This is a genomic window from Kitasatospora sp. NPDC094015 (genome assembly GCF_040304075.1).
Taxonomy (GTDB): Bacteria; Actinomycetota; Actinomycetes; order Streptomycetales; family Streptomycetaceae; genus Kitasatospora.
Window position 1 is genome coordinate 1 of the sequence record NZ_JBEOUL010000017.1, and the last position, 57,500, is coordinate 57,500.

Consider the following 57,500-nt stretch of genomic DNA (forward strand, 5'->3'; position numbering starts at 1 on the left):
GTTTGGGGGTTGAGGTTGGTGAGGGTGTTGGTGAGGTGGGTGTGGAGGGTGTCGATGTGGGGGGTGTGGGAGGCGTAGTCGACGTTGATGGGGCGGTGGCGGATGTGGTGGGTGGTGCAGTGGGTGTGGAGTTGTTGGAGTGTGTGGGTGGGGCCGGCGACGACGGTGGTGGTGGGGGAGTTGTGGGCGGCGATGGTGAGGTCGGGCCAGGGTTGGATGAGGTGGGTGACGTGGTCGGGGGGGAGGTTGATGGTGGTCATGCCGCCGGTGCCGCGGAGTTGGGTGAGGGCTTGGGCGCGGAGGGCGGCGATTTTGGCGCCGTCTTGGAGGGTGAGGGCGCCGGCGACGACGGCTGCGGCGATTTCTCCTTGGGAGTGGCCGAGGACGGCGTCGGGGTGGATGCCGTGGTGTTGCCAGGTGGCGGCGAGGGAGATCATGACGGCGAAGAGGGCGGGTTGGACGATCTCGACGCGGTCCAGGGGTTGTGCGGTGCGGAGGAGGTGGGTGAGTGACCAGTCGACGTGGGGGTTGAGGGCGTCCTCGCACTCGGCGATGCGTCGCGCGAAGGCGGGTTCGGTGTCGAGGAGTTCGGCGGCCATACCAGGCCACTGCGAGCCTTGACCGGGGAACACGAAGACGGTGCGGCCGCCTGTGGTGGCCGTGTTGGTGGTGAGTGCGGGGTGGGGGGTGTTGGTGGTGAGGGCGGTGAGGGCCGCGCGGAGCTGGGTGCGGTTGCCGGTGGCGACGGCTCGGTGGTCGAAGCGGGTACGGCCGGTGGCGAGGGTGTGGGCGATGTCCCGGGTGTCCTGCTCGACCGTCAACAACCGCTCGGCCTGCTCCCGTAGCGCCTTGGGACTGCGCGCGGACAGCAGCCACACCACGCCGTCCGGCTCCGCCTCGTCGCGGTCGGATGCTTCCGGGGCCGGAGCCTGTTCCAGGATCACGTGCGCGTTGGTGCCGCTGATCCCGAACGAGGAGACGCCGGCCCGGCGCGGGCGTTCGTCCCCGGGCCACACGCGGGCCTCGGTGAGCAGCTCCACGGCGCCCGCCGACCAGTCCACCTCCGGGTTCGGACCCGTCACGTGCAGCGTCTTCGGCAGCAGGCCGTGCCGCATCGCCAGCACCATCTTCATCACCCCGGCGACCCCCGCCGCCGCCTGCGCATGCCCGAGGTTGGACTTCAGCGAGCCCAGCCAGAGCGGCTGCCCGTCGGGGCGCCCCCGGCCGTAGGTCGCGAGGATGGCCTGCGCCTCGATCGGGTCGCCCAGCCGGGTGCCGGTCCCGTGCGCCTCCACCGCGTCCACCTCGGCGCCCGTCAGGCCCGCGTCGGCCAGCGCCGTGCGGATCACCCGCTGCTGGGACGGGCCGTTGGGAGCGGTCAGACCGTTGCTGGCCCCGTCCTGGTTGACGGCGGAGCCGCGGACGAAGGCCAGTACCGGATGCCCGTTGCGCCGCGCGTCCGACAACCGCTCCAGCACCACGATCCCCGCGCCCTCGGCCAACCCGAAGCCGTCGGCGGCGGCCGAGAACGCCTTGCACCGCCCGTCCGGCGCCAGCCCGCCCTGCCGGCTGAACTCCATGAACATCCCGAGCGTGGACATCACCGTCACCCCGCCGGCCAGCGCGAGGTCGCACTCCCCGTCGCGCAGCGACCGGACCGCCAGGTGCAGCGCCACCAGCGAGGAGGAGCAGGCGGTGTCCACGGTGACCGCCGCGCCCTCCAGGCCGAGGCTGTACGCCAGCCGGCCGGACACCACGCTGCCGGTGTTGCCGGTCAGCAGGTGGCCCTGGAGGTCCGAACCCGCCACCAGGCCCGGGCCGTAGTCCATCGTCATGGCCCCCACGAAGACCCCGGACCGGCTGCCGCGCAGCGTGGTCGGGTCGATCCCGGCCCGCTCCAGCGCCTCCCAGGAGGTCTCCAGCAGCAGCCGCTGCTGCGGGTCCATCGCCAGCGCCTCGCGCGGACTGATCCCGAAGAACTCCGCGTCGAACTCGTCGGCCTCGTGCAGGAATCCGGCCTCGCGCTGGTAGTACCGGCCGGGCTCGCCGCCGTCCGCGCGGTAGCCCTCGGCCAGGTCCCAGCCGCGCCGGTCGGGGAACGGGGAGACCGCGTCCACCCCCTGGGCCACCAGCTCCCACAGTCGGTCCGGGGTGTCGGCGCCGCCCGGCAGCCGGCAGCCCATCGAGACGATCACCACCTGGTCGTCCCGGTCGGCCCGGAGGGTACGCCGCTGCGGCTCCGGCTCCACCGCGCCGCCGGTGAGTTCGAGCCGGACGAACTCCGCGAGCGCCGCGGGCGTCGGGTGGTCGAAGACGGCGGTGGCGGGCAGCCGCAGGCCGGTCGCCGCACCGAGCCGGGTACGCACCTCCAGCGCCGAGACCGAGTCGAACCCCAGGTCCAGGAAGGCGCGTTGCGGGTCGACCCGGTCGGTGCGGCCGAGCGTCTCGCGGACCGCCCGGTGCACCAGATCCAGCAGCAGGGCGTGCTGCTCCGGTCCGGCGAGACCGGCCAGCCGGGTGGCCAGGTCCGGTCCGGGCGCGGCCCCGGCCGGCTCCGCGGGCGCGGGCTCCGCACCGGCGGGCAGCTCCAGCAGGCGGCCGTCGAACTCCCCGGCGAGCGGCGCGAGATCGGCCCGGTGCCCGTCCACGAACAGCTCGCCGAGCGCGGTGAGGACCCGGGTGCGGTCGCCCTGGTCGCGCCGCAGCGAGCCGCGCACCCGCGCGTCGGCGCCGCACTCCTGGGCGGTCTCCTGGAGCGCGGAGGTGAGCACCGGGTGCGGGCTGACCTCCAGCAGCAGCCGGTGGCCGTCCAGCAGCATCGCCCGGGCGGCCGGGCCGAACAGCACGGTGTCGCGCAGGTTGCGGCACCAGTGGTCGGCGTCCAGCACGGGGTCGGCGAGCAGCCCGCCGGTGGCGCCGGAGTAGAACGGGAGCCGGGCCGGCCGGGGCCGCAGCGGGGCGAGCACCTCGCGCAGCTCGGGCAGGATCGCCTCGATGTGCGGGGAGTGCGCGGCCAGGCCGACCATCACCCGGCGCGCGTGGATGCCCGAGCCGCCGAGCGCCTCGACCAGTTCGGCGGCCGCGTCCGCGTCGCCCGAGACCACCACCGAGCCGGGGCCGTTCACGGCGGCCACCGCCAGCCGTCCGTCCCAGCGTTCCAGCAGCGGCCGGACCCGCTCGGCGGAGGCCATCACCGACACCATGTCGCCGCGGCCGGCCAGCGTCGCCTGCAGCCGGCTCCAGTGCGCGACCACCCGGGCGGCGTCCTCCAGCGACAGCGCGTCGGCGACCACGGCGGCGCCGATCTCGCCCATGCTGTGGCCGAGCACCGCGCCCGGCTCGATCCCGTACGACTGCCAGAGCGCGGCCAGTGCCACCGTCACCGCCCACAGTGCGGGCTGCACCACGTCGGCCCCGGTCAGCGAGGGCGCTCCCGGCGCCTGCCGCAGCACGTCCGGCACCGACCACCCGGTGAACGGCTCCAGGGCCTGCGCGCACTCGTCCAGCCGGTCGCGGAACACCGGTGCGGTGTCGAGGAGTTCGGCCGCCATCCCGGTCCACTGCGAGCCCTGGCCGGGGAAGACGAAGGCGGTCCGGCCGTCCCCGGCGGTGCCGGTCAGCAGGCCGGGCGGGGTGCCGCCGTCGGCGAGCGCCGCCAGCCGGGCCAGCAGCTCCGTCCGGTCCGCCGCCACGATCGCCGCCCGGAACGGGCCCTCGCCGGGCGCCGCGCCGAGGGTGCGGGCCACGTCCTCGGGCCGCAGCTCGGGGTCGGCGGCCAGGTGCCGGTGCAGCCAGCCGGCCCGGCCGGCCAGGCCGGCCACGCTCGGTGCGGCGAGCGTCCACAGCAGCGGCGAGTCAGGACCGGGTCCATGAGCCATCGTGCGTCTCAGCTCCTTCGGGGCGGGTGGGGCCGGCGGGCGGGGCGGTTCCCGGAAGATCGTGCATGAGCCGGATATCGGCTCGATGACGCGGCCCGCGACCCGTGGTGCGCGCACGGCCGATCGGAAGTGCGGGGTCGGCGAATTACGGTGCCGCGTTCGTGGCGGCCCGTTTCTCCGGGCATTACCAACGCATTGCCGAAGTCTCCCGGCACGAGCACCGGGCATATGCTGGCAGCCGCCGATATCTTCTCGATAGCGCCCGCCGCGACACCGCCGGTCGGGGCGGAATGTTCGGTCGGACGGGCTCTCCCGGCCGGGTCCCCCTGCTACGGTTCCCCTCGGCACCGGCGGTACCGGGAATCCGAAACACTCCCGCGGGCCCGATGTGCCCATTCCATTTCGGAGACTTTCCGGCAGGGGGCGTACATGGCACTGGGATATCTTTTCGGCGGCGGCGTCGGGACCGAACCGCACGGCCTCGAGCTCTATCAGGCGTATCCGGTAATGCGCGACCTGTACGCCGAGGTGGCGGGCTGGACCGGACTGACCGAGGGCCGGCTGCTGGACGAGCCGCTGCCCGAGGCACCGGAGGAGCGCCAGGCGGTCGGCACCGTCCGGGAGACCGTGCTCGCGCTCGCGGTGCACGACGTGCTCGCCGAGCACGGGCTGCGGCCCTCGGTGCTCGGCGGCCTCAGCCTCGGCGCGATGACGGCGAGCTGCCTGGCGGGGTCGCTGGGCCGCCGGGAGCTGTTCGACATGCTGCTGCACGCCCGCCACGCACCCGAACTCCCCGCCGAGGAGCCCCGGCAGGGTCTCGCGCTGGCCTTCGTCCCGGCCGGCGCCGACGAGTCGGCGTACGGGGTGAAGGGGCGCCCCGGCGTGCACCTGGCCGGCGACTTCGGCTCCACCGTCGACGGCTCGGTCCACCTGCTGATGCTCTCCGGCGAGCTGGCCGCCCTGCAGGAGCTGGCCACCGAGGTCCCGCCGGGCACCGTCGTCCCGCTGCCCGACCGGCCGATCGCGGTGCACTCGCCGCTGCGCGAGCCGTTCCGCGCCTTCATGGCCCCGTACCTGGACGCGATGGACTTCGCCGATCCCGAACTGCCGCTGCTGTCCTGCCTGGAGCGCAGGCGGCTGACCACCGGCGCGGAGGTCCGCGACCTGTTCCACCGCAACGCCACCGAGCCGATCAGCCTGGTGGACGTCTGCGCCGGGATGGCCGAGCAGGGCGTGCGGCTCGGCGTGGTGCTCGGCGGTTCGATCCCGGACGGGATCCTGGACTTCCCGTTCCCGGTGGTGCACGTCGACCGCCCCGAGCACATCGAGCAGGCGCTCGCCGCCGTCTTCGAGCTCGGCATCGACGCCTCCGGCGGGCAGCCCGCCCGGTGAGCGCCGCGGCACCCGCGCACCCGGCGCAGCGGTGCGACGACCTGGTGGACGGCTGGCTGGCCACCGACCTGGACGCGTGGACCCGCCGGGTGGTGCGCCGTCACTTCACCCCCGGCACGGGCAGCCCGTACTGGCTCCGGCGGGCGGCCGGGTTCGACTTCGACCCGCTGGACGTGACCCGCTACGCGGAGCTGACCGCGTTCGGCCCGTTCCCGGTGGAGGAATTGCGCACCGGCGACCCGGTGGACCTGGTCCCGCTGGCGGTGCCGCGCCCGCTGGCCGGCCGGGTCTGGGACACCGGTGGCACCACCGGCACGCCCTGCCGGGTCTTCTACACCCCCGACATGCTGCTGCACCGCGGCGCCTGGCGCCGCTGGTCCTTCGTCACGGAGGGCTTCCGCCCGCACCGCACCTGGCTCCAGGCCACCCCGACCGGGCCGCACCTGATCGGGAACGGCGTCTGGGAGGCCGCCGAGCTGCACGCGGGCCAGGTGTACGCGGTCGACATGGACCCGCGCTGGGTCAAGCGGCTGATCCGGGCCGGCCGGCTGGCCGACGCCCGGGAGTACACCGACCACCTGCTGGAGCAGATCGCCGACGTGCTCGGCGCCGGCCGGGTACACTACCTCAACACCACCCCGGCGGTGTTCCAGGCACTGGTGCAGAGCCGCCCGGAGCTGGTGGCGGCACTCGACGGGGTGCGGCTGAGCGGCACCCAGATCGCCCCCGCCACCCACCGGGCCTTCCTGGCCGCGCTGGACGGTGGCATCTGCGGGCTCAGCTACGGCAACACCTTCGGCAACGCCGCCGGCCTGCCCGCCCACCAGGACGGCCGGCTGCTGCCGTACCTGCCGAACTACCCGCAGGTCACCATGGCGGTGGTCCGGCAGGACGACGGGACGAGCCCGGTGCCGTACGGCGCGACCGGCCAGGTGCGGCTGACCGTGCTGCACGAGGACCTGTTCCTGCCGAACGTCCTGGAGCGCGACCAGGCCGTCCGGTACGACACCGGCGGGCACTTCCCGTGCGACGGGGTGGCGAACGTCCGGCCGCTCCAGGTGACGTCCACCGCGCCGGAGGGGCTGTACTGACCGGTCCGGGGGGCGGCCGACCGTTCCGGCCCCCGGCGGGCGCCTGCTGCCGCCGGGGGCACCGGCCTCTCGCCCTTCCGGTGGGGGTGGACACCCGGGCGGCAGCGGCGGAGAGGGCAGGATTCGAACCTGCGCGGGCCGCGAGGACCCTGCTGGCCGTTGCCGGCCTGGCACCCGATGAGCCGCTCCGGGCACCTCTCCCGGTCGGGGCCCCGTGCTCTCCCCGACTGCGACCATCCTGCCGCGGGGCGCTGACCGGGCGCTGACCCGCGGCTGACCTGCTGCGGGACGGCTCGCGCCCGCCCCGTAGCCTTGCGTCCGTGACGATGCGTGAGCCCGCCGGCCCCAGGGTCGAAACGATGATCGAGGACCTGCGGACCCTGGTGGAGGTCGAGTCGCCCTCGCGCGACGTCGCGGCGCTGACGGCCTCAGCCGAGGCCGTCGCCGGCGTCATCGAGCGCCGGCTCGGCGGGCGGGCCGTCCTGGTCGCGAGCGAGGCCGGGCCGCACGTCCACTGGTCCGGCGGTGGCGAGCCGGCGGTGCTGATCCTGGGCCACCACGACACGGTGTTCCCGCTCGGCACGCTGAGCCGGCGCCCGTTCACCGTCCAGGACGGGCGCGCCACCGGCCCCGGCGTGTTCGACATGCTCGGCGGCCTGGTCCAGGCCGTCCACGGGGTGGCGATGCTGGCGGACCGCTCGGGCGTCGAGATCCTGGTGACCGCCGACGAGGAGGTCGGCTCCCGGGCGTCCCGCGCCCTGCTGGAGGAGCGGGCGCTCGCCTGCGGTGCCGTCCTGGTGGTCGAGGGCGCCGCGGACGGCGGCGCGCTGAAGACCGGGCGCAAGGGGTGCGGCACCTTCGAGATCGCCGTCACCGGCCGTGCGGCGCACGCCGGCCTGGAACCCGCCGCCGGGGTCAACGCCCTGGTCGAGGCTGCGCACCAGGTGCTCGCCGTCGCCGCGCTGAGCCGGCCCGCCGTCGGCACCACCGTCACCCCGACCGTGGCCGCGGCCGGCACCCTCGACAACGTCGTCCCCGCGGAGGCGACCGTGGTGGTCGACGTCCGGGTCGCCACGACGGCCGAGAAGGACCGGGTTGAGGCCGGGTTCGCCGCACTCGCCCCCCACCTGGACGGCGCACGGATCGAGGTCCGGGGCGGCATCGGCCGGCCCCCGATGCCGGAATCGGCCTCCGCGGCCCTCTTCGCCCTGGCTCAGGAGCTGCTCCCCGGCATCGGCTCCGCCACGGTGGGCGGCGGCAGCGACGGAAACTTCACCGCCGCCCTCGGCGTCCCCACCCTCGACGGCCTCGGCGCCGTCGGCGGCGGCGCCCACGCCGACCACGAACACCTCCTCACCGCCACCATGCCCGAACGCGCCACCTTGATCGCCAACCTGATCACCGCCCTCCGCACACACCCCCGGTAACCCCCTTCAGGGGCGCGAGGAACTGCGCGCCCAGCCCCCCACCTCCCCGCACCTGCCCCCAGGCCTCGCCCATCCCTCCCCGCTCCGGGTCACCCTTCAGGGGCGCGAGGAACTGCGCGCCCAACTCCCCACAGCGCCGCACTCGCCCTCGGCCCCGCCCCCAGCCGCCCCCCTCATCCCCCCGGCAACGGCAACTCCGCCCAGATCGTCTTCCCCCGCCGCTCCGGCCTGACCCCCCACCGCTCCGTGAGGTGCGCCGTGATGTACAGCCCCCGCCCGCCCTCGTCCGTGTCGTCCGCCCGCCGCAGCCGCGGCGCCGTAGTGCTGTCGTCGCCGACCTCGCAGATCAGCGCCCGGTCACGGAGCAGCCGGAGCTCGATCGGCCCGTCGGAGTACCGCACCGCGTTGGTCACCAACTCGCTCACGATCAGCTGCGCACCGTCGGTGAGCTCCGCCAGCCCCCACCGCTCCAGCTGCCCCCCGGCCAGCCGCCGCGCCCCGGCCGCGGCCTCGGGCGCGTTCGGGAGCGTCCACGCCGCCGCCTGCTCCGCCCCGAGCGCATGCGTACGCGCGAGCAGCAGCACCGCGTCCCGCAGCGGCTGTTCCGGCGCCAGCGCGTCCACGATCGCGTCGCAGGTGTCCTGGAGCGCGGTCCCGCGCACCCCGGCGGTGGCCCGCCGCAGCGCGTCCAGGCCGGCGCCGGGCCGGTCCAGGCGTCGCCCGTCCCCCAGCAGGGCGGTGTTGTAGAGCAGCAGGACGCTCCCTTCGGGCAGGGTGCGTTCGAGCACGGTGTGGTGGCTGGTGCCGTGCCCGAGCGGCGGCCCGGTCGGCACGTCGAGCGGCTCGACCTCCCCGCCGGGGTGCAGCAGGACCGGCGCGGGGTGGCCCGCGCTGGACATCGTGCACAGCCGGCTCACCGGGTCGTAGACCACGTACAGGCAGCTCGCCCGCCAGCTGGCGGCGCGGTCGGGGCCCTCGCCGCTCTCGTCGCCGGAGCCCGCCAGGTCGTCCAGCCGCTCCAGCAGTTCGTCCGGCGGCAGGTCGAGGTCGGAGAGCGCCGCGAGCACGGCCCGCAGCTCGCCCATCGCGGAGGGGGCGTTGAGGGTGCGCCCGGTGGTGTCGCCGGCGGCGAGCGCCACCCGCGCGCCGGAGAGCTGGATGACGTCGAACCAGCCGCCCCCGGCGCCCGCGGGCAGGTAGGCCTGGGCGGTGTCGACCGCCGAGCTGACCGGTGCGTCGGTGCGCCGCAGCTCCCGCTGCAGGATCCGGGCCACCGAGCGTTCCCGGCTGTACAGCCGTGCGTTGTCCAGGCTGAGCGCGACCCCGGCGGTGAGCTGCTCGGCGAGGTCCAGGTCGCCGCGATCGAACGGGACGGGGTTGCGCCAGCGGTAGAGGCACATCATCCCGAGCACCACCCCGCGGGCCCGGATCGGCAGCACCATCATCGAGTGCACACCGTTGGTGAGCAGCCGGCGGTCGCGTCTGCGGGTCGGGTCCAGCCACTCGGCGTCGGTGTCGAGGTGCGCGATGAGCAGCGGCGCCAGGTCGGTGAGCACCCGCCGGTAGGGGGTGCCGAAGGGGTAGGTGCCGATCTCGCCGATCGCGACCTCCCCGGGGTACGAGTCGCCGGCGGCGGAGCGGAAGCCGGCGCGGCGCAGCGGGGCGCTGTCGAGCGTCGCCGCGGCGGCGGGGGCCTCGCCGCGCAGCACGGGGTCGAACACGTCCACGGCCACCGAGTCGGCCAGGTCCGGCACGGTGACCTCGCAGATCTCCTCGGCGGTGCGGAAGATGTCGAGGGTGGTCCCGACGGCGGTGGCGGCGCGGTTGAGCAGCCGCAGCCGGGCCTCGGCCCGGGCCCGGGCGGTGATGTCGGTGATCGCGAAGGCCAGTCCGAGTACGGTGCCGTCCGGTTCCTGGAGGCGGAAGACGTCCGCCGACACCATGGCCTCGACCTCCGGGTCGGCCTGGCTGCGGGCGCGCATCCGTAGGTCGAGGACGGGGCCGCCGGTCTTGAGCACCTCGCGGACGACCCGCTCGACGTGCTCGGGGCCGGAGACGTCGAAGGCCTTCAACAGGTCGGTGAGCGGCCTGCCGATCAGGCGGTCGAGCGGGAAGTGCCGGATCAGCCGGGCCGCCACGTTGACCCGCACCAGCCGCAGGCGGGTGTCCAGCAGGTGCAGCCCGACCGGCGACTGCGAGAACAGTGCGGCCAGGATGGCCTGGTCGAGGCGGTCCCCGTCCGCGCGGGGGCCGGGTTTCGGGCTGTTCACCAGGGGACCCAACTCTCACGGGACCGGGATCAGCAAGACATTCCCGATCCAAGCCCGGATGGGGCGCGCCCGCCACCCCAGCGGCGCTCGGACGCGGGGCCGGGCCCCGGGGGGAGCGGGCCCGCATCCGGTCAGGAATCGAGAAGCGTCGCCCCCCGGCGCCCGCTAGCGTGGCCGCCATGCGCGGCCCCGCCCGTGCGACGCGGCCCGCCCGAGAGATGGAGATCCGATGAGCAAGGCCAGCAGGACGGACCGGCGGTCGCCCGCCCCGCACGTCGCCGACAGCCACGAGCTGATCCGCGTGCACGGCGCACGCGTGAACAACCTCCGGGACGTCAGCGTGGAGATCCCCAAGCGCCGGCTCACGGTGTTCACCGGCGTCTCCGGCTCGGGCAAGAGCTCGCTGGTCTTCGGCACCATCGCCGCAGAGTCCCAGCGGTTGATCAACGAGACCTACAGTGCCTTCGTGCAGGGGTTCATGCCGTCGCTCGCCCGCCCCGAGGTGGACGTCCTCGAAGGGCTCACCACCGCGATCGTGGTGGATCAGCAGCGCCTGGGCGCCGACCCGCGTTCGACGGTCGGCACCGCGACGGACGCCAACGCGATGCTGCGGATCCTCTTCAGCCGCCTCGGGCAGCCGCAGATCGGCTCGCCCAACGCGTACTCCTTCAACGTGCCCTCGGTCCGTGCGAGCGGGGCGATCACGGTCGAGCGCGGGGCCCGGAAGACCGTCCGGGCGTCGTTCAGCCGCACCGGCGGGATGTGCCCGCGCTGCGAGGGCCGGGGCTCGGTCTCCGACATCGACCTCACCCAGCTCTTCGACGCCTCGAAGTCGCTCGCCGAGGGCGCGATCACCGTGCCCGGCTACACCTCGGACGCGCACTGGACGACCCGGGTCTTCACCGAGTCCGGGTTCCTCGACCCGCAGAAGCCGATCCGCCGGTACACCAAGAAGGAGATGCACGACTTCCTGTACCGGGAACCGACCAAGGTGAAGATCAACGGGATCAACCTCACCTACGAGGGCCTGGTCCCCAAGATCCAGAAGTCGATGCTGTCCAAGGACCGGGACGCGCTCCAGCCGCACCTCCGGGCCTTCGTGGACCGCGCGGTCACCTTCACCGACTGCCCCGAGTGCGGCGGCACCCGGCTGAGCGAGGCCGCGCGCTCCTCGCGGATCGGCGCCCTCAGCATCGCCGACGCCTGCGCGCTCCAGATCACCGACCTCGCCGACTGGGTCCGCGGCCTGGCCGAGCCGTCGGTGGCACCGCTGCTCACCGCACTGGGCCGGACGCTGGACTCGTTCGTGGAGATCGGCCTCGGCTACCTCTCGCTCGACCGTCCGTCGGGCACCCTGTCGGGCGGTGAGGCCCAGCGCGTCAAGATGATCCGCCACCTCGGCTCCGCGCTCACCGACACCACGTACGTCTTCGACGAGCCCACCACCGGCCTGCACCCGCACGACATCCAGCGGATGAACGAGCTGCTGCTGCGCCTGCGCGACAAGGGCAACACGGTGCTGGTGGTGGAGCACAAGCCGGAGACCATCGCGATCGCCGACCACGTGGTGGACCTCGGCCCCGGCGCCGGCTCGGGCGGCGGCACGGTGTGCTTCGAGGGCACCGTCGAGGGGCTGCGCGCCGGCGGCACCGTCACCGGCCGCCACCTGGACGACCGCGCCGCCGTCAAGGAGAAGGTGCGCACGCCCACCGGCGCGCTGGAGATCCGTGGCGCGAGCACGCACAACCTGCGGGAGGTGGACGTCGACGTCCCGCTCGGGGTGCTGGTCGTGGTCACCGGTGTCGCCGGCTCCGGCAAGAGCTCGCTGGTGCACGGGTCGCTGGTGAAGGGGCCGGCGGGGGCCGGGGCGGGTGTGGTCTCGGTCGACCAGGGCGCGATCCGCGGCTCGCGGCGCAGCAACCCGGCCACCTACACCGGGCTGCTCGACCCGATCCGCAAGGCGTTCGCCAAGGCGAACGGGGTGAAGCCGGCGCTGTTCAGCGCCAACTCCGAGGGTGCCTGCCCGAACTGCAACGGCGCCGGTGTGGTCTTCACCGACCTGGCGATGATGGCCGGGGTCGCCACCACCTGCGAGGAGTGCGAGGGCAAGCGGTTCGAGGCCTCGGTGCTGGACCACCACCTCGGCGGGCGGGACATCAGCGAGGTGCTGGCGATGTCGGTGGACGAGGCGGCGGCGTTCTTCGCCGACGGCGAGGCGCGCACCCCGGCCGCGCACGCGGTCCTGGCCCGGCTGGCCGATGTCGGGCTCGGCTACCTCACCCTCGGGCAGCCGCTCACCACGCTGTCCGGCGGCGAGCGGCAGCGGTTGAAGCTGGCGACCCACATGGGCGAGAAGGGCGGGATCTACGTCCTGGACGAGCCGACCGCCGGGCTGCACCTGGCCGATGTCGAGCAGCTGCTCGGGCTGCTGGACCGGCTGGTGGACGCCGGCAAGTCGGTGATCGTGGTCGAGCACCACCAGGCGGTGATGGCGCACGCCGACTGGATCATCGACCTGGGCCCCGGCGCCGGCCACCACGGCGGCCGGGTGGTCTTCGAGGGCACCCCTGCCGACCTGGTCGCCGCCCGCTCGACGCTCACCGGCGAGCATCTCGCGGCGTACGTCGGCGGCTGACCGGCGGGGTCAGTCCGCCAGGCCCAGCGGGTCCGGGACCTGCGCCAGCAGGTCCGGCCCGTCGGACCGGACGCTGTTGACGGCGGTGGAGACCGCCCGCACCCGCAGGTCGCCGCCGCCCGGCCGGGCCAGCAGCCGGTGCAGCACGTCCGGGTCGGAGGTGTCCGGGTCGAGCCAGCCGGCGAGGTCCTCCGGGGCGACGGTGAGCGGCATCCGGTCGTGCACCCGGCCGGCGCTGTCGGTGGCGTCCATGGTGATGATCGTGGTGGTGGTCAGCCAGCCGGCCGGGTCGTCCTCGGGCAGCGAACGGTCGCGCCAGAACTCGTACAGGCCGGCCAGCAGCATCACCGTGCCGGTGCTGAGGAAGTACGGCTGCTTGAAGGCCTTGTGCCCGTCGGCGGCGGGGACCGGGCGCCACTCGAAGTAGCCGTCGGCCGGGATCACGCAGCGCCGGGAGGCGAAGGCCTTCCGGAAGGCCGGCTTCTCGTGCACGGTCTCGGACCTGGCGTTGATCATCCGGGCGCCGCCGGACGGGTCCTTCGACCAGGACGGGACCAGGCCCCAGCGCAGCGGACGCAGCCGGCGCACCAGCTCGCCGGTCTCCCGGTCGACCCGCTCCAGCACGGCCGGCACCGGGTCGGTGGGCGCCACGTTCCAGCTAGGTGCGAGGGTCTCCACCGGGTCCCAGCGCAGCCCGCCGAGCAGGTCGACCAGGTCCGCCGGGGTCGTGGTGGAGACGAATCGGCCGCACATCGTGCTGGACCGTCCTTCCGTCGAGCGGGGTTGGCACCCTCCAGTATGGGCCCCGACCGGCGCAGGGGAGCGGGCGCGCGGGGCGCGCGCTCCCGTACTGCGCCGGTTCACCACCCCTGGGGGGCAGGTCGGCGGCGGGGCGCATCGGTTTCTGTGCGAACTTCCTGCACATTGGACGGCGGCACCCTTGTCGTCCCGGCAACTCCGGTGCGCCGCAGCCCGTTTCGCAGCAGGTCGCGGCGCAGGGTGCCGGTCCCCGTGACACCCGAGCAGAGGCGGTACCCATCCCATGACGCAGGAAGCCAGGATCGATGTCGAACTGACGTGGTCGCAGGCCGAGGAGAAGTCCTCGGCCGAGAAGACGTCCGAGTACGCCAGGAGGCTGCCGAAGGGCCCGTGGTTCGGCACCCCGACCGCCGGCGCGCGCGGCGGCGGCGAGGGCCGGTCGAAGGAGACCTGGCCGCTCCGCTCCGCCCGGCCGTACCGGCGGGAGGTGGCGCTCGGCGAGGCGGCGGTCTACCTCGCCGACGGCCACCGGGAGCTGGAGCGGCCGTTCATCTTCGCCGACGGCTTCAACTACGGCCCGAGCAACCTGGACGACCTCTTCGCGCACTTCAACGCCCCTTACCCGGGCGGCCGGAAGGGCTTCCTCGACCAGCTGCTCGCGGCGGGCATCGATGTCGTCCTGGTCGGCTTCGAGCAGCGCCACACCTACATCCAGGCCAATGCCGGGGTGGTGATCAGCGCCATCAACGAGGCCATCAACCGCCGGGTGGGTGACACGCCGTTGATCGTCGGCGGGGTCAGCATGGGCGGCATCATCACCCGCTACGCACTGGCCGAGATGGAGGACAAGGGCCAGGACCACCAGACCGGCACGTACCTGTCCTGGGACTCCCCGCACAACGGTGCCTGGATCCCGCTGGTCCTCCAGCAGATGGCCTACTTCTTCGAGTCGATGCCGACCGAGCCCGGCAAGGTGAAGGAGGCCGAGCTGATCCGGAGCCCCGCCGCGCAGCAGCTGCTGTACGCGTGGGTCCCGGACGCCAAGTACGAGGGGCCGGTGGCCACCGCCAGCGAGCTGCGCGTCCAGTTCCTGTCGGAGCTGCGCGAGCTGGGCCAGTTCCCGCAGCGGCCTCGCAAGTTGGGCGTCGCCAACGGCACCGGTACCGGCGTCGGCCGCGACCTGCCGGCCGGCGGGGAGGTGTTCGAGGTGCAGGTGCCGCTGGTGGTGTACGCGCGGGCGAACTTCCAGCCCGACGGCGGCGAGCGGAAGCCGATCGGCGAGATGCGGGCCGTCGGCCAGGTGCGGCGGGGCTTCACCTCGCACGTCCCCGGCCTCGACGGCGCCCCGGGCGGCACCCTGGACTCCTTCGGCAAGATCGCGAAGGCGCTGGGCGCCGAGATCCCGGCGACCTACGAGTACGGCTGCTTCGTCCCCTCGGTGAGCGCGGTGGCGCTGGACTACGACCCGGTGGCCTGGGACGTGGACCCGTACGAGCGGGTCGAGGCGGTGGACGAGAAGAGCGCGCTCGACGAGTTCAAGTGCGACACCGAGAACACCGTGCACAGCCAGGTGACCAAGCCGCTGGTGGACTGGATCGTGGAGCGCCTGGTCGGCTGACGCCGCCACCCTCACCGCCACCACCGTCCGGCCGGTGCGGCCACCCCGGGGGCAACCGCCCGGGGTGGCCGCACCGTCGGGCGACCGGCTGCCGTCAGTCGTCGGACCCGGCCTTCACGTACGCCTCGTACTGCGCGGCGGTGAGTAGGCCGTTCTGCCCGGCGCCCTTGTCCGGGGTGATCTCGATCATCCAGCCGTCGCCGTAGGCGTCGTCGTTGATCACCTCCGGAGAGTCGTTGAGCTCCTCGTTCACGGCCGACACCGTCCCGCTCACCGGCAGGTAGACCTCGGTCACCGACTTGACCGACTCCACCGTCCCGAACGGCTCGCCGGCCTCCCTGCGGTCCTTCACCTTCGGCAGCTCGACGAAGACGATGTCGCCGAGCTGGCGCTGCGCGTGATCGGTGATCCCGATCGCCATCCGGCCCCCGTCGAGGGTGCGCACCCACTCGTGCTCCCGGGTGTACTTGAGATCGGTCGGAATGTTGGCCACCGTTTCCTCCTGGCGAGTTGACAGCTGATGCTCCGTCATGCGACGTCGTCCCACGAGCGTGCAGCAGCGCCCACCGGCGACGTCGGACGTTCGCCCGTCCGTGCGTGTCGGGCGGGGCTCAGCCGCGCCGGGCCCGGGGCAGCTCCCAGGTACCGCCGCGGTCCTCCTTCGACCGGCGCGCGAGGAGGTCGGGGACGTGCAGGGAGCAGGCCAGTGCGGTGACCGCCTGGAAGGCGTCGATGGCGCGCCGGGTCGTCGGCATGGCCAGCCGCAGGAGCCGTGGACTGACCGCGGCCTGGATCCGGTCGGCGAACGGCCGCAGCACGGTGTCGTAGGCCGCCAGCGCGGTCGGCAGGTCGTCCGGGTGCCGGTCGAGCTGGTCGGCCAGGACGTACGCGCCGACCAGGCCGCCGGAGATCCCCATTCCGCTGTAGGGGGAGGCGCAGTGCGCGGCGTCCCCGACCAGGACCACGCGGCCCCGGGACCAGGTGTCGGTGCGCACCTGGACGACCTCCTGGGAGTGGAAGAAGGGGCTGGTCCGCATGCCCTCGACGAAGCGCCCGGTCTGCCATCCGGCGTCGCGGAACCGGCCCGCCCAGAACTCCTGCTGGCGCTCGACGGATGCCCGGTGGATCGCCGAGGCCTCCTCGGACTCCTCCCGCAGCACGAAGTAGACCTGGGTCTCGGTCGGATTGTGGCTGCGTCGCATGATCTGCCGGCCGCCGGGGGCCATGTACGTGTCGCGGATGTCGCTGTCGGAGGCGATCCGCGGGACGAACCAGTACGCCAGGTGGATCCCGAGCCGCCGGTACGGGTCGAAGCCCTCCGGGAGGATCGCCCGGCGGATGCGTGAGCCCTGCCCGTCCGCGCCGACCAGCAGGTCGAACTCGCCGGACGAGCCGTCCGAGAAGTGCGCGACGACCCGGTGCTCGTCCTGCTCGAAGCTGTCCACGCTGGTGCCGAAGACGTGCTCGGCGTCGAGTTCGGTCGCGCGGTGGAGGATCCGGACCAGGTCGCCGCGCATGATCTCGTACTCGGAGGTCAGGGACTGGCGGCCCTGTCCGGAGGTGTTCGCCATGATCGTCGCTCGGGCCCGGCCGCGGGCGTCCACGAAGGCGACGCCCTTCTCGTCCACGAGCCGGCCCCGGACCTCGTCGAGGAGCCCCATCCGCCGGACGGCCTCGATGCCCTGACCCCGGAGGTCGACCTGGGCGCCGGTGGCCCGCAGCGCGGGGAAGCGTTCGACGACCGTCACCCGGTGTCCGCCCCGGGCCAGCCAGAAGGCCAGCGCCTGCCCGGCGACCCCGCCGCCGGCGATGAGGACGCGCAAGGACCGCGCTCCCGAATTCCGTGTCATGTCCACCACTCAAAATCTATCGGTGAATGATTCTTTTGCAGCGTCGTCTATCAGCGATAGATTGTCAACGTGGCGAAGATGAACCGTGAGACCGTGATCACCGAGGCGCTCGACCTGCTCGACGAGGTCGGCCTGGACGCCGTCAGCACCCGGCAGCTGGCGAGGCGACTGGGCGTCGAACAGCCCTCGCTGTACTGGTACTTCCGCACCAAGAAGGACCTGCTCGCCGCGATGGCGCAGGCCGCGATGGTGCCCCATGCGCAGGCGCCGCTGCCGATGCCCGGGGAGGACTGGCGCGCGTGGTTCCTGGAGAACACCCGCAGCTTCCGGCGCACCCTGCTGATCCGCCGCGACGGCGCGCGCCTCCACGCCGGCACCACGCCCAGTACGGATCTCGACCGGATCCGCCACAAGATGAGGTTCCTCGCCGACTCCGGCGTGCCCGAGCACGACGCGCAGATGGCGATGCTCGCGGCCGGCCGCTTCACGGTCGGCAGCGTCCTGGAGGAACAGGCCGACACCGGCAACACCGCCGACCCGGACCTACCGGCCGACCTGCCCCCCGTCGACCACGAAGCGGCATTCGAGGCAGGCCTCGCCCTGATCGTTGACGGCCTGACCGCCCGACTCACCGCGTCCGGTGGCAGCTGCCCGAAGGACGCCTTCCCCGTCCCTCCGAGCCGAGGTCTATAGCGGTACGGAGAGGGCCGGCATCCGTACGGCCTCGCCGCGCAGTGCCCGGTGCAGCATGTCACGCACGCGTTCGTCGTCCAGGACCGCCCGGTAGTCGTACTCCTTGGACAGGCGGCGGTCCAGGGACAGCGCGTGCTCCACGGCGGCGCGGACCTTCGGGGGCAGCGGTCCGTGTTGGGAGAGCGTCGCGACGGCGACCATCGCCGTCCGGTACCTGCTCGCCTCGTGCCAGGGCTGGTACCGCTGTCGCATTTCGCCGAGCCGGCACGCCACCGACTCCAGATCCGACCCCGCAGGTGGCTGGCACGGGATGACGTTTCGGCCGTCCCACGCCGCCAGGACACCGGCTGCGGAGAACACCCCGCCCGTTGTCCACACGGCCATCTGCGGGCGCAGGGCCTCGGCGTGCTCCGGCAGGGCGATCAGTGCGTCGTACGGATCCGGGCGATGCGGGTCCCCACCCGTCCAGCTACGTCCTTGCTCCCTGTTCACTGCCGTCAACTGCCACACCAGGCCCGGTAGTGCGCGGGGATCGCCGATCCGAGCCAGTGCCCAGCGCGCGAAGTCCGCGATGGTGCCGTCCAGCCACTCGTCCCCGCTCAGGTCGTCCAGCAGCGCGAACAACTTGTCGGTGAACGGTGCGGCAGCCTTCCCCAGCATCGCCAACAGGTGGGTGGCCCGTACGCGGATCCGCGGATCCGGATCGTCGAGCAACTCGCCCGCCATCGTCAGCAGCTCCGGACCGGCCGAGGGCCGCATCGTCAGCACCCCCCAGGCCGCGTCGAGCGCCGCCACCCGCAGTTCTGGATCACCACTACGGGCCAGCCGGGCGGTGAACCGCGCCGCGACCGCGCCGGGCAGGTCCTCGGCCGTCGGCAGGACCAGGTCCGACAGGTCGGGACGGTACTCCTGGTCGGCCGGATTCCACATCAGCTCGACCGACGCCGGCATCAACGGGTCGTTGAACAATTCCACCAACCCGTCGACCCGCCCGGCCGAGCCGTCGGGATCCAACCGGTTCAGGCCTCGCAGTGCCGTCAGCCGCAGGAGCGGGGCCCCGGTGGCTGCGGTCAGGGCCGCTCGTGCCTGATCGTCGGTCGGTGTCGCGACCTGACCCAGCCGCAGCAGGAGCCGGATCCGCATCGACGGCTCGGTCTCCATCCGCAGCCGGTCCAGCAGCAGGCCCGGAAGCTCCACCAGGTCGACCGCCCACCAGCGCACCTTCGGATCCTGGTCCGCGAGCAGCGGCTCCGCGGCCGCGCGACACGCCTGCCAGGCGGACGGCCAGGCTGGAGGGAACCGCTCCACGGGCTGGGACCGCGCGCATTCGACCAGCATGGTCAATGCCAGCACCACCTCGTCGCGGGCCGGCAGCGCCGAATCGCAGGCCAGGGCCAGCACGATCGGCAGCGCGTCCGGGGCCAAGGCGCTCATCCCCTCCCGGTCCGCGTACATCGCGTGAGCCAGTCGGTACCCGTCAGCCGGTTCACCCGTCGCGATCCTCTGTAGCGTCGCGACCAACTCCGTCGATCCGGGTTGCTGTCCGAGCCGTTCCCACGCCCTGTCCACTACGCCCACTGCGGCATCCTGGCAGTCGAAGAATGCATCGGACGAATGATATTCAGGCCAAGAGGACGTCCTGATCAGAGGAGCAGGGGCGGAGGAGCGCTGCGCATGGCACGCAGGCACGCGTAGAACGCGAGGTCCTCAGCCGATCTGGTTTTCGAACGTCCCGCAGAGTGAGGTAGAAGGGCGGCATGGATACCGCCGTACTTGCGCAGATGTTGAACGAGACGTTCGATCAGGCTGTCGTGCACCACGGATACACCAACTACCTGCGTGACTACGAGGTCATCGTCCGCGTAACGGCTGATCCCCGTGCCGGCATCATGGCGTCCCACCTGCGGTATCTCTTCCGATACTGCGTCGAGGCGCGGTGTGGGACGTCGGTGCCGGCGGAGACCTGGCGCATGACCGGCCGGCCGGCGCGATGGTCGGTCCGGACCGCGCCGGCGCGGCAGCCGTAAGCGGTCCGGACCCGGGTCGACCTGCACGCGGCCGCAAAGGAGTTCGGGGCGCGTCCCACCCGAAGGCCCCGCATCGCCCGCCCGTCCGGCGCCGGCCCGCACTGCCGGCCGGACCCCATCGCCGCCCAGGGCCCGGACGCCGTCAGGGCCGGCGGGCGCTCAGCTCGTCGTCGTCGCGCCGGCGGTGCGGGCGAGCTCGGCCCCCAGTGCGACCACCTGCATGTCGAGTGCGAACTCGAAGCGTTCGTCGAAGGTGCCGGCCGCGACATGGGCGGAGGCCTCGCGCAGGGCGGGGTAGGCGGGGTCGTCGAAGGCCGCGACCTGCTCGGGTGCCTCGGCGGATTGGGCCTGCTGCTCCTGGGTGATGCCGAGGATCAGGTAGAAGACGGTCCAGTTCGCCCACGCCGCGGCGCGGGGCGTGAGTCCCGCGTCGAGGAGGGTCTGGATCATCGTGTCGGCGAACCGGTAGGTGTTGGCCTCGGCCGTGGAGAGCCCGGCGATCAGACGCGCCGCGTCGCGCCGGGCGAGGATCGCCTGCCGGCACCAGCGGGCGAGGGCGCGCACGCGCTCCTCCCAGGCGGGTGGCAGCGCCGCCACGTCCAGGTCCGCGAGGATCGCGTCGGACATCAGCACGAGCAGGCGTTGCTTGCTCTCCACGTGCCAGCGCACGGTGTTGTGCTGCACGCCCAGGCGGTCGGCGACGGCTCGCATCGTCACCTTGTCCAGCCCTTGCTGGTCCAGCACGTCCAGTGCTGCGCCGACGACTGCCGCCCGGCTGATGCTCATGTGCCTTTCCCCTGCTGCGCCTCGGATCTTGCGGGCAATATACCGCGCCGCCTCTTGTCCATTGGACAAGCGACGGTCTATTGTCCATTGGACAAGAGGGAGGAGGGTGAGACGGTGAGCGACCATCAGGTGAGTGACCATCGGTACCGCCCCGCCGGGAACGGGGATGAGCCCGGCGCGGAGAGTTCCGCCGGCGCGGTGCGGGAGATGCGGCTGTTCGTGCGCCAGGTGCGCTGGGAGGCCGACGGTGTGGTGTCCGTGGACCTCGCGCGACCGGACGGGCGGCCGCTGCCCACGTGGCGGCCGGGCGCGCACGTCGAGCTGGCGCTGCCCACGGGCATCGCGCGGCAGTACTCGCTGTGCGGGTCCCCGCAGGACCGGGCCGCGTACCGGATCGCCGTGCGGCGGGAGCGCTCGAGCCGCGGCGGTTCCGAGTACGTGCACGCCTTCCTGCGACCGGGGCAGGGCATCCGACTGCGCGGCCCGTTCGACAACTTCGGTTTCGAACGGGAGCGGTCCTACCTGTTCGTCGCGGGAGGCATCGGCATCACCCCGATTCTGGCGATGGCCCGGCAGGCCGCCGCGTGGGGCGTTCCCTGGCAGCTCCTGTATGGGGGACGCACCGCCGCCTCGATGGCCTTCACCGAGGAGTTGGCCGCCCACCGGCACAACGTGCGGCTGTACCCGAAGGACGAGGTGGGGCGGATCCCGCTCGACCGCTGGCTGGAGCGGCCGCGCCCCGGCACCGCCGTCTACGCCTGCGGCCCCGAACCACTGCTGACCGCGGTCGAGGAGCGGGCGGCGCACTGGCCGGCCGGGTCGGTGCGCCTGGAGCGGTTCCGGCCCCGCCCCAGGGTGCCGCGTGCCGACACCGACCTCGAGGTGGTGTGCGCCCGCTCCGACCGCACGGTCCGGGTGCCCGCCGGGACCAGCGTCCTCGCCGCGCTCCAGGCCGAAGACCTGCCCGTGGCCGGCTCCTGTCGCGAGGGCGTCTGCGGCACCTGCGAGACCCGGGTGCTCGAAGGAGAGCCCGACCACCGCGACGACATCCTCACCGCCGAGCAGCGGGCCCGCGGCGACCGCTTCTACCCCTGCGTCTCCAGGGCTCGCGGCGGGCGCTTGGTGCTGGACGTCTAGGACATGCCGAACGAGGACCCTTCGGGAGGACGACCATGAGCCACCAGGACCGCACCCGTACGGCCGCCGACGACTACCGGCCCGTCTCCATGGAGCGCGTGCGCGAGATCATCGGGTATCCGGCGCCGTTCATCGCCGACAAGAAGGAGCCGCGCATCGGCGAGTTCGCCGCCCGGTTCATCGCGCACAGCCCGTTCTTCTGCCTCGCCACGACGGACGAGGGAGGCAACCTCGACGTCAGCCCCAGGGGCGATCCGCCGGGCGCCGTGCGGGTGCTGGACCCGTGGACCCTGGCCATCCCGGACCGGCCGGGAAACAAGTTCGCCGACACCTTCGAGAACCTGTCCCGCAATCCCGGGGTGGGCCTGGTGTTCCTCGTGCCGGGGCTCCGCGAGGTCGTCCGGGTCAACGGGTCCGCCTTCATCTGCGACGACCCCGGGCTGCTGGACATGCTCGCTGCCGACGCCAAGCCCGCGGTCCTGGCGATCGTGGTGCGGGTGCAGGAGGTGTTCGCCCAGTGCGGCAAGGCCCTGATCAGGTCACGCCTGTGGGAGGGCGATCCACGGGGACTGGCCGAGACGGTCCTGCTCGGGGGCGACTTCTACACCATGAGCGTGGCCGAGAACGCCGCCAAGATGGCCGACGCGCTGGGTGACCAGCTCGACGAGCTCACGGCGATCGCCGAGCACCACTACCGCACCACCCTGTACTGATGCCCCGGACGGCGGCCGGCATCAGGTCGGTGACGGTGTCCGGTCCACCGGTCGTCACCCCGCGCGACGTGGGTGCAGACCCGGGGTCAGCCGGCCTGCACCCACGTTCGCCCCCGGTGTCAGACCGCCTTGGCGGCGTCGTCGATGAGGTCGGCGACGACCCGGGGGTGGCTGAGCATCACGACGTGGGACGAGGTCGGAACCTCGACCACCTTGCGGGCGTTGGCGCGGCTGTACATCCAGCGCTCGCACGCCGGCGGGATCGCCTTGTCCCGGCCGGCGACCAGGCCCCAGGTCGGGATCGTCCGCCAGGCCGCGGCCGTCGTCGGGAAGGTGAAGGAGTCGGCGTCGAACGGCCGCTGCGTGGCCTGGAGGATCCGGAACTCGGCGGCGGAGAGGTCGGCGGCGAAGGCCGCCTGCCCGTCCTTGCCCAGGTACAGATCGGTCCCGGTGGTGCCGTCGGCCTTGGTGTACGGCACCGGCACACTCACCGGTCCGACCTCGCTGCCGGGGAACTTCGTGATGAGTTCGCCCTGGGTCTCGCCCACGTCGGGCACGAACGCGGCGACGTACACCAGGGCCTTGACGTTCGCCTTCCCGGCGGCGGCGTTGGTGATGACCGTCCCGCCCATGGAGTGCGCGACCAGCACGACCGGTCCGGCGATGCTGTCCAGCAGGCTGGCGATGTACGGGGCGTCGGTCGGGATGCCGCGCAGCGGATTGGACCCGCAGACCGTGGTGTAGCCCTTGTGCTGCAGCTCGCCGATGGTGGCGTTCCAGCAGGAGGAGTCGGCGTAGCCGCCGTGCACCAGGACGATGGTGGGCTTCACCCTGGGCTTCCTCTCACCGGTACCGTTCGGGGCCGCGGCGGAGGCTGTCCCTCCTCCGCTCGCCGCCAGCGCGGCCGACCCCGCCAGCGCCGCTCCCGCGGCCAGCATCGTGCGGCGGGAAAACTCCGTGTTCATAGGACTCCTCGTACGTCCGGATCGGGGAGAGCGCGGGGCTCAGGTCAGCCGCGCGCGGCCTGCTTGATCAGGTCGGCGGTGGCGGCGACCTGGGAGAGGTACACCGAGTGGCTGCCGGGCGCCTCGACGGTGGTGGCACCGATCCGCTCGGCCATCGCGCGCTGGGCCGGCGGCGGGATCATGCGGTCGTCGGCGGCGACGAGGTACCAGGACGGCTTGAAGCGCCAGGCCGGCTGGGACACCGCGCCGTTGAGGGCGTCCAAGCCCCAGGGGACCTGGGAGTCGGCCATGAAGCGGGCCTGCGCCTCCGGCAGGTCACCGGCGAAGGACTCGGCGAACCTGTCCCGGTCCAGGAACAGGAAGCCGTCGACCGGCGGCAGGATCGGCGGCACCGGGGCACCCGGCGGCGGGTCGGCGATCAAGGTGGCGACCGACTCGCCCTTGTCCGGGGCGAACGCGGCGATGTAGACGAGCGCCTCGACCTTCTCGTGGGTGCCGGCCTCGGTGATGACCGCGCCGCCGTAGGAGTGGCCGACCAGGGTGACCGGTCCGGGCACGTCCTCGATCACGCGGTGGGTGGTGGCCACGTCACCCTCCAGCGAGAACGTGGGGTTCTGGACGACGGCCACCTGGTAGCCGTCGGCTGTCAGCGCGTCGTGGACGCCCTGCCACCCGGAGCCGTCCACGAATCCTCCGTGGACGAGTACGACACTGCCGCGTGCCTGGTCCATCATTCCTCCAGTCGTGGCCGGGGCAGGGTGCCCGGCCCTGCCCGTGACGATAGGAGCGCCGACGGCGGGCCCGCTCCCGTCATCTGACGTAGGTGCGCCGGGCGGACCGCCCGAAGCGTGAGCGACCTCCGCGCAGCACGGAGTGGCCGGAGCGGCCCGGCGGCCGTGCTGACGACCCGCCAGACACTTTTGCACGTCCTTTTGCCTGGCCCGTGGATTGGCCCGGCGACTTCAATGAAGGCATCCCGAACGCCTGCGACGGAGGCACAGCACCATGCTCGACGCATCGGCCCCGGACGGCACACCGGACACCCCGCACGGTTCGCTGGTCGGCCGGTCGCCGGACCTGGCGCGGTTCGACGACTTCGTCGCCGCTGTCCCGGACACGGGTGGATCCGTGGTGCTGCTCGGCGAGCCCGGCGTGGGCAAGACGGCACTGCTGGACACCGCGGCCGCCAGGGCGACCGCCCGCGGGCTGCGGGTGCTGCGGGCCACCGGTGTCCAGTACCGCGCCCAGGCCGGCTACTCGGCCCTGTCGCAGCTGCTGACGACCACGCCCGAGCTGCGCGCCGCCGCGGCCGAGGTACCTGTCCTGGCCACGGCTGTGGGCATCGGGCCGGGGATCGGCCACGGCCCGGATGCGGTCGCCGAGGCCTTGGTCCTGCTGCTCAAGAGCCTCTCCGGCAGCCGGCCCGGGCTGCTGGTGCTCGATGACGTGCACTGGCTGGACCGCTCCAGCGCCGCGGTCCTGGAACGCGTCGCCCGCCGGCTCGCCGGCACCGGCACGGGGTTGGCGTGCGCCGCACGACCGGAGGAGGAGAGCTTCTTCGACCGCAGCGGCCTGCCCGTCCACGAGGTGGGCCCGCTGAGCCCGGCCGACTCCGAGACACTCCTCACCCACCGGTTCCCGGCGCTGGCCGCGCGGGTCCGTCGCCGGCTGATCGCCGACGCCGAGGGCAATCCGCTGGCACTGCTGGAACTCCCCGCGGCCTTGACCGACCCGCAGCGCACCGCGGCCGCGCCGCTGCCGCGGCGCATCCCCCTGACCGAGCGGCTGCAGGCGGCCTTCGCCGCCCGGATCAGGGCGCTGCCGGCCCCGACCCGGCACCTGCTGCTGGTCGCGGCCCTGGAAGGCAGCGGCAACCTGCAGGTGGTACGGCGGGCCGTGGCCGGCCGGTGCAGTCTGAAGCACCTGGCTCCGGCCGAGCGCGTGCACCTGGTCCACGTCGATGACGACACCGGCCGGCTGGCCTTCCGGCACTCGCTCATCCGCTCGGCCGTGGTCGACCTGGCGGCCAGTGACCAGCGGCGCGGCGTCCACCGCGCGCTCGCCGCGGCGTGGACCGGAGTGCCCGAGCAGCGGGCCTGGCACCTGGCGCAGGCCTCGATCGAACCCGATGCGGAGATCGCGGCCCTGCTGGAGGAGGCCGCCGAGGTGAGCGCGCACCGCGGCGACGGGCCGAACGCCGTGGGAGCCCTGGTCCGCGCCGCCGAGCTGAGCCCGACCGGGGCGGAACGGGCCCGCCTGCTGGCCGGCGCGGCCTACGTCGGCGCCAACCTGACCGGCAGCCTGCGCGAGGTCCCGCGCCTGCTGGAGGACGCCCGCAGCGCCGACCCGGACGCCGACTCCCTGCCCGCGGCGATGGCCGCCTCGGTGTTCCTGCTCAACAGCCACGGCGACATCGACACGGCCTTCCGGCTGCTCACCGGGGCCATCGACCGCCGGCGCCGGTCGTCCCGGAACCCGGACGCGGCCCTGCCGGAGGCGCTCGCCGTGCTGCTCATGGTCTGCGCGTACGGAGGGCGCCCCGAGCTGTGGGCGGTCTTCGACGCGCTGGCGGCCGAACTCGACCCGGTGCCGGACACCCTGCACCTCATGCGGACCGCCTTCGGGGATCCGGTGCGGGCCCGGGCGTCGGACTGGGAGCGGCTCGACGCCGCGGCGGCGGCGCTGATCGGGGAGCGGGACCCGGCCAGGATCCTGCGGGTGGGGACCGCCTGCGCCTACGGCGACCGGCTCGGTCTGGTCGACGAGCCGCTGCGCCGCATGGCGGCCGGGGGCATCGGGGGAGAGAACATCCTCCCGGCGATCCAGGCCCTGTCCCTGCTGGGCAGCCAGGCCTGGTTCTCCGGGCACTGGCCGGAGGCGCGGCGGCTGTCCAAGGAGGCGCTCGACCTGTGCGAGGAGTTCGGGTGGCCGCTGCGGTCGTGGACGGCGAAGTTCACCCTCGGCTGCGTCTCCGCGGCCTGCGGCGACTTCGACACCGCCCGCGCCCTCGCCGACCGGATGGACCAGTGGTCCGGCTCCCGGCGGGCCGAGGCCGTACGCCGGTACGCCGCCCAGGTCAGGGCCACGATCGCGCTGGCCCAGGGCGAGTTCGAGCAGGCGTACCGGCACGTGTGCACCATCTCCGAGCCGGGAACGCCGGCCCCCTTCGTCGGGCAGGCGCTGTGGGTCTTCCTGGACGCCGCCGAGTCTGCGGTGCGCACCGGGCGACGCGACCAGGCGCTGGCCCACGTCGCCGCCGCACGGGCCGCGGGGCTGGACCTGATCTCGCCGCGACTGAAGATGGTCACGCTCGCCGCAGCGGGCCTCGCAGCCTCGGACGACGGCGAGGCGGTGTCGCGCTATCAGGAGGCGCTGGCGGTCCGAGGCTCCGAGCGCTGGCCGTTCGAACAGGCCCGGATCCGGCTCCACCACGGCGAGCGCCTGCGTCGTACCAGGGCCCCCGCCCAGGCCCGGAACCACCTCATCGCCGCGATCGAGGCCTTCGACTGGCTCGGTGCCGCACCCTGGGCCGAGCGGGCCGGCGCGGAACTGCGCGCCTGCGGCACCGCGGCCCACAGCGTCGCCGACCGCGTTCTGCTGACTCCGCAACAGTGGAAGATCGCCGGCCTCGCCGCCCAGGGCCTGACCAACCGACAGATCGGCGCCAAGCTCTACCTCTCGCCCCGCACCGTCTCCACCCACCTCTACCAGGTCTTCCCCAAACTCGGCATCACCAGCCGAGCCGCCCTCCGTGACGCACTGGCGCGGGCGGAGCGCCCGCTGCGCCAGGACCTTCCCGGGTGAGGACGCTCAGCCTTCGTCGGTGCCGCCCCACACCGTCAGGAGCGTCTGCGCCGCCGTGATCTCCTCGGCGGCGTCCACCTCCATGAACCGTTCCCGCGCCAGCGCCAAGGTCGACACGGCTTCGACCAGCCGGCCCCGCCGGTGCTGGAGCTGGGCCAGCTTCACCTCGACGCGGCCCCGGTGCAGGGTCATGCCGGTGCGGGCGGCGTTGTCGGCGGCGACCCGGAAGGCCGATTCGGCCAGGTCGTACTCCTCGACCGCCTGGTACGCCGTGGCCAGGTAGAAGTGGCCCGAGGTCAGCAGGACGTCGGCGATGGTCTGCCAGGCCCCGCCCGCCGGCGGGCGGCGGGCGATCTCCAGCCCCGTCCGCAACTTCTCGATCGCTGCGGCGGGCTCCCCGAGGCTCAGCAGCGTGACGGCGACCGACATCAGGACGCTGGTGTGGCCCGTCCAGTCGCCGACCTCGGCGAAGAGCTGCTCCGACTGCTCGGAGTAGGGCAGCGAGGCCGCAGGATCGGTGGTCTGCCTCGCCCGCGCGGCGAAGTGCAGGGCCCAGGCCCGCTGACGCACCGCGCCGGCCCGCTCGGCGATCCGAGCCGCCTCCAGGGCGGACGCCACCGCCTCCTCGGTATCGCCCTGCTGGGCCGTCGCCCAGGACAGGTTGTACAGCTGGGTCGCATGCGCGACCGGGTCGCCGACCCGCTGCGCCGCCGCCGCGGACAGCGTGAACAGCTCGTGCCAGTGGGCCCACAGCATCCACTGGTTGGAGAACCAGTGCACCGCGTCCGCGGTCTCGACGACGATGCGGTCCCAGCCCTGGTCGGCGGCGACGCGCACCGCGCCGAACCAGTTGTCCGACTCGGCCCGCAGCCAGGCGTCGGCCGCCTCGGAGGTGGACAGGTCGACCGGCTGCCGCCAGTCCGGCGGCTCGACGCCGTGTTCCGGGTCGAACCACCGGCCGGCGGCGGTCGTGACCCGCAGCAGCCACTCGACCGTCGACCGCAGCAGGTTCGCGCGCCCGGCCGGGTCCTCCTCGGCTGCGAGGCGTTCGGCGGCGAACAGCCGGATCAGGTCGTGGAAGCCGTAGCGGCCGTCGTCGGACTGGGACAGGAGCCCCAGCTCGTGCAGCTCCTCCAGCACCTCCTCGGTGTCCAGCACGTCCTCGGTCCGCGGCGACGGTGACCCGCCGACCACCGCGGCCAACGCCACGTCGAAGTCCGGTCCCGGGACCAACGACAGCCGTCTGCACAGACGCCTGGCCGACGGGCTCAGCTGGTCGTACGACATCCGGAACGCCGCCGTGATGCGCAGGTCGCCGGCGCGGATCTGTTCCAGCCGCCGCCCGGAGTCGGCCAGCCGGCGCGCCAGCTCCCGTGCGGTCCACGCCGGGCGGGTGGCCAGCCGGTTGCCAACGATGCGCAGCGCCAGCGGCAGCCCGCCGCACACCGCGACCAGCTCGCCGAGCCCCTCGCCGCGCGGGCCCTCGACATCACCGACGATCGACCCCAGCAACCGCAGGCCCTCCGCGTCCTGCAGGGTCGGCACGGACAGGCGGTGGACGCCCTCCAGACCGGTCAGCAGTCTGCGACTGGTCACCAGTACGAGTCCCGTCCCCGCGCCGGGCAGCAACGGGCGCACCTGCTCCTCGTCGCGGGCGTTGTCCAGGATCAGGACGGCGGGGCGCTGCTCGAACAGCGTCCGGAACTGGCCGGAGCGGCCGTCGACGTCGTCGTGGATCTCCCGGTCCGCGACTCCCAGTGCCTTGAGCAGGCGGAACAGTGCCAGGTGCGCGTCCGACGGCTCGGGATCCAGCCCGCGCAGGTTGACGTAGAGGACCTCGAGGCCGCGCGAGTCGGCGATCAGCCGTGCGGCCCGCACCGCGAGCGTGGTCTTGCCGATGCCGCCCGGGCCGGACAGGACCGTGACCGGTGTCCCGGTGCCCGTCGCCGACACCGTTGCGAGGTGCGCGAGTTCGGCCTCCCGCCCGGCGAAATCCGGGACCGGTCGGGGAGGGACGCACCAGCCGGCCGGCGCCGTCATCGGCCGCGGACGTCCGACCTCGGCGAGCTCCTCCAGGCGGACCCGGTCCGGCCCGCCGAGCCCGAGCGCATCGGCCAGGGCAGTCACCGTCCTGCGCTGCGGGCCCAGGCTACGACCCCGTTCCAGCCCGCCGATCGTTCTCACGCTGACCCCGGAGGACTCCGCCAGCGCCTCCAGCGTCAGTCGGGACCGCTGCCGCAGTCGCCGGAGCTCCGCGGCGAAGGTGTCCCCGGAGTGCCCCGTGAGCCTGTCAGCCGTTGCCATCCGGGCAGCTCCCCCCAGCGCGTGATCAGTGGCCCGACTGTAGCCGAGGGGGCTGAACAGCGAAGGTCGAACAGCAGATCGGGGCGGAGGAGCGAGCGGGCCCTGCCCGAGGTTGCCGACAGGCCGGCGGCCTCAGGGCCCGTGGCGCGGTCCGCGCCCATGGTCTCCGGGCGACCGGGAGCCGGGCGCGTCCGGTGTGCGGCCGGACAGCTTCTAGGTGAGATCGACCGTTCCGGGGTCGAGTTCCTTGTCCAGTCGCAGGAGGGCGGTCATCGGGACCCGCAGGCGCAGGCGGCCCGCGAGGGTTCCGACGGCCCGGCCGAGCGGCTCGTCGGCGAACTGGGCCGCGTACTGGCCGAGCACCGCGACCACCGCCTCCAGTGCGGCGGCATCCACCGGGACCGAGGCGCCGCCCTCCTCGGGGGTCGTCGGCAGGCGGTCCAGTGCTGCGGCCAGGCGGTCGCGGCCGGCGCGTTCCAGAATGGTCGTCATACGGACGATCCTCTGTCGGTAAGCCCTGTGGCCGCAATCCGCCAACCCGGCGAACGGCGGCGCGTCCGTGACCGCGCGTTACAGCGACCGCTGCCAGGTCTGGCCGACCAGGTCGTGGCCGAAGCTGTGATGGGGCTCCTCGGCGACCAGGGTGAAGCCGTGCCGCTGGTAGATCCGGCGGGCCGAGTCGAGCACGTCGTTGGTCCACAGGGTGATCGCCCGGTACCCGGCCGCCCGGGCGAAGCCGAGGCACTCGTCCACCAGGCGCGCCCCCAGGCCGAGCCCGCGGGCGGCCGGATCGACCAGCAGCAGGCGGAGCTTGGCGGTCCGGGCGTCCTCGGGTACGCAGAACACGCAGCCCGCGCGCTCGCCGTCCACCTCCGCCATCCAGGCCGCCTGCGGCCCGGGCGCGTCACCGTCCGGGCCGGTCGCGTAGTCGGCGACGATCCGGGCGACCAGCGCCTCGAAGTCGGTGTCCCAGCCGAACTCCCGGTCGTAGCACTCCCCGTGCGCCATCACCACCCAGCCCAGATCGCCGGGCCGGCCCAGCGGCCGGACGGTCACCTCGCGTTCCGTCATCACGTCTCCCTCCGTTCCGCCCCGCGCTGCGGCTGCTCCGGCAGGGTAGCCGTGGCCCCGGCCGGCCGGTCGCCGCCCCCGGGACCCGAAGCCCGGAACCGGAGCCGGTGTCCGATTCGGACGTATAGTCCGGACCCATGGACGAAGTCGAGGGCGGGCCCGACCCGCGGGTGCGGATGTGGGCCCCGGTGTGCCGGGCGATCGTGCTGCTGCTCGGGCCGTACGCCGAGGTGGTGCTGCACGATCCGGACACCGACCGGGTGCTGGGGATCTGGAACCCGATGACCGCCCGCCGGGCCGGGGACCCGTCCCTGCTAGGCGAGTTGGACGCGCTCGATCCGGTGGAGCGTGACGTCTTCGGACCGTACGAGAAGCTGCTCGCCGACGGCCGCCGGCTGAGCTCGGTCAGCGCGGTGCTGCGTGACGCCGCCGACCGCCCGTCGGCGGTGCTCTGCATCAATCTCGACCGCACGCCGCTGGAGCAGGCCGCGGCCGTGCTGTCCGCGTTCGGCGCCCCGACCGTGCGGCGTCCCGAGCCGCTGTTCGAGCAGGACTGGTCCGAGCGGATCCAGCAGATCATCGGCGTGCACGTGCGGGAGACCGGCCGGCCGGTGGAGCGGATGACCCGGCAGGACCGGCTGGCCGTGCTCGGCCGGCTGGACGAGGAGCGGGTGTTTGCCGTACGCCGGGCGGCGCCCGTGGTGGCCGGGGCCCTGCGGGTCTCCCGGTCCACCGTCTACGGGCTGCTCGCCGAGGTCAGGGAGGCGCGCGCCGCGGGCTGACCTGTGGGGTCCGGATTCCTGGACTTCTTGTCCAGATCGGACGTATGGTCCAGGGATGGCGGGCCCACGCGACCCGCCGGCCAGCACCGAGCTCCGAGCGCAAGGGACCGAGCGCCATGACCCGCCTGCCCGACTTCCGCCTGGAAACGTACTTCTCGCGCTGGGAGTTCACCGCCCGCCACCACCTGACGGCCTCGGACGCCCGGACCATGACCCTGCGGGAACTGCTCGCGCTGGCCGACGACACCGATCGGGACGCCTTCGAGAACCTCTCCCTCGGCTACACCGAGACCTTCGGCGACCGGGCCCTGCGGGAGGTGATCGCCGCCACCTACGAGCACGCCGAAGCGGACGACGTGATCTGCTTCGCGGGCGCCGAGGAGGCGCTCTACCTGGCGATGAACGTCCTGCTCGACGCGGGCGACCACGCGGTGGTGGTGACCCCGAACTACCAGGCGGCCGAGACCGTGCCGCTGGCGCTCTGCGAGGTGACCGGCGTTGCACTCGACCCGGACCGGGACTGGGCGCTCGACCTGGCGGAGGTCGAGGCCGCGATCCGGCCGAACACCCGGGTCGTCTCGGTGAACTTCCCCAACAACCCGACCGGCAAGGTCGTCGACGCCGCCGAGCTGGCCGCGCTGGCCCGGCTGTGCGACGAGCGCGGCATCCACCTGTTCAGCGACGAGGTCTACCGCGGACTGGAGGCCGACCCGGCCCGGATCCTGCCGCAGGCCTGCGACCTGTCCGAGCGCGCGCTCTCGCTGAACGTGACCTCGAAGGCGCTCGGCCTGCCGGGTCTGCGGATCGGCTGGATCACCTGCCGGGACCGGGCGCTGCGCTCGCGCCTGGAGCGGGCCAAGCACTACACCACCATCTGCAACGCCGCGCCCAGTGAGGTGCTGGCCCGGATCGCGTTGAAGGCCAGGACGTCGATCCTGGACCGCAACCGCGCGCTGATCGCGGCGAACCTGCCGCTGTTCGACGCGTTCTTCGCCGAGTTCGCCGACCTCTTCGAGTGGCGGGCCCCGGACGGGGGCTGCGTGGCCTACCCGCGCTACCTCGGCGCCGACGGCGTGGAGGAGTTCTGCACCCGGCTGGTCGAGGAGGCGGGCGTGCTGCTGCTCCCCGCGAGCATCTACCGCTCCGAGCTCACGGCCACGCCCGCCGACCGGTTCCGGATCGGCGTCGGCCGGGCCGACCCGGAGCCGGGCCTGGCGGCCTTCGCCGACTGGCTGCGGGCCCGGCGCTGAGCGCCGGACCCGCGCGGGGGAGCGTCAGACGGCGCGCGGGTAGCGGGCCCGCATGCCGTCGATGCAGGTGTCGCGGGAGGTCGGCCCGCCGAAGCGGAGCCGGTCGTAGGCGGTGAACGCCGGCTCCAGCACGTCGAGTTCGTCGATCATCGTGTGCAGGCGGGCCAGCCACTGCGGGGAGCCGGCGCCGGGCTCCTCGGGTGCGGCGCCGATCGCCGCGGTCAGTTCCCCCTTGCGCCGGATCGTGGCGGGGTTCACCGAGTGCAGGCACACGTACTGCCCGCTCAGGTAGGCGGCCCACTCCGCCTTGCCGTCGGCCGGCTCGGCCCAGTGCGCGGTGAACCACTCCTCGAGCCGGTCGGTGCCGCCGGCCGCCTCGGCGAGGGCGAACAGGTCGGCGGGCACCATCTCCGCGCCGTCCGAGCGCAGGTAGCCCGGCAGCGGCAGGCGGCCCGCCAGCATCAGCCGCCTGGCCTCGTCGGCGGTGCCGGCGCGGGCCGCGCACAGCTCCTCCAGGACGACGAACTGGCCGCTGACGTAGCGGTCGTCCGCCCCGGTCATCGGATGGTCCCCGTTGACCTCGAAGTACCGGTCGGCCAGCTGCTGCCTCAGGTTTCGGTCCGGCATGTGGTGCCCCCTCGTTCGTGCGGGCCCGTGCGTCCCGCCGGGCCGAGGCCCACCGTACCGTACAGATGTTCGAACGCAGGGCTGGCGGGCGGCGGCGGGCGGGCCTAATTTGTGGGTACCACCGGCCCGGGCAGCGAGGAGTCGCGCGATGTTCGAGGAACGTAGGGACCGTCGGCGTGCCAACCACGCCTTCGACGAGGGTGAAGGGGTCACCCGCTACCGGATGCGGGGGAAGGTCGTCTCGGTGGGGGACGACTACTGGATCGACGACTCGGCCGGCGACCACGTCTACAAGGTCAACGGCAAGGTGCTCCGGGCCCGCCGGACGTACGACATCGAGGACCGCGACGGGCACCGGGTGGCCAAGGTGCAGGGCCGGCCGATGCACGTCAAGGACTCGATGGCGATCGAGGACGCGGAGGGCCACCGGGTCGCCCTGGTGAAGAAGGCGCTGGTCGGCCCGCGGGACCGCTGGCGGATCAAGCAGGAGGACGGCCAGGATCTGACCGTGCAGGGCAACATCCTCGACCACGAGTACACCATCGAGCGCGACGGCTACAAGATCGCCGAGGTCTCCAAGCGCTGGTTCCGGGTCCGCGACACCTACGGTGTGGACATCGGGCCGGGCGCCGACCAGGTGAGCATCCTGGCGGCCACGGTCGCGATCGACGCGATGGCCCACCCCGGCGACTGACGGGCACCGAGTTCGGGGAGGGCGGGGCGCCGGCGGATCTTCTGCCGATTTCTGTTATCGCCGGCGCCCGGGCGGATCTCCTGTGGTGGGGGCCGCGCCGGTCGTGGTCCCCACCACACGGCGCGCCCGCGCGCCTCCGCTCCGCCGCGTGCCCCGCCGGGCCCGCTCGTACGGTAAGGGCCCCTCGATGCTCGCTTCCCCTCGTTCGGTCTTCCGCTGGGGCTCGGTGCTGGCCGGCGTGACCGCCCTGGGCGTCTTCGCGCTCGGTGCGACCGGTCCGTCCCCGCGCCACGCCGCGCCGGCCCCCGCGGCAGCGGACATGGCCGGGATGGCGGGGATGGACCACGGTGCGGCGCCGACGCCCGCCGCGGCGGCCGCGGGCACGGGCACGGGTGCGCCGGCGATGTCCGGGATGGCGGCCGGTGAGGGCCTGCTCCCCGAACTCGACGGCTACCGGATGGACTCCACCGTCACCAGCCTCCCGGGCGGCCGGGCGGTGAGCTACCCGTTCACCATCACCGGCCCGGACGGCCGGCCGCTCACCGACTTCGCGGTGGCGCAGACCAAGAAGCTGCACTTCTACGCGATCCGCTCCGACCTCACCGGCTACCAGCACCTGCACCCGGAGATGGCGGCCGACGGCGGCTGGACCGCCGACCTGGCCGCCCTCGCGCCCGGCGACTGGCGGCTGTACGCGGCGTTCACCCCGGGCTCCGGCCCGGACCAGGGCATCGAGTTCGCGCTCAGCCGCACGGTGGCCGTGACGGGTGACGCCGCCCCGCCGCAGCCGCTGCCCGCCGCCACCGGGAGCACCACCGTGGACGGCTATACGGTCGCCGTCCAGGGCGAGCCGGCCGCCGCGATGACCCAGCAGTTCACGGTGACCATCAGCAAGGACGGCCGGCCGGTCACCGACCTCCAGCCCTACCTGGACAGCTACGCCCACCTGAGCGCCTTCCGCGAGGGCACCGAGGCGCTCGCCCACCTGCACCCGGGGAACCCGGTCGACGGTGACCACGGCGGGCCGACGCTGACCTTCACCGCGATGATCGGCGAGCCCGGCAACTGGCGGGTCTTCCTGCAGTTCCGGACCGCCGGCGAGCTGCACACCGCGGTCCTCACGCTGCACGTCTCCTGACCGGGGCCACGGCACCGGTTAACGCTCGCTAACATGGGCCCGGGCGGCCCCGACCGGGCCGCCGTACCCCGACCGAGCGAGGGCGAGGACACCGTGGGCGCCGACCTGGACGTCACCTACCGGGGCACCGTGTACCCGTGGCACTGCGACCACATGGGGCACATGAACGTCATGTGGTACGTCGGGAAGTTCGACGAGGCGACCTGGCATCTGCTGGCCGGGATCGGGATCACGCCCGGCTACCTGCGCGACCAAGGGCGCGGCATGGTCGCCGTGGATCAGCGGATCTCCTACCGGCAGGAGGTCCGCGCGGGCGACCTGGTGGTGGTCCGCTCGGCGGTGCTGGAGGTGCGGGACAAGGTGATCCGGTTCTGCCACCGGATGGAGAACGCGGAGACCGGGGAGACCGCGGCCGTCACCGTGCTGACCGGGGTGCACCTCGACACCGGGACGCGACGCTCCTGCCCGCTGCCCGAGGACCTGCTCACCCGGGCCCGCGCGGCGGTGACCGACCACGACCCGGGCCTCTGAGCGCGCCGGTGGTCCGGGCCGTCCGAACCATCCCACCGGAACTGTCCCGGCCGAAGCAGGGACAACCCGGCTACCGATGAGTAGCCTGCTGGGGGCGAACGACAGGAGACAGCGATGACCGGGAGCGGCAGCGGGGCCGAGGCGTTCTTCGAGCGGGTCGCGGAGGAGCGGTTCGTCCCCACCGGCTACACCCGCGGGCCGTGGGACCCGGACAGCCAGCACGCGGGGCCGCCCGCCGCCCTGCTCGGCCGGGCCGTGCTGCTGCGCCCGGGCGCCCGCGAGGACCTGCGGGTGGCCCGGATGACCTTCGAGATCCTGCGCCCGGTGCCGCTGCGCCCGCTGACGGTGACCACCCAGGTCCTGCGGGAGGGGCGCAGCGTGGAGCTGGTGGGGGTCTCGCTCGCGGTGGACGGCGGCGCCGAGGTGATGCGGGCGACCGCGCTGAGCATCCGGACGGCTCCCGGTTCGGTGCCGGAGGTCGCGCCGGCGCCCGAGGTGGCCCCGGTCGGCGCGTCCCGGCCGGCCCCGTTCTTCGCCGTGCCGTGGGAGCAGGGCTACCACACCGGGATGGAGTTCCGGTTCGCGTCCGGGTCCTTCCTGGAGCGCGGGCCGGCCGCCTGCTGGCTGCGGATGCGGGTGCCCCTGGTGGCCGGGGAGAAGACCGATCCGCTGGACCGGGTGCTGGTGGCGGCGGACTCCATCAACGGCGTCAGCAACGAACTCGACTTCGCCACCCACCTGTTCGTCAATCCGGACCTGACGGTGAACCTGCACCGCCATCCGGTCGGCGACTGGGTCTGCATCGACGCCCGGACCGCCGTCGCCCCGGACGGGATCGGCGCGGCCGAGGCCGGGCTGCACGACGAGCGGGGCCCGATCGGGCGCGCCTCGCAGAGCCTGTTCGTCGCCGCCCGCGGCTGACCGCCGCCGGCATCCGGTCCGTCGGGGCCGGTCACCAGTCACCCGCCACCAGTCACCCGCCACCAGTCACCCGCCACCCGCAATCAGGAAGAGGCCGATGTCGCGTCAGCTCGAGATCGAGGAGTCCGTCCTGGTCGACGCCGCCCCCGAGGCCGTCTATCGGCTGGTGGCGGATCTGCGGGCGATGGGCCGGTGGAGCCCGGAGTGCCGGCGGGTCTGGCTGTCGGGTCCGACCGCCCGCGCCGGGACCCGGTTCGTCGGGTTCAACCGGCGCGGACCGTTCCTGTGGCTCACCACCGGCCGGGTGGCGGTGGCCGTGCCGGGCGCCGAGTTCACCTTCGACGTGGGCGTGCTCGGCCTGCCGATCGCCCGCTGGGGCTACCGCTTCGAGGCCGAGGGCGGCGGCACCCGGGTCACCGAGTTCTGGCAGGACCTGCGCACCGGTCGCGGCTCGCGCGTCGCCGACCTGCTGGGCCTGATATTCGCCGGTACCGGCCCCGAGCGCCGGATCGAGGTCAACCGCGCCGGCATGCGCACCACCCTGGCCCGGGTGGCCGCGGCCGCGGCGAGCGCCCCGGCCGCCTGACCCCCCGGTCTGACCCCCTCCGCGCTGACCCCGTCCGCCTGACCCGGCCCGCTCGACCGGGCCGCGGGTGCGAGCCGTCCCGCTCCGTGAGACCGGTCGTGGCCGTCCTGTCCCGGTCGCGCGGCCCGGTCGCCGACCGTGCGCACCGGACCGATCCGGGCGGCCCGGGAGCGCGCCGCCGATCGGCGCCGACCGGCGGCCCCACCGGCCAGGAACCGGTCCGACCAGGTGTCTTGACAGTGATTTGGCCAGTGGAAATACTCACGGCCAGCCTGACGGCGGGGAGTTCCCGCCGAGACGCAGCCCGTGCGAACCCGTCACGCCCGTGCCACGCCGAGGCCCTTCGGGGCGGTGCGGCCGCCGGCGGTGGGCGGACGGTACGGCTGCGCCAGGAACCCCCACCCAGGCCGCCGCACGGACCCCACTCCTCGCGGCACCCTGCGGGCCCCCGCCGTTCGGGGTGGTGCCCCGGGTGCGGCTCGGCCGCCCGAGACGCGCAACCGGTGCCCGCCGGGCCGCAGCGCCGCTGAGTCATGCCAGGAAAGGCGCCACCGATGACCACTCCCCACACCGCCGCCGGCGGGTCGGGCCTGCGCTCGAACGTCCTCGGGACCTTCGACACGATCGTGATGGCGGTGGCCGGCAGCGCCCCGGCGTACTCGCTCGCCGCCACCACCGCCACCCTCGCGGGGGTCGCCGGGCTGTACTCGCCCGCGGCCCTGCTGTGGTGCGCGATACCGATGCTGGGCATCGCCTGGGCCTTCAACTACCTGGGCCGGATCGACGTCAACGCCGGCGCCAGCTACTCCTGGGTCGGCCGGGCGCTGCACCCGTCGCTCGGCTTCATGAGCGGCTGGGCCCTGGTGGTCTCGGCCACCCTGTTCATGGTGGCCGGGTCGCTGCCCGCCGGCTCGTACACGCTCTCGCTGTTCTCGCCCGAGCTGGCCGAGAACACCGCGCTGGCCACCGCGGTCGGCGCCGGCTGGTTCCTGGTGATGGCCGCGCTGGTCCTGATGGGCGCCCGGATCACCGCCCACGCGCAGTGGATCATGACCGGGATCGAGATCGCGATCCTGGTCGTGTTCGGGGTGGCCGCGCTCGTCCACGGTGGCTCCGCGGCGGTCTTCTCCTGGTCCTGGATCTGGGGCTTCGGCCACTTCGGCGGCGTGAGCGGGTTCGCCGCCGCCGCGCTGATCGCCGCGTTCTACTTCTGGGGCTGGGACGTCACCGCCAACCTCAGCGAGGAGACCTCCAACAGCCGCCGCAACGCCGGCCTCGGCGGCCTGCTGGGCGTGGCCACCGCGTTCGCGATCTTCGAGATGGTCACCATCTCGGTCAACCTGATCATCAGCCAGGACGACATCCAGGCCAACAGCAGTACCCTGCTCGCCGACCTGGGCGAGGCCGTCTGGCCCGGCTGGGGCGGCAAGGTGCTGGTCGTCGCGGTGGTGCTGTCGACCGTCGCCACCCTGGAGACCACCCTGATCCAGGTCTCCCGCTCGCTGTTCGCGATGGGCCGCGACCGCACCGTCCCGGCCGCCTTCGGCCGCTCCCACCCGCGCTGGCAGACCCCGTGGGTGGCGCTCGCCGCGGTCTCCGTGGTCTCGCTGCTGCTGTTCGTCGCCTCCAACGCGCTCGGCTCGGTCAACACCATCCTGACCGCCGCGGTCAACGCCATCGGCCTGCAGATCGCCTTCTACTACGCGCTGGCGGGCCTGGCGGTCGTGGTCGCCTACCGCAGGCTGCTGCTCAAGTCGGTCTCCAACGCCGTCTTCATCGGGCTCTGGCCGCTGGCCGGCGCGCTGTTCATGGCCTTCGTGTTCGTCCAGGCGCTCGTCGACTTCACCGCGCTGCAACTCGGCCTCGGTCTCGGCACGTTGGCGCTCGGCCTGATCCCGATGGGGTGGTACTGGGCCCGCGGCAGCGCGTACTACCGGCCCGCCCGGCTGGACGCGACCGACGCCGACGACGTCGAAGCCCGCTACGGGGAGAGCGAGTTGAGCGCGGCGGCCGCCGATCGGGGCAGTCTCGCCACCGATCTGTGACCCCTCGCGGTGGGCCGCCCGGACGGGCGGCCCACCGCCGCATTTCCATCGTCCCCGTCGTCCGCACCAGGAGTACGAGCCCGTGGCCAGAGCGCGCAGCCGTCCGTCGTCGTCCGCCTTCGACCCCACCCTCGGTGACCGGCCGCTCGCCGAGGCCCGGCAGGACGTGCTGGTGGGCCGCTGGCAGGGCGCCCGCGACCTGCTGCACGCCACCGGACGGGACTGGGACCGGCGCACCCACCGGATGCGCCTGCTGGCGGACGCGGCCGCGGGCAACCGGACGGTGGAGAACTGGCAGGCGGCCGAACCGGGCAGCCGCGACGCCATGGTGCTGCGCGCCGAGACCGATGTGATGCGCCTGTTCAACGCCGTCGCGGCGGGCGCCCCGCCGGTGCCCGGGGCGGACGCGACCGACCGCGACCGGCTCGACCGCGCCGTGCGGACCTGCCTGCTGGCCGCCGACGCCGCCCCCGAGGATCCGGTGCCGTGGGTGTCGCTGATGACCCTGGCCCGGCTGTACGCCGGCGGGCACCCGCAGACCGGCACGTGGTGGAGCGAACTGAAGGCGCGCGACCAGGACAACCGCGAGGGCCACCACCAGGTGCTGCGCCACCTCTCCGCCCGCTGGCACGGCTCGCACGGCAAGATGTACAACTTCGCCTGGGATGCCGCCTCGTTCGCCCCCTCCGGCTCGCCCCTGCTGGTGCTCACCCAGGTCGCCCGCGCCGAGCACCACCGCAGCCTCTCCGGCAGTAACGAGATCACCGACCTGCTGCTGTCCCAGCACTGGAAGAGCGAGGTGGCCGTCCGCGACCTCGAGCAGAGCTGCGAGCACTGGCTGCGCCACCGCTCCTACGAGTTCGCCCAGGACGTGGCGGACCTCAACTACCTGGCGCACGGCCTGGTGATGGCCGGCATGACCGAGCAGGCCGGGCACGTCCTCACCCTGCTCGGCAACCGCCCGACCCGGGTGCCGTGGGCCTACTCGGGCGACCCCGAGGAGCTCTTCCGCCGCTGGTACGACCGCCTGGCGCGCTGACGGGCACCGCCCGGCGGTGGCCCGGGGCCGGGCGCGCGGCTCGACGAACTTGTTCGTTACGAACATGTTCGTTATGGTGGAGCCATGACCTCCGGCACCCCAGCCCCCCGCCGAAGCCGCCGCGAGCGGCCCGCCAAGCCCGCGCTCACCCTGGACGGCATCGTGGCCGCCGCGGTCGCCCTGATGCGCAGCGAAGGGCTGTCCCGCGTCACCATGCGGCGGCTGGCCCAGGAGCTCGACACCGGCCCGGCCTCGCTGTACGTCTACCTGGCCGGGACCGCCGAGCTGCACGCGGCGATCCTCGAAGAGCTCCTCGGCGAGGTCGACCTCGCCCCGGTGACGGCGTCCGGGGACTGGCGCGAGCGGCTCGCCGACGTGCTCGGCTCGTACACGCGGGTGCTGTTCGAGTACCCCGGCCTGGCGCACTCGGCGCTGGTGGCCCGCCCCGCCGGACCGCACTACCTGGCGCTGGTCGAGGCCGTCCTCGACCTGCTGCACCGCGGCGGGGTGCCGGACGGCCAGGCCGCCTGGGGTGTGGACCTGCTGCTCCAGGTGGCCACCGCGACCGCCGCCGAGCAGTCCACCCGGGACGGCGACCCCACCGCCGAGCAGGAGCACCACGCGCTGGTGGACGCGCTGCACCGGGTCACCGCGCAGACCCACCCGCGGATCGCCGCACTCGGACCCGACCTGGTGTCCGGGGCCCCGGAGCAGCGCCTGGCCTGGATGTTCCGCGCGGTCATCAACGGCGCCGGCGCCACGCCCCGGTGATCGGGCCCCACCGGCATCCCTGTCGTCACCCACCCGTCCCACCCACCCCGGATCGAGGGAACACCATGAGCACCGCACACCACCCCATCGCCGTGATCGGCGCCGGCCTCGGCGGCCTGACCCTGGCCCGGGTCCTGACCGCGGCGGGCGTCGAGGTCGCCGTCTTCGACCTGGACGCCGACCGGCACGCCCGCACCCAGGGCGGGATGCTCGACATCCACGAGGACTCCGGCCAGGCCGCCCTGCACGCCGCCGGACTGCACGAGGAGTTCCGCCGCCTGGTGCTGCCCGGCGCCGAGGCGATGCGGATCCTGGACCGGCACGCCGCCGTCCACCTGGAGCAGCGCGACGAGGACTCCACGCACGCCCGCCCCGAGGTCGACCGCGGCGAGCTCCGCGACCTGCTGCTCGACTCGCTGCCCGCGGGCACGGTGCGCTGGGGCGCCAAGGCCGTCGGGACCGCGACCCTGCCGGACGGCCGCCACCGGGTGACCCTGGCCGGCGGCGCCGCGTTCACCGCCGACCTGCTGATCGGCGCGGACGGCGCCTGGTCCAAGGTCCGCCCGCTGGTGTCGGCGGCGGTGCCCGCCGACACCGGGGTGTGCTTCGCCGAGGCCGACCTGCGGGACGCCGATGTCCGCCACCCCGGGGCGGCCGCGGTCGTCGGCGCCGGCATGCTCTTCGCGCTCGGCGACGGCAAGGGGTTCCTCGCCCACCGCGAGTCCGACGGCAGCCTCCACGTCTACACGGCCGTCAGCGCCGCTCCGGGCTGGCCGGACGGCGTCGACCTCACCGACACCCCGGCGGTCAAGGCCGCGGTGCTGGAGCAGTTCCCCGACTGGCACCCGAGCCTGCGTGCCCTGGTCGCCGACGCCGACGGGCCGCTGGTGCTGCGCCGGATCGTGGCCCTTCCGGTGGGCCACCGCTGGGACCGGGTGCCCGGCGTCACCCTGCTCGGGGACGCCGCCCACGTGATGTCCCCGTTCGCCGGCGAGGGCGCCAACGGCGCCATGCTGGACGGCGCCGAACTCGGGCTGGCGCTGCTCGCCCACCCGGGCGACACCGAGGCCGCGCTGCTGCGGTACGAGCGGGCCATGTTCCCGCGCGCCGAGGCCGCGGCCGCCGAATCCGCCGCCGGCCAGGTCCTGTGCCTGGCGGCCGACGCGCCGCGCGGCCTGGTGGCGCAGTTCGCCGCCGACCAGGAGCCCGACCAGGCCGCCTGACCGGGGCCTCGACCGGCGGGCCGCGGCCGTCGCCGGCCCGTTCGTTCGCCCGTTGGCCCGATCGGATGACGGCCGGCGGTCACCCGGCGCGCCGGGCCCGGGGAGCCTGCCCCCGCCCGGCCGCCCGGCTAGGTTCGGGCCCGTGACCGGCAACGACGCGGTCCTGGCGCTGGTGGTTCTGACCGCGCTGGGCTTCGATTTCACCAACGGATTCCACGACACCGGCAACGCGATGGCGACCTCGATCGTCACCGGCGCCCTACCTCCGAGAGTGGCGGTCGCCGTCTCGGCCGTACTGAACCTGGCCGGCGCCTTCCTGTCGACCGCCGTCGCGGCGACCATCGCCAGCGGCCTGGTCAACAGTCAGGACGTCACCCTCACCGTGGTCTGCGCCGGCCTGACCGGCAGCATCCTGTGGAACCTGGCCACCTGGTACCTCGGGATCCCCTCCAGCTCCTCGCACGCGCTGATCGGCGGCGTGGTCGGTGCGACCATGGCCGCCGCCGGGGCGTCGGCCGTCAAGTGGCAGGGCATCGTCTCCAAGGTGATCGTGCCCGCCGCACTGTCGCCCTTCATCGCGGGCGCGGTGGCCGCGGTCGGCACCTACCTGGTCTACCTGTTCACCCGCGGCGTGCGGGAGCGGCCGCGCGAGCACGGGTTCCGGATCGGCCAGGTCGGCTCGGCCTCGATGGTCTCGCTCGCGCACGGCACCAACGACGCGCAGAAGACGATGGGCGTCATCACCCTCGCCCTGATCGCCAACGGCACCCTGGAGTCCGGGGCGAGCGCCCCGACCTGGGTGATCACCGCCTGCGCGGTGGCCATCGCGCTCGGGACCTACCTCGGTGGCTGGCGGGTGATCCGGGCCCTGGGCAAGGGCCTGGTGGAGATCGAGTCGCCGCAGGGGATGGCCAGCGAATCGGCCTCCGCCGCGATCATCCTGTCCTCCACCGACTTCGGCTACTCGCTCTCCACCACGCACGTCGCCACCGGCTCGATCCTGGGTGCGGGCGTCGGCAAGAAGGGCGCCGAGGTGCGGTGGCACATCGCCCGCCGGATGGTGACGGCCTGGCTGCTCACCCTCCCGGCCGCAGGGCTGGTCGGCGCGATCGCCTACTGGGTCGCGAACGGGATCGGCGGGACGGCCGGGGTGGTGGTGATCTTCGTCGTGCTGGTACTGGCCTCGATCGCCTTCTACATCGCCTCCCGCCACCCGGCGGTCACCCCCGAGAACGTCAACGCCGCCTGGACCGGCACGGTGGTCCCGGCACCGACCACCGACGAGGTGCCCCGGTGAACTCCTGGATCAACCTGGACGCGCTCTGGCGGATCGTGGTGGTCGGCCTGCTCACCGGCGCCGGACTGCCCGCGCTGTTCGCCGTCGGCCTGCGGGTGCTCAACCCGCCGTCCCGTCCCGGCGACGTGGTGGCCGACCGCACCGCCGGCCCGTTCGGCTACCTGCTGGCCGGACTGTGCTTCGCGGTGGTGCTGGCAGCCATCGGCTGGGGCATCTCGGTCATCGTCAACCACAGCTGACCTGCGCGGTTGACCGCACCATCGCCGGCCCCGATCCGGTGGGCCATCGGTCGGCAGGTGGTGTCGGTGGACACCGATGAGCGACCTGGCACCTGATCTGCCGGCTTCGCCGTCCAACGACCCGTCCCAGGCCCACCCTTCTCGAGGACCGGATCGCAACCGTTGGACCGACCGCCGTGCTGATCGAAGCCAACGGGGCGAAGCGTCGGTGGTTCGCTATGCGCCGGAGGACAGTCGGCTTGTGGCCTGGTCCCACGGCTGAGGCTCGACCAGGTCGTCCCTGTCGAAGGCGTCCTCCTCGAACCAGCCTGTCCCCGCGAGCCAGGTCTCCAGCCACTCCGCGAGGCCGGCGGAGTCGAGGAACCAACACTGATCCCACGATCCGCCGCTGTACGGGTTCGGCTCGAAGAGCAGGACCTGACCGTCCTCACTGAGGCAATCGACGCCTGCGTACATGGCACAGCCCCAGGTCAGGATCGGTACGACGCCTTCGGGCCACTCCGGGTGCTCCACGCCGACGGAGGCCTCGCGTCGCCTCAGGTATTCGCCGGTGACGCTGGAGCCCGGACCGAGCAGCGGCAGCAGTCGGTAGTCAGGGCCGAAGCCGCCGTCAGCGACCTCGCGATACAGGCGCGCAAGGAGGGGATGCAGCGCGAAGCCCAGTTGCCCCTCGGCCTCCGCGATCCGGGCATCGCCGACAGGCGCGGGAAGGTCCTCGTTGTCGGATGCCGCCCGGATGGCGACGCGTTGCACGAGGTCATCGATGTCGGTCATGACCGTGATGCTGTCAGAGCCCGCCGACATCTCGACGGCCAGGGCCGCCGGGCGTCTCATGGATGCGCATCGCATCGGGGCCGTGCTGGCGCCACACGCGCCGGGCCGGACGTGTGGCACGCAGCGAAGCCGTCAATGCTCTTCCTCCGTAGGATCCTCGGCCTTCGAGCGGCCGCCCGGGCGGCGCCTCCGTAGCACCAACGCGCCGGCGAGGACGGCGATGGCCGCCAGTACCAGGAGCCAGTTCCGCAGGTAGGGGAGTGGCAGCACGGTCGGGTTGGTGGTGTCCGTGCCGGCGCGTAGTACGGCCGGGAGGGCGACCGCGGTGACGGCGGCGGTCAGGATCAGTGCGGTGCGTACGGCGGTCCGGCGGGCGAGGGTGGCGCCCAGGGCGCAGACCACGGGGAGCCAGAGGGCGTCGTGCAGGACGAGCGCCCCGACCGCCCACTCGGCGATGTCCAGCGGGTGCTCGATGTAGTGGTCGGTCAGCAGGCCGGTCAGGCCCCAGCCGGTGAGGGCCAGGCCGCCGAGCAGGAGCAGGGCGCGCAGCGTACGCATCAGCCGACCTCGATCCGGGTGACCCACTTGGTCTGCAGGACGCCGGGCCGGTTGGGGGCGATGATCCGGGCCGGGTAGCCGTGGTCCGGTGCGAGCACCTCGCCGTTCACCCGCAGGGCGAGCAGGGTGAGCGGGTCGCGGGCGTGCTCGGCGGGCAGCTCGGTCACCCGGTACGGGCCGTCCAGCTCCAGCGAGGTGATCCGCAGCGCGGTGCCGGCCGGGACGCCCGCCAGGGCGAGCAGGTCCCGGATCCGCACGCCGCCCCAGCGTGCCGACGCGCTCCAGCCCTCGACGCAGGCGATCGGCAACTCGGCCTCGTACTGGGGGAGTCGGGCCAGCTCGTCGAGCGAGAGGCGGACCGGGTGCGGGCCGCCGACCTCCAGCCGCCAGTCGGCGGGCAGGGTGGTGGTGCCGGCCTGGGCGGCGGTCCGGTTGACCGGCAGGCCCTGCGGGCCGAGGTCGGGGCGGCGCGGGGCGAACAGGTCGAGGCTGCGCAGCCAGGGCACGGACTGTCCGGCGGTGGTCAGGGTGACGAGGCCGACCGAGGCGGCGACGGCCGTGAGGAAGGCCCGGCGCTGCGGCTCGACCGGGCCGGTGCCGGTGGTGCCGGTGGTGCCGGTGTTCCGTGCGGCGCGCCGGGCGCGCCGCCAGTGCGTGCGGATCTGCGGCAGTTTGGCGGCCACGTGCAGCAGCAGGCCGCCGGTGGCCAGCCAGCCGAGCCAGAAGTGGGTCTGCCGGAACGGGAACGGCCACGGGTACCACTGGAGCGTGTTGAACAGGCCGGTGAGCAGTTCCAGCAGCATCGCGGCCACCAGCACCGCGATCCCGAGCCGCTCCAGCGCGTGCAGCACGCTGCGCACCGGCGGCCACTCGAACAGCTTCGGGTAGACCGTCCACAGCTTGGCCACGAGCAGCGGGACGGCGGCGATCCCGCTGATCACGTGCAGCCCCTGGGTCACCCGGTAGCCGTTCACCGGACGGCTCGGCAGCCAGGCCGGGGACTCCTGGACCAGGTGGCTGAACAGCCCGGTCAGGAAGCAGGTGAGCAGCGCCGCGCCGAGCCAGCGGCCGAGCACCACGGCGGTGCGCGGATCGTGCAGGGCGGAGCTGAAGGTGCCCTCGCGCAGCGGCCCGCGCCGTAGGGCGTCCGGCGGGGGCGGCAACGGGAGGTCGTACGGCCGACGGCGCGGGGTAGGGGTGATGTCGTCCACGGCTCCATCGAACCCGCTCGGGGCCCGCCGCAGGGCTGTTGACCTGCTTACGGAAGTCGTACGGTCGCGGGCGGACCAGCGGCCCGGGGCCTCGGCCGGCGCGGAGGATTCCGTCGCGGGCGAACCGATCGTGCCCTGACGGCGTGTTGGACTGGAGACCGACCACCGTGGAAGGGAACCATCTTGCCCAGCACGAACCCACGCCCCACGCGCCGTGCCGCTCTGGTCCTCGGCGCCGGTACGGCCGTCTCCGCCGCCCTCGCCCTCGGCGCCGGGCCGGCCGCCGCAGCGCAGCGCAGTGACGTCACCGCGCGGCTGCGCGAGCTGGAACAGCAGCACGCCGCCCGGCTCGGGGTGTTCGCCCGCGACCTGCGCACCGGCCGTACGGTCGTCCACCGCGCGGACGAGCGCTTCCCGATGTGCTCGACGTTCAAGGCGCTCGCCGTCGCGGCGGTGCTCCGGGACCTGGACATCGACGGCGCCTACCTGGCCAAGCGGATCCGGTACACCGCCGAACTGGTACAGAAGTCCGGCAACGTGCCGATCACCTCCAAGCCGGAGAACCTCGCCAACGGCATGACCGTGGCGGAACTCAGCGACGCCGCCCTGCGGTTCAGCGACAACGCGGCGGCGAACCTGCTGCTCACCGAGCTCGGCGGCCCGACCGCCGTGACCCGCTTCTGCCGCTCGATCGGCGACGGCACCACCCGGCTGGACCGCTGGGAGCCCGAACTCAACTCGGCGGAGCCCGGCCGGATCACCGACACCACCACCCCCGCCGCGATCGGCCGCACCTACACGCGCCTGCTGCTCGGCGACGCGCTCGACGCCGGCGACCGCGAGCGGCTCACCGCCTGGATGCTCGCCAACACCACCAGCGGCGAACGCTTCCGGGCCGGCCTGCCCGCCGACTGGCGGCTCGCCGACAAGACCGGCGGCGGCGACTACGGGACCAACAACGACGTGGGCATCGCCTGGCGCCCGGACGGCACCCCCGTCCTGCTGTCCGTGCTGACCACCCGCTTCACCCAGGCCGCACCGGCGGACAACATCCTGGTCCGGGACACCGCCGCCCTCCTGGCGGCCGCGCTCGGGTAGGCCCTCCGGCCCGGGCGGGAGCGCCTACGTCCCCCAGGAGCGGCGGACGCGGTCCGAGACGCGGCGCCACAGGGCGATGCCCGGGTGTTGCGCCTCCAGGCGGGCGATCTCCTGGGTGGCGCGGGTGCTTCCGCTCTCCTGCGCCCAGTGGTACCAGTCCAGGGCGTCGCGGTACTCGCCGCGGTCGGCGCAGAGCCGGGCGGCGTCCAGCACCGCGGCGGTGTTGCCGCCCTCGCCGGCGCGGCGGAGCCAGTCGAGGGCGGCCCGCAGGTCCGGGTCGGTGCCCGCTTCGAGGTGGGCGCGGGCCACCGCGCGCATGGCCCGGGTGCTGCCCGCCTCGGCGGCCCGCAGGTGCCACCGGCCGGCGTTGGCGGGGTCCAGCTCCGTCAGGGCCTGCATGGCCTGCAGCTCGCCGGCCTCCGCCAGTTCGCGGTAGCGCTTCAGGGCCCGCTTGCGCAGACTGCGGCGTTCGGCGGGGTCGGCGGTGAGCTCGCTGAGGTGCAGGCAGAGCCGGGCGAGTTCCCGTTTGGCGGCCGGGTGGCCGAGCTGCTCGGCCAGCAGGTAGCTGCGCAGCGCGTCCTGCGGGCGGCCCGTGCGCTCCTCGGCCTGGGCCTGCGCGCGGGCCGCGGCGGCCTCGGCCTTGCGGTTCTTCGGCCGGGGGGACGGCGGGGCCGGCGGGGACTGCTCAGGGGACTGCTCAGGGGACTGCTCAGGGGCCGGCTCGGGGGCCGGCTCGGGCGCCGGCGCTGCCGGGGCGGCCCGCAGGCGTTCCACCCCGCCGGCGGCGGCCGCGTGGCCCTTGGCCGCCGCCCGCCGGTACCAGTCGAGCGCCTCGTCCGTGCGGCCGGCCTGCTCCAGCAGTTGGGCCGCCTCCGCCATCGAGACCACGTTCCCCTGCCCGCCGGCCCGGGTGAACCAGGCGAGCGCGTCACCCGGCAGCCCCGCGTCGAGCAGCCGGCGTCCGGTCCTGAGCATCGCCTCGGTGTTGCCCGCCTCGGCGGCCCGGTCCCACCAGGCGAGCGCCTCCGATCGGCGGGCCGGATCCCGCTCCAGCAGCCTCCCGGCGAGCAGCATCGCGTGGGTGTGGCCGGCCTGCGCTGCGCGCAGGTACCAGTCCAGCGCCTGCGCGTCGCGGCCCCGGGTCTCGTACCAATGGCCCAGCAGCAGCAGTGAGTTGATCTTCCCCTTGAGGGCGGCGGCGCGGTGCTCGCGGAGGATCGCGCGGTCGTCGTCCTGGTTCTCCTCCTCGCCGCCGAACAGGCCGCCGACCAGGTCGCCGACCAGGTCGCCGAGCTCGGGCGACGACGCGGGGGAGGAGTCAGGGGCGGGGCTCCGGGAGGGGGCCGGGGCGGGCGTGGGTGCGGTCGCCAGCAGGCGGGCCAGGGCCCGGTCCGCCCGGCCGAACTTCTGGGTGGCCGCCCTGGCGTACCACTCCAGGGCCTCGGCCCGCCCTGCCCCGCCCGGGTCCTGCTCCAGCAGCCGGGCGAGCCGCATGGCCGCGTTGAGATCGCCCGCCTCGGCCGCCGTCCGGTACAGCGCCCTGGCCTCCGGCTCCCGCTCGGGCAGGTGCTGCTCGATCAGCTGCGCCGCCTCGCGGGCACCGGCGGGGTTGCCGGCGGCGGCGGACCGGCCGAACCAGTGCAGGGCCGACTCCAGGTCGCCGGCCCGCTTGCAACGGGCCGCCAGCTGGCGCATGGCCTCGCTGCTGCCGGCCTCGGCGGCGGCAAGGAACTCGGCACCGGGCGGGCCGGCCGGCCCCGGTGCCTCCGGCGGTGGGTTCCGGGCCGGGGACGCGGTGGTGACGCCCGGCGCCGTGGAGCCCGGTGCCGGCGCGCTCAGGTCGTGCTCGTGCCGCTGCCGGGCACCTGGGACGCTCGGGGTGCTCGGGGCCGCCGGCGCAGTGGTGGTCCCGGCCCGGAGCGCGGATGGCGGGGTGGGCCGGCCGGGGCGGATCGGCTCCTCCAGGTCGAGCGCCACGTCCGTGCGCTCGGTGACCATCCGGCGCAGCGTCGCCGGCAGCCAGTCGCCGTCCTGCGCGGGTGCGCCCGCCGCCAGCAGGGCGGCCAGCTCCGGCAGGGTGGGCCGGTGGCTCGGCTGCGGCTCCAGGCAGGGCCGGACGATCTTGGCCTGGCCGGGCGTCAGGCCGTCGAGCCGGGGCCGGCCGTGCAGGATGCCCGCGGCGATCTGCGCCGTGGAGCCCGGACCGAACGGATGCCGGTCCAGGGCGGCGTAGGCCAGCACCAGGCCCAGCGCGAAGATGTCGCAGGGCGGTCCCACCCGCTCGTCCCGCAGCTGCTCGGGGGCGGCGAAGGTGGCCGTCCGGGGTACCACTCCCGTCCCGGTGAGCGTGGCGCCGTCCGGTGCGGCCAGGTGGCGGGCGATGCCGAAGTCGATGACGAACGGTCCGCCGACGGCGACCAGGACGTTGCCGAGCTTGAGGTCGCGGTGGACCAGGCCCGCGGCGTGGATGCTGCGCAGGGCGTCGACCAGCCCGGCCGCCAGCACCCGCCAGGTGCGGAGCGGCAGCGGGCCGCCGTGCCGGTCGAGCGCCTGGGCCAGGTTCACGCCGGGGATGTACCGGGTGGCGAACCAGGGCGCGGCGGCGCCGGTGTCCGCGTCGACCAGCCGGGCGGTGTACGCGGGATCGACCGCGCGGGCCGCCTCGACCTCCCGGGCGAAGCGGCTCCGGAACCGGTCGGGGTGCTGCTCCAGGTGGTCCCGCCGGATGGTCTTGATCGCGACCGCCCGGCCGAACTCCTTGCGGGCGAAGTAGACGTTGCCCCACCCGCCCCGGCCGAGCAGGGCGAACACCCGGTAGGGACCGATCATGTCGGGATCGCCGTCGCTGAGCGGCTCCATCCGGCTCCCCTTCCTCCCGTCCACCCCGTCACGCCGCACCGGTCCCGTAGCGCCGGCCGAACCCCCGTCCGTCCGCCCGGCTCACCCCGTACGGGTCAGCCCGCCGCCGTCCCCCGGCCGTCGGGACGGTCTGGCGCGTACGCCCTCGGGGCGTTCCCCGGGCCAGCGCTGGCCGCTGCGGCGCAGCACCACCCCGGCCACCAGCTCGATCTCGTCGTCCGGGCCGAAGGCGCGCCACCGCGGTCGGGACGTCCCGCCGGCGATGTCGCCGGTGCGGTGCGGCAGCGCCTTCCACGGGCCGGGCTCCCCGCCCGGCCGCAGGGTGCGCACCCGGCTGCGCGCCCTGCTGGTGTCGAGGACCTCCAGGACGCCCCGGCGGGGGACGATCAGCAGGTGGTGCCGGCTGATCGTCAGCAGTCGGTGCTCGGTCAGGTGGCACTGCTCGATCCGGCCGAGGTTGCCCCGGCCGAGGACGAACTCCCGGCCCTCGTGCTCGGTGACGTTCTCCCAGGCCCGGCAGACCCCGTCGACCAGGATCTTCAGCTGGACCCGGGGCCGCCGGGGGCCGGCGTCCGTCAGCAGCGTCCCGTGCGAGCGGCAGACCACCTTGCCGCCGCGGATCGCGGGGCCGGGGTGGCAGGCGGGCCGGGGGCAGTGCCAGGAGCGTTCGAGGACGTCCGAGCGTGGCCGGCCCCGGAAGTCGAGCAGGTTGCGGGCCCTGAGCGCGTCGCGCTCGCCCTCGCGGGAGACCACCTGGTCGGCGAAGTGCCGCATGTCCCGGGTGGCCAGCCGCACCCGGCCGCCCGAACGCTCGGGGCCGAGGAAGTGCTCGCGGTCCCCCTGGATCCAGGGGTGCGCGCCCCGGTGGCCCTTGAAGAGGTCGCTGCTGATGACCGGGGTGCCGAACACCTGGGCGTGGTCGAGCAGGTCGGGGTCGGCGGTGCCGAGGGCGGCGATCAGGCCGCGGTCGCGCCACTCGCGTAGTAGCGGCGCCTGGGCCGGGTCGGGGAACTCGTGGTCGTACCGGGGGTTCAGCAGGCTCTCGTCCGCGATCGCGTGGACGGTGACCTCCCGGTCGCCGGTCAGCTCGCGCAGGGCCCGTAGCACCTGCCGGAGCCGATCCAGCGAGCGCGGGGTGGAGCCGCCGAGAGCGGTGTCCCGGACCACGTTGGAGAGGTCGACGAGGTAGTCGGCCCGACCCGCTTCGCCGCGCAGGTGGCGTTCCGTCCGGCGCAGTGCCGCCAGGTCGTCCGCCAAGTCCCCTCACCCCCCAGGCCGCCCGACACCCGGTACAGAAGCCGAGACTAGCGCCCCGCGCGGCCGGATACGCCCTGGTCGGGCATTCCGGTGAGCGGTGGCTGATGCACCGTCAAGAAGGGTGGACGGAACAGGTTTTCGGTCGGATGCGGAGCAGGCCCGGCCCGGCCGGGGAGGTCGGGCCGGGGCGGGTGCTCAGAACGCCGAGTGGGCGAACCAGTGGTCCAGCAGGGCCTGGTCGCCGTCGAGCTCGAACACCTCGGCGCGGTGCGGCAGGCGGCCGTAGACCAGCAGCAGCAGGTCGGCGGCGGTACCCCGGACGGTGGCGTCGGCCTCGGTGCCGGAGGTGGCGGCGGGGTCGAGGGCGAAGCCGTCCGGCCGCAGCCGGACCAGCCAGTCGCCGTCGCCGTCCGTGCGGCGGAACCGGATGGTCTCACCGGCTCCGCGCAGCTTCGCCACGTCGGGGGCGAACAGGGTGGCGAAGGGCAGGTTGACCAGGAACTCGTCCACGCCGTCGGCTGCCGTCGCCGGGTCGATCGACGGCTCGACGCCGAGGGCGAGTTCGGCGTCGACCCGGTGCACCAGGGTTTCGAACAGCATCCGGCGGGCCCAGAACCGGGCGTGCTGGTCGGCGCCCCAGGCGTACATCGGCTCGTCCGGGCCGGTGGCGGCGAAGGCCGTGGCGGCCACCTCGGCGCTCGCGGCCAGCCAGTCGGGGTAGCCGGCGGGGTCGGCCGGCAGCTGAAGGTCCACCTCGCGGCTGCGGGGCGGCTGCTGGACGCGCTGGTGCAGCAGCACCGAGAACCAGCGCTGGACGCTGCCGGCGTGCCGGACCAGGTCGGCCAGCGTCCAGCCGGGGCAGGTGGGCACGGGCGTGGCCGGGTCGGCCGCGGCGACCACGGCGGCGAAGCGCGCGGTCTCGGCGGCGACCGCCGCCGGGTGGTCGACCTGGGCCGGACGGTGGCCGGGGCGGGGCGGGGTCGTCATGCGGGGCTTCTCTCCGGTGGTGCGGGTCGGGCTGTCGGTGCGGGTCAGGCGGTCGGCCTGGGTCGTACGGCGGGCGCGGGCGCCGCGGGCTCAGCCGAGCGGCTTGTCCAGGACCGCCTTGAGGTGGCTGAAGGTGTCGATCGAGTACTCGCCGTGGTAGCGGCCCATCCCGCTCTCGCCGACGCCGCCGAACGGGAGGTCGGGCATCGCGAGGTGGGAGACCGGCAGTCCGAAGGCGAGCGCGCCGGAGGAGGTCTCGGTGGCCAGCCGCTCCTTGGTCCGCTCCGAGGCGGTGAACGCGTACAGCGCCAGCGGCTTGTCACGCTCGTTGACGAAGGCGATCGCCGCGTCCAGGTCGGGCACCGCGACGATCGGCAGGATCGGCCCGAAGATCTCCGCGCTCATCACGGGGGCGTCCGGGGCCACCTCGGCCAGCACGGTGGGCGCGAGGTAGCGGGTGGCGCGGTCGTGGACGCCGCCGGTGACCACCCGGCCGCTGTCCAGCAGGGCGGTCAGCCGGTCGAAGTGGCGCCCGTTGACGATCCGCGCGTACTCCGGGTCGGCCGACGGGTCCTCGCCGTACGCCGCGCGCACGGCGCCGGCCAGCTCGGCCTCCAGGTCGGCGGCGGTGTCGCCGATGGCCAGGACGTAGTCGGGCGCGACGCAGGTCTGGCCGGCGTTCATGAACTTGCCGCGGGCGATCCGCCGGGCGGTGGCGGCCAGGTCGACGCCGGGCTCCACCAGGACGGGGCTCTTGCCGCCGAGCTCCAGCGTGACCGGGGTGAGGTGGCGGGCGGCGGCGGCCATCACGATCCGGCCGACCGCGCCGTTGCCGGTGTAGAAGATGTGGTCGAAGCGCTGCTCCAGCAGGGCGGTGGTCTCCTCGACGGCGCCCTCCACGACCGCGACGGCCTGCGGGTCGAGGTAGCGGGGCAGCAGGCGGGCGATCGCCGCCGAGGTGGCCGGGGCCAGCTCGCTGGGCTTGACCAGCACGGTGTTGCCGGCCGCCAGCGCGCCGACCAGCGGGGCGAGGGCGAGCTGCAGCGGGTAGTTCCACGGGGCGATCACCAGCACCACGCCGAGCGGGTCGCGGATCACCCGGGCCTCGGCGGGCCGGAAGACCTCGGGCACGGCGGCCGGCTTCGGCCGCAGCCACTCCTCCAGGTGCGCCACCGTGTGGTCGAGCTCGTTGAGGGTGAAGCCGACCTCGGTCCGGTACGCCTCGGTGGGACCCTTGCCGAGGTCGGCGCGGAGGGCCGCCAGGAACTCGTCCGCGTGCTCGGTGAGCAGGGCGCGCAGCGCCGCCAGCTGGGCCAGGCGCCAGGCGAGCGGCTTGGTGCGGCCGGTGGCAAAGGTGGCGCGCAGACCGGCCACGACGGTGGCCGGATCGGCGGCGGCGGTGGCGGGCGGGGTCTCGGTGGAGGTCATGCGGGGCGCTCCGGGGGAGTGGGGGCCGTGTGGGGCATGGATGGTTGAAGTACTCAACCAATGATTGGACGGTAGACCTCAATAGTTAAGGATGTCAAACAATTCCGCCTACACTGCACTCATGACCAGCCTCGCGCCGCCCAACCCTCCGGCCCCGCCCTCGCCCGGGGAGCTGATGGACCGGCTCGCCCGGGCCGCGGCCGCCTACTACCGCAACTTCGCCGCCGTCGCCGCGGGCGACGGCCTCACCCTGATGCAGGGCAAGGTGCTCAGCCTGCTCCGGCGGCCGATGCCGATGCGCACCCTCGCGGAGCTGCTCGCCTGCGACGCCTCGAACGTCACCGGGATCATCGACCGGCTGGAGGCGCGCGACCTGGTCCGCCGCGAGGCCGACCCGGCCGACCGGCGGGTGAAGCTGGTGCTGCTCACCGAGACCGGCCAGGAGGCGGTCCGGCGGATCCGCGCCGGGGTGCTGGCCGACCTCGACGGCCTGGCGGCGCTGGCTGCCCCGGACCGGGAGGCGCTCGGGCGGCTGCTCGACCAGGTCTTCCCCGACTGAGGCCGTCCCGGACCGAAACCTGCCCGGACCGGGGCCGTCCCGCGCCGCTCAGTCCTTCAGCCGGTCCTCCACCCAGTCGTGGAAGGACCGGATGTGGTGCTCGCTGGGCACCAGGACCCCGCCGGCCCGGTAGGCCCGGGAGTCCATCGCGGGCTGGCAGCGCTCGCAGGCCTCGAAGTCCTGGAGGTTGACCCGGTGGAACAGCTCCACCGAGGGGCCCAGGTCGCGCCCCGAGTCCACCACCTCCGGCAGGAAGAGCCAGTCGCACTCCACCACCGTGCGGTCGGCCGCCAGCGGGTACATCCGCAGCACGATCACGTGGTCGGGCACCAGGTTGACGAACACCTGCGGCTTCACCGTGACCGCGTAGTACCGGCGGTCCTGCTCGGCGGTGACGCCGGGGATCCGGTCCACGCCCGCGCTGCCGTCGACGGTGAAGCCCTCCGCCCCGGCGGCGAACTCGGCGCCGTGCCCGACGTAGTACTGCGCGGCGTAGCCACCGGCGAACTCCGGCAGCACACCGGTCAGTTCGGGATGGATCGTGGCGCAGTGGTAGCACTCCATGAAGTTCTCGACGATCAGCTTCCAGTTGGCCCGCACGTCGTAGCGGATGGTGCGGCCCACCGCGAGCGCGTCCGCCTGGTAGTGGTCGATCGCCGCCGGGTCGCCGAGCCGCTCGGTCGCCGCGCCGATCACGTCCTGCTCGAACGAGGGCGGGTCCGCGGCCAGGCACACCCAGACGTAGCCGAGCCACTCCCGGACGTGCACCGGGACCAGCCCGTACTCCGTCCGGTCGATGTCGGGCATCCGGGCCAGGTTGGGCGCGGCCACCAGCCGACCGTCCAGACCGTACGTCCAGGCGTGGTACGAGCAGCGGAAGGTCCGCCGCACCTCGCCGGCCTCCTCCGTGCACAGCCGTGCGCCGCGGTGCCGGCAGACGTTGAGGTAGGCGCGGACGGCGTGCTCGCGGTCGCTCGTCACCAGGACGCTCTCCCGGCCGACCTGGACGGTGCGGAACCGGCCGGGCGCCGCCAGGTCGGAGGCCCGCACCGTGCAGAACCACATCCGCTCGAAGATCCGCTCCTGCTCCCGCGCGAAGGCCTGCGGATCCGTGTAGGCGGAGCCGGGAAGGGTGCGGATCAGACTGGCCGGGAGCTCGGTGCCGGTCACCTGGGTGGCCTTTCGTGAGGGGGCGGGGGCGGTGAGCTGAGCGAGGGGCGGGGCGGTGCAGGGCGGTGCGGTTCGGGTCGGCGGGGGTGGCACCGCGCGGTGCGGTCAGCGGCGGATGCAGGCCATCGCCGGGTCGAAGAGCGGCTCGGCCGCCACGGTGGCGGGCAGTGCCGCCCCGAAGTACTCCACCTCGACCCGGGTGCCGGGCCCGGCGCTCGCGGCGGGCAGCCAGGCGTAGGCGATCGAACGGCCGACCGTGTACCCGTAGCCGGCGCTGGTGACGTACCCGGCGGGCGCGCCCGCCACGTGCACCGGCTCCCGGCCCATCACCACCGCCCGCGGGTCGTCCAGCACCAGGCAGGCCAGCCGGCGCGCGGGCGGTCGCCCGGCGGCGGCCAGCAGCGCCTCCCGGCCGGTGAACGGACCCTTGTCCAGCCGGACGGCGAACCCGAGCCCGGCCTCGTACGGGTCGTGCTCCGGCGTCATGTCGGTGCCCCAGGCGCGGTAGCCCTTCTCCAGGCGCAGGCTGTCGAACGCGCTGCGCCCGGCCGCGACCGCGCCCAGCGAACGGCCCTCCGCCCACAGGGTGTCCCACAGCCGCTGGCCGTGCTCCGCGCTGGTGTACAGCTCCCAGCCGAGCTCGCCCACGTAGCTGACCCGCAGGGCGGTGACCGGCACCTCGCCGAGGTGGGCGCGCCGGGCCCGGAAGTACCCGAAGCCGCGGTGCGAGAAGTCGGTGGCGGTGAGCGGCTGCACCAGGTCGCGGGCGAGCGGACCCCAGACGCCGATGCCGCAGGTGCCGCCGGTGACGTCGCGGATCCGGGTGCGGCCGTCCGCCGGCAGCAGCCGGCTCAACCGGACCAGGTCGAGCCGGCTGTTGGCGCCGACCTGGAACTCCTCCTCGCCGAGCCGGGCCACCGTCAGGTCGCTGAGCACGCCGCCCGCCTCGTCCAGCAGCAGGGTGTAGGTCACCGTGCCGACCGGCCGGTCCAGCTGGTTGCTGGTGGCGCCCTGGAGCAGGGCGAGCGCGCCCGGCCCGGTCACCTCCAGCCGGCGCAGCGGGGTCATGTCGAACAGGCCGACCCGCTCCCGGGTGGCCAGCGCCTCCGCGCCGGCGATCGGCGACCAGTACCGGGAGGCCCACTCCCCGCGCGGCGGCACCTGTGCCACCGCGGGCAGCGCGCCGTTGGCCTCGTACCAGTGCGGACGCTCCCAGCCGCCGGCCTCCAGGAAGTACGCGCCCAGCTCGCACTGCCGCCGGTGGAACGGGCTCACCCGCAACGGCCTTGGCTCCAGGGCGGGTTGCAGCGGGTGCACGATGTCGTACACCTCGACGAAGTTCCGGCAGCTGCGCCGGTGCACGTACGAGGGGGCGAGCTGCGCCTCCTCGAACCGGTTGACGTCGCACTCGTGCAGGTCGGCGCCGGGTCGGCCGTCGACCAGCCATGCTGCCACCGCGGCGGCCACGCCCGCGGAGTGCGTCACCCAGACCGCCTCGGCGACCCAGAAGCCGTGCAGCTGCGCGCTCTCGCCCAGCAGCGGGAAGCCGTCCGGGGTGAAGGAGAAGACGCCGTTGATGCCCTGCTCGACCTTGCCCTGCGCCAGCGCGGGGAGCAGCTCGCGGGCGTCCTGCCAGGAGGGCCCGAAGTCCTCCTCGGTGAAGGGGAGGACCGAGGGCATCGGGCCGCCGGCCGGTCGGCCGTCCAGGGCGTCCAGGTCGACCGGCATCGGACGGTGGGCGTAGGAGCCGATGCCGATCCGGTCGCTGTGCTCGCGGAAGTACAGGTCGCGGTCCTGGTGGCGCAGGATCGGCAGCCGTGCCTCCTCGGCCTCGGTGGCGCGGGCCGTGGCGAGCGCGGGCAGCGGGCTGGTCCGGGCGTACTGGTGGGCCATCGGCACCAGCGGCAGGGTCAGGCCTGCCAGCCGGCCGATCCGCGGTCCCCAGAAGCCGGCGCAGGAGACCACCACGTCGGCCGGGAAGGCGCCCCGGTCGGTGGCCACGCCGGTGACCCGTCCGGCGGTGGAGTCGATGCCGG

Annotated in this window: 46 protein-coding genes, 1 tRNA gene and 1 pseudogene (1 of these 48 running past the window's edge); 25 read left to right on the forward strand and 23 right to left on the reverse strand. The window is 74.0% G+C overall.

The features are described 5' to 3' along the window. Window positions 1-3,878: acyltransferase domain-containing protein (locus tag ABT014_RS20740; protein ID WP_350640462.1), on the reverse strand; the 3,878-nt coding region annotated here is incomplete at its 3' end. A gap of 429 nt (window positions 3,879-4,307) precedes the next feature. Here ABT014_RS20740 and ABT014_RS20745 point away from each other — a divergent pair. Both ABT014_RS20745 and ABT014_RS20750 read left to right on the forward strand, forming a co-directional pair. Then, window positions 4,308-5,270 carry an ACP S-malonyltransferase gene (locus ABT014_RS20745; RefSeq protein ID WP_350640463.1) on the forward strand — a complete coding sequence of 321 codons (963 nt, stop codon included), beginning with the start codon at window positions 4,308-4,310 and terminating at the stop codon, window positions 5,268-5,270. After that, window positions 5,267-6,361, forward strand: coding sequence for an arylcarboxylate reductase (locus tag ABT014_RS20750; RefSeq protein WP_350640464.1), 1,095 nt, complete (start codon window positions 5,267-5,269; stop codon window positions 6,359-6,361). Before ABT014_RS20745 ends, ABT014_RS20750 begins: the two co-directional genes overlap by 4 nt. A gap of 108 nt (window positions 6,362-6,469) precedes the next feature. On the opposite strand, the gene ABT014_RS20755 is transcribed toward ABT014_RS20750, so the two are convergent. Then, window positions 6,470-6,562: transfer RNA gene (locus tag ABT014_RS20755), tRNA-Cys, on the reverse strand. Between the two features lie 125 nt (window positions 6,563-6,687). Between ABT014_RS20755 and ABT014_RS20760 the strand changes: the two genes are divergently transcribed. After that, entirely contained in the window at window positions 6,688-7,788 is a 1,101-nt protein-coding gene (locus tag ABT014_RS20760) for a M20 family metallopeptidase (RefSeq protein WP_350640580.1), read from the forward strand. Between the two features lie 173 nt (window positions 7,789-7,961). Here the strand turns inward: ABT014_RS20760 and ABT014_RS20765 are convergent, their stop codons facing one another. Then, a complete protein-coding gene (locus ABT014_RS20765) occupies window positions 7,962-10,058 on the reverse strand; it encodes a SpoIIE family protein phosphatase (RefSeq protein WP_350640465.1) in 2,097 nt (698 codons plus the stop codon). Window positions 10,059-10,287: 229 nt separating this feature from the next. On the opposite strand from ABT014_RS20765, the gene ABT014_RS20770 reads away from it, so the two are divergent. Further along, window positions 10,288-12,693, forward strand: a complete 2,406-nt coding sequence (locus ABT014_RS20770; protein ID WP_350640466.1) for an ATP-binding cassette domain-containing protein — start codon at window positions 10,288-10,290, stop codon at window positions 12,691-12,693. A gap of 9 nt (window positions 12,694-12,702) precedes the next feature. On the opposite strand, the gene ABT014_RS20775 is transcribed toward ABT014_RS20770, so the two are convergent. Beyond that, a complete protein-coding gene (locus tag ABT014_RS20775) occupies window positions 12,703-13,446 on the reverse strand; it encodes an SOS response-associated peptidase (RefSeq protein ID WP_350640467.1) in 744 nt (247 codons plus the stop codon). A 289-nt stretch (window positions 13,447-13,735) separates the two neighbouring features. On the opposite strand from ABT014_RS20775, the gene ABT014_RS20780 reads away from it, so the two are divergent. After that, on the forward strand, window positions 13,736-15,070 hold the full coding sequence (locus ABT014_RS20780; RefSeq protein ID WP_350640468.1) for a lipase family protein: 1,335 nt from the start codon (window positions 13,736-13,738) through the stop codon (window positions 15,068-15,070). 94 nt (window positions 15,071-15,164) lie between these two features. Here ABT014_RS20780 and gcvH read toward each other — a convergent pair whose 3' ends face one another. Together gcvH and ABT014_RS20790 are read right to left on the reverse strand one after the other, a co-directional pair. After that, window positions 15,165-15,563 (reverse strand): glycine cleavage system protein GcvH, encoded by a 399-nt coding sequence (gene gcvH, locus ABT014_RS20785; RefSeq protein WP_350640469.1) that lies wholly within the window; start codon window positions 15,561-15,563, stop codon window positions 15,165-15,167. A 118-nt stretch (window positions 15,564-15,681) separates the two neighbouring features. Then, a complete protein-coding gene (locus ABT014_RS20790) occupies window positions 15,682-16,893 on the reverse strand; it encodes an FAD-dependent monooxygenase (RefSeq protein ID WP_350640470.1) in 1,212 nt (403 codons plus the stop codon). Window positions 16,894-16,998: 105 nt separating this feature from the next. On the opposite strand from ABT014_RS20790, the gene ABT014_RS20795 reads away from it, so the two are divergent. Next, a complete protein-coding gene (locus ABT014_RS20795) occupies window positions 16,999-17,613 on the forward strand; it encodes a TetR/AcrR family transcriptional regulator C-terminal domain-containing protein (RefSeq protein WP_350640471.1) in 615 nt (204 codons plus the stop codon). On the opposite strand, the gene ABT014_RS20800 is transcribed toward ABT014_RS20795, so the two are convergent. Continuing rightward, window positions 17,608-19,191 carry a HEAT repeat domain-containing protein gene (locus tag ABT014_RS20800; protein WP_350640472.1) on the reverse strand — a complete coding sequence of 528 codons (1,584 nt, stop codon included), beginning with the start codon at window positions 19,189-19,191 and terminating at the stop codon, window positions 17,608-17,610. The genes ABT014_RS20795 and ABT014_RS20800 overlap by 6 nt on opposite strands. 179 nt (window positions 19,192-19,370) lie before the next feature. On the opposite strand from ABT014_RS20800, the pseudogene ABT014_RS20805 reads away from it, so the two are divergent. Then, window positions 19,371-19,589 (forward strand): annotated as a pseudogene (locus ABT014_RS20805) (YxiG-like protein); the annotation flags it as partial. A 210-nt stretch (window positions 19,590-19,799) separates the two neighbouring features. Here ABT014_RS20805 and ABT014_RS20810 read toward each other — a convergent pair. Further along, window positions 19,800-20,426 (reverse strand): TetR/AcrR family transcriptional regulator C-terminal domain-containing protein, encoded by a 627-nt coding sequence (locus ABT014_RS20810; protein WP_350640474.1) that lies wholly within the window; start codon window positions 20,424-20,426, stop codon window positions 19,800-19,802. A 114-nt stretch (window positions 20,427-20,540) separates the two neighbouring features. Here ABT014_RS20810 and ABT014_RS20815 point away from each other — a divergent pair, with 114 nt between their 5' ends. Together ABT014_RS20815 and ABT014_RS20820 are read left to right on the forward strand one after the other, a co-directional pair. Next, entirely contained in the window at window positions 20,541-21,563 is a 1,023-nt protein-coding gene (locus ABT014_RS20815; RefSeq protein WP_350640475.1) for a PDR/VanB family oxidoreductase, read from the forward strand. Between the two features lie 35 nt (window positions 21,564-21,598). After that, the gene (locus ABT014_RS20820) at window positions 21,599-22,276 is read left to right on the forward strand and encodes an MSMEG_1061 family FMN-dependent PPOX-type flavoprotein (protein ID WP_350640476.1); all 678 of its coding nucleotides are present in this window, start codon (window positions 21,599-21,601) and stop codon (window positions 22,274-22,276) included. Window positions 22,277-22,395: 119 nt separating this feature from the next. On the opposite strand, the gene ABT014_RS20825 is transcribed toward ABT014_RS20820, so the two are convergent. After that, entirely contained in the window at window positions 22,396-23,106 is a 711-nt protein-coding gene (locus tag ABT014_RS20825) for an alpha/beta fold hydrolase (protein ID WP_350640477.1), read from the reverse strand. Window positions 23,107-23,285: 179 nt separating this feature from the next. Further along, window positions 23,286-23,972: an alpha/beta fold hydrolase gene (locus ABT014_RS20830; RefSeq protein WP_350640478.1), complete on the reverse strand. Its 687-nt coding sequence runs from the start codon at window positions 23,970-23,972 to the stop codon at window positions 23,286-23,288. Between the two features lie 274 nt (window positions 23,973-24,246). Here ABT014_RS20830 and ABT014_RS20835 point away from each other — a divergent pair, with 274 nt between their 5' ends. Further along, window positions 24,247-27,045, forward strand: coding sequence for a helix-turn-helix transcriptional regulator (locus tag ABT014_RS20835; protein WP_350640479.1), 2,799 nt, complete (start codon window positions 24,247-24,249; stop codon window positions 27,043-27,045). 6 nt (window positions 27,046-27,051) lie between these two features. Here the strand turns inward: ABT014_RS20835 and ABT014_RS20840 are convergent, their stop codons facing one another. The 3 genes from ABT014_RS20840 to ABT014_RS20850 form a co-directional block, all read right to left on the reverse strand. Beyond that, entirely contained in the window at window positions 27,052-29,349 is a 2,298-nt protein-coding gene (locus ABT014_RS20840) for a helix-turn-helix domain-containing protein (protein ID WP_350640480.1), read from the reverse strand. 213 nt (window positions 29,350-29,562) lie between these two features. Next, the gene (locus ABT014_RS20845) at window positions 29,563-29,841 is read right to left on the reverse strand and encodes a hypothetical protein (protein ID WP_350640481.1); all 279 of its coding nucleotides are present in this window, start codon (window positions 29,839-29,841) and stop codon (window positions 29,563-29,565) included. Window positions 29,842-29,919: 78 nt separating this feature from the next. Next, complete coding sequence (locus ABT014_RS20850; RefSeq protein WP_350640482.1) at window positions 29,920-30,420, reverse strand: GNAT family N-acetyltransferase; 501 nt, start codon at window positions 30,418-30,420, stop codon at window positions 29,920-29,922. 137 nt (window positions 30,421-30,557) lie between these two features. Here ABT014_RS20850 and ABT014_RS20855 point away from each other — a divergent pair, with 137 nt between their 5' ends. Continuing rightward, entirely contained in the window at window positions 30,558-31,202 is a 645-nt protein-coding gene (locus ABT014_RS20855; protein WP_350640483.1) for a helix-turn-helix transcriptional regulator, read from the forward strand. 116 nt (window positions 31,203-31,318) lie between these two features. Continuing rightward, entirely contained in the window at window positions 31,319-32,452 is a 1,134-nt protein-coding gene (locus ABT014_RS20860) for an aminotransferase class I/II-fold pyridoxal phosphate-dependent enzyme (protein WP_350640484.1), read from the forward strand. 24 nt (window positions 32,453-32,476) lie between these two features. Here ABT014_RS20860 and ABT014_RS20865 read toward each other — a convergent pair whose 3' ends face one another. Beyond that, entirely contained in the window at window positions 32,477-33,079 is a 603-nt protein-coding gene (locus ABT014_RS20865) for a DUF6058 family natural product biosynthesis protein (RefSeq protein WP_350640485.1), read from the reverse strand. 148 nt (window positions 33,080-33,227) lie between these two features. On the opposite strand from ABT014_RS20865, the gene ABT014_RS20870 reads away from it, so the two are divergent. From ABT014_RS20870 to ABT014_RS20920, 11 genes are all read left to right on the forward strand, one after another. Continuing rightward, complete coding sequence (locus ABT014_RS20870) at window positions 33,228-33,773, forward strand: LURP-one-related/scramblase family protein (protein ID WP_350640486.1); 546 nt, start codon at window positions 33,228-33,230, stop codon at window positions 33,771-33,773. A gap of 187 nt (window positions 33,774-33,960) precedes the next feature. Then, on the forward strand, window positions 33,961-34,911 hold the full coding sequence (locus ABT014_RS20875) for a DUF8832 domain-containing protein (protein WP_350640487.1): 951 nt from the start codon (window positions 33,961-33,963) through the stop codon (window positions 34,909-34,911). A gap of 33 nt (window positions 34,912-34,944) precedes the next feature. Continuing rightward, window positions 34,945-35,442 (forward strand): acyl-CoA thioesterase, encoded by a 498-nt coding sequence (locus ABT014_RS20880; protein ID WP_350640488.1) that lies wholly within the window; start codon window positions 34,945-34,947, stop codon window positions 35,440-35,442. A 114-nt stretch (window positions 35,443-35,556) separates the two neighbouring features. After that, window positions 35,557-36,363: a thioesterase family protein gene (locus ABT014_RS20885; RefSeq protein WP_350640489.1), complete on the forward strand. Its 807-nt coding sequence runs from the start codon at window positions 35,557-35,559 to the stop codon at window positions 36,361-36,363. A gap of 97 nt (window positions 36,364-36,460) precedes the next feature. Continuing rightward, the gene (locus ABT014_RS20890) at window positions 36,461-36,949 is read left to right on the forward strand and encodes an SRPBCC family protein (RefSeq protein ID WP_350640490.1); all 489 of its coding nucleotides are present in this window, start codon (window positions 36,461-36,463) and stop codon (window positions 36,947-36,949) included. Between the two features lie 554 nt (window positions 36,950-37,503). Continuing rightward, window positions 37,504-38,994 (forward strand): APC family permease, encoded by a 1,491-nt coding sequence (locus ABT014_RS20895; protein WP_350640491.1) that lies wholly within the window; start codon window positions 37,504-37,506, stop codon window positions 38,992-38,994. Between the two features lie 82 nt (window positions 38,995-39,076). Beyond that, the gene (locus ABT014_RS20900; RefSeq protein ID WP_350640492.1) at window positions 39,077-40,033 is read left to right on the forward strand and encodes a hypothetical protein; all 957 of its coding nucleotides are present in this window, start codon (window positions 39,077-39,079) and stop codon (window positions 40,031-40,033) included. A gap of 84 nt (window positions 40,034-40,117) precedes the next feature. Further along, complete coding sequence (locus ABT014_RS20905; RefSeq protein WP_350640493.1) at window positions 40,118-40,804, forward strand: TetR/AcrR family transcriptional regulator; 687 nt, start codon at window positions 40,118-40,120, stop codon at window positions 40,802-40,804. Between the two features lie 65 nt (window positions 40,805-40,869). Then, entirely contained in the window at window positions 40,870-42,027 is a 1,158-nt protein-coding gene (locus ABT014_RS20910; RefSeq protein WP_350640494.1) for an FAD-dependent oxidoreductase, read from the forward strand. Window positions 42,028-42,169: 142 nt separating this feature from the next. Beyond that, on the forward strand, window positions 42,170-43,324 hold the full coding sequence (locus ABT014_RS20915; RefSeq protein ID WP_350640495.1) for an inorganic phosphate transporter: 1,155 nt from the start codon (window positions 42,170-42,172) through the stop codon (window positions 43,322-43,324). After that, window positions 43,321-43,563 (forward strand): hypothetical protein, encoded by a 243-nt coding sequence (locus ABT014_RS20920; RefSeq protein ID WP_350640496.1) that lies wholly within the window; start codon window positions 43,321-43,323, stop codon window positions 43,561-43,563. Before ABT014_RS20915 ends, ABT014_RS20920 begins: the two co-directional genes overlap by 4 nt. Window positions 43,564-43,779: 216 nt before the next feature. Here ABT014_RS20920 and ABT014_RS20925 read toward each other — a convergent pair whose 3' ends face one another. The 3 genes from ABT014_RS20925 to ABT014_RS20935 form a co-directional block, all read right to left on the reverse strand. Continuing rightward, complete coding sequence (locus ABT014_RS20925) at window positions 43,780-44,337, reverse strand: SMI1/KNR4 family protein (RefSeq protein ID WP_350640497.1); 558 nt, start codon at window positions 44,335-44,337, stop codon at window positions 43,780-43,782. 132 nt (window positions 44,338-44,469) lie between these two features. After that, window positions 44,470-44,895, reverse strand: a complete 426-nt coding sequence (locus tag ABT014_RS20930; RefSeq protein ID WP_350640498.1) for a hypothetical protein — start codon at window positions 44,893-44,895, stop codon at window positions 44,470-44,472. Continuing rightward, the gene (locus tag ABT014_RS20935) at window positions 44,895-46,097 is read right to left on the reverse strand and encodes a molybdopterin-dependent oxidoreductase (protein ID WP_502895050.1); all 1,203 of its coding nucleotides are present in this window, start codon (window positions 46,095-46,097) and stop codon (window positions 44,895-44,897) included. Before ABT014_RS20935 ends, ABT014_RS20930 begins: the two co-directional genes overlap by 1 nt. Before the next feature lie 192 nt (window positions 46,098-46,289). On the opposite strand from ABT014_RS20935, the gene bla reads away from it, so the two are divergent. Next, window positions 46,290-47,204: a class A beta-lactamase gene (bla, locus tag ABT014_RS20940; RefSeq protein WP_350640499.1), complete on the forward strand. Its 915-nt coding sequence runs from the start codon at window positions 46,290-46,292 to the stop codon at window positions 47,202-47,204. A 24-nt stretch (window positions 47,205-47,228) separates the two neighbouring features. Here the strand turns inward: bla and ABT014_RS20945 are convergent, their stop codons facing one another. From ABT014_RS20945 to ABT014_RS20960, 4 genes are all read right to left on the reverse strand, one after another. Further along, window positions 47,229-50,063, reverse strand: coding sequence for a serine/threonine-protein kinase (locus tag ABT014_RS20945; protein WP_350640500.1), 2,835 nt, complete (start codon window positions 50,061-50,063; stop codon window positions 47,229-47,231). 81 nt (window positions 50,064-50,144) lie between these two features. Next, entirely contained in the window at window positions 50,145-51,320 is a 1,176-nt protein-coding gene (locus ABT014_RS20950; RefSeq protein WP_350640501.1) for an FHA domain-containing protein, read from the reverse strand. Window positions 51,321-51,515: 195 nt separating this feature from the next. Then, window positions 51,516-52,307, reverse strand: a complete 792-nt coding sequence (locus ABT014_RS20955) for a maleylpyruvate isomerase family mycothiol-dependent enzyme (protein ID WP_350640502.1) — start codon at window positions 52,305-52,307, stop codon at window positions 51,516-51,518. Window positions 52,308-52,397: 90 nt separating this feature from the next. Beyond that, entirely contained in the window at window positions 52,398-53,735 is a 1,338-nt protein-coding gene (locus tag ABT014_RS20960; protein WP_350640503.1) for an aldehyde dehydrogenase family protein, read from the reverse strand. Window positions 53,736-53,856: 121 nt separating this feature from the next. Between ABT014_RS20960 and ABT014_RS20965 the strand changes: the two genes are divergently transcribed. After that, complete coding sequence (locus ABT014_RS20965) at window positions 53,857-54,294, forward strand: MarR family winged helix-turn-helix transcriptional regulator (RefSeq protein WP_350640504.1); 438 nt, start codon at window positions 53,857-53,859, stop codon at window positions 54,292-54,294. A gap of 48 nt (window positions 54,295-54,342) precedes the next feature. Here the strand turns inward: ABT014_RS20965 and ABT014_RS20970 are convergent, their stop codons facing one another. Together ABT014_RS20970 and ABT014_RS20975 are read right to left on the reverse strand one after the other, a co-directional pair. Continuing rightward, window positions 54,343-55,464, reverse strand: coding sequence for an aromatic ring-hydroxylating oxygenase subunit alpha (locus ABT014_RS20970; protein ID WP_350640505.1), 1,122 nt, complete (start codon window positions 55,462-55,464; stop codon window positions 54,343-54,345). A gap of 105 nt (window positions 55,465-55,569) precedes the next feature. After that, on the reverse strand, window positions 55,570-57,500 hold the 3' portion of the coding sequence (locus ABT014_RS20975; RefSeq protein WP_350640506.1) for a GcvT family protein. The gene runs 553 nt beyond the window's last position; only the last 1,931 of its 2,484 coding nucleotides appear in the window; its start codon lies off the right edge, out of view; it ends in the stop codon at window positions 55,570-55,572.

Excerpts from the sequence above, each read along its gene's own strand:
- ABT014_RS20965 (WP_350640504.1), top strand. The coding sequence starts at position 53,857 with ATGACCAGCCTCGCGCCGCCCAACCCTCCGGCCCCGCCCTCGCCCGGG.
- ABT014_RS20885 (WP_350640489.1), top strand. The coding sequence starts at position 35,557 with ATGACCGGGAGCGGCAGCGGGGCCGAGGCGTTCTTCGAGCGGGTCGCG.
- ABT014_RS20820 (WP_350640476.1), top strand. The coding sequence starts at position 21,599 with ATGAGCCACCAGGACCGCACCCGTACGGCCGCCGACGACTACCGGCCC.
- ABT014_RS20830 (WP_350640478.1), bottom strand. The coding sequence starts at position 23,972 with ATGGACCAGGCACGCGGCAGTGTCGTACTCGTCCACGGAGGATTCGTG.
- ABT014_RS20745 (WP_350640463.1), top strand. The coding sequence starts at position 4,308 with ATGGCACTGGGATATCTTTTCGGCGGCGGCGTCGGGACCGAACCGCAC.
- ABT014_RS20870 (WP_350640486.1), top strand. The coding sequence starts at position 33,228 with ATGTTCGAGGAACGTAGGGACCGTCGGCGTGCCAACCACGCCTTCGAC.
- ABT014_RS20910 (WP_350640494.1), top strand. The coding sequence starts at position 40,870 with ATGAGCACCGCACACCACCCCATCGCCGTGATCGGCGCCGGCCTCGGC.
- ABT014_RS20945 (WP_350640500.1), bottom strand. The coding sequence starts at position 50,063 with ATGGAGCCGCTCAGCGACGGCGATCCCGACATGATCGGTCCCTACCGG.
- ABT014_RS20925 (WP_350640497.1), bottom strand. The coding sequence starts at position 44,337 with ATGACCGACATCGATGACCTCGTGCAACGCGTCGCCATCCGGGCGGCA.
- ABT014_RS20835 (WP_350640479.1), top strand. The coding sequence starts at position 24,247 with ATGCTCGACGCATCGGCCCCGGACGGCACACCGGACACCCCGCACGGT.
- ABT014_RS20875 (WP_350640487.1), top strand. The coding sequence starts at position 33,961 with ATGCTCGCTTCCCCTCGTTCGGTCTTCCGCTGGGGCTCGGTGCTGGCC.
- ABT014_RS20955 (WP_350640502.1), bottom strand. The coding sequence starts at position 52,307 with ATGACGACCCCGCCCCGCCCCGGCCACCGTCCGGCCCAGGTCGACCAC.
- ABT014_RS20770 (WP_350640466.1), top strand. The coding sequence starts at position 10,288 with ATGAGCAAGGCCAGCAGGACGGACCGGCGGTCGCCCGCCCCGCACGTC.
- ABT014_RS20810 (WP_350640474.1), bottom strand. The coding sequence starts at position 20,426 with ATGAGCATCAGCCGGGCGGCAGTCGTCGGCGCAGCACTGGACGTGCTG.
- ABT014_RS20895 (WP_350640491.1), top strand. The coding sequence starts at position 37,504 with ATGACCACTCCCCACACCGCCGCCGGCGGGTCGGGCCTGCGCTCGAAC.
- ABT014_RS20855 (WP_350640483.1), top strand. The coding sequence starts at position 30,558 with ATGGACGAAGTCGAGGGCGGGCCCGACCCGCGGGTGCGGATGTGGGCC.
- ABT014_RS20865 (WP_350640485.1), bottom strand. The coding sequence starts at position 33,079 with ATGCCGGACCGAAACCTGAGGCAGCAGCTGGCCGACCGGTACTTCGAG.
- ABT014_RS20795 (WP_350640471.1), top strand. The coding sequence starts at position 16,999 with ATGAACCGTGAGACCGTGATCACCGAGGCGCTCGACCTGCTCGACGAG.
- ABT014_RS20760 (WP_350640580.1), top strand. The coding sequence starts at position 6,688 with ATGCGTGAGCCCGCCGGCCCCAGGGTCGAAACGATGATCGAGGACCTG.
- ABT014_RS20850 (WP_350640482.1), bottom strand. The coding sequence starts at position 30,420 with ATGACGGAACGCGAGGTGACCGTCCGGCCGCTGGGCCGGCCCGGCGAT.
- ABT014_RS20860 (WP_350640484.1), top strand. The coding sequence starts at position 31,319 with ATGACCCGCCTGCCCGACTTCCGCCTGGAAACGTACTTCTCGCGCTGG.
- ABT014_RS20960 (WP_350640503.1), bottom strand. The coding sequence starts at position 53,735 with ATGACCTCCACCGAGACCCCGCCCGCCACCGCCGCCGCCGATCCGGCC.
- ABT014_RS20780 (WP_350640468.1), top strand. The coding sequence starts at position 13,736 with ATGACGCAGGAAGCCAGGATCGATGTCGAACTGACGTGGTCGCAGGCC.
- ABT014_RS20845 (WP_350640481.1), bottom strand. The coding sequence starts at position 29,841 with ATGACGACCATTCTGGAACGCGCCGGCCGCGACCGCCTGGCCGCAGCA.
- ABT014_RS20775 (WP_350640467.1), bottom strand. The coding sequence starts at position 13,446 with ATGTGCGGCCGATTCGTCTCCACCACGACCCCGGCGGACCTGGTCGAC.
- ABT014_RS20880 (WP_350640488.1), top strand. The coding sequence starts at position 34,945 with ATGGGCCCGGGCGGCCCCGACCGGGCCGCCGTACCCCGACCGAGCGAG.
- ABT014_RS20905 (WP_350640493.1), top strand. The coding sequence starts at position 40,118 with ATGACCTCCGGCACCCCAGCCCCCCGCCGAAGCCGCCGCGAGCGGCCC.
- ABT014_RS20930 (WP_350640498.1), bottom strand. The coding sequence starts at position 44,895 with ATGCGTACGCTGCGCGCCCTGCTCCTGCTCGGCGGCCTGGCCCTCACC.
- ABT014_RS20840 (WP_350640480.1), bottom strand. The coding sequence starts at position 29,349 with ATGGCAACGGCTGACAGGCTCACGGGGCACTCCGGGGACACCTTCGCC.
- ABT014_RS20890 (WP_350640490.1), top strand. The coding sequence starts at position 36,461 with ATGTCGCGTCAGCTCGAGATCGAGGAGTCCGTCCTGGTCGACGCCGCC.